We start from the raw sequence: 55,639 nt of genomic DNA, 5'->3' as shown, positions 1-55,639 counted from the left end.
ATGGCGCTGCTGGTCGCCATCTGGCGCGAGTGGCTGCGCGAGGTGGAATTGATGGACGAGATTCCACCGGTCGCCGACGATGCCGGTGCGCCCCAAATCGAAGCGACCGCCGAGCCGCAAAAAGTTCAGGCCGGGTGAACCACGGCAAGTGCCATCCGGCGCTTGCGGCCCTCATGCAATTGCCACAGCGAATGTGCCACGAGCGTCACGACAAGGACCGTGCCGCCGATCAGGCTGTTTCGCGAAGGCGCTTCAGCGAAGATCAGCCAGACCCAGACCGGAGCAAACACCGTTTCCAGCAGGTAGAACATGGCCACTTCCGGCCCGGAAATATATTTCGGCCCGTTGGCCAGGCAGAAGAACGCAATCGGCATGATCACGGCGCCGTTGAGGAGGATCCACCACGGCGCGTCGACGTGAAAGCCGGCCTTCGACACCATGAAGAGCGCCACGGCGAACGGCAGAACCACCCCGACGAGCGAGGTGAAGCCCATCTCCCTGCCGCTCGCCCGCGAGACGGTGATGGCGCAGGCGACGCAGAGCGCGGAGCACAGCGCCATGATGTCGCCGAACAGATTCCCGGTGCCGATCGAATCGCCGACGATTATGGCGACACCGACGATCATCAGCGCCAGCGCCGCGAGTGTCGCCGGCCGCGGTCTCTCCCTCAGGAACAGCCAGGACAGCAAAGCCGAGAACATCGTGGTGAAGGCCAGGATGAAGACGAGGTCGGCGGTCGAGGTATGATAGACGGCGGTGATGAAGGCAATCGAGCCGAGCCCGTAGAGCGTGGCGACCATTAGACCCAGCCGTCCCGGGACGAGCTGCGGTGCCTTGTCGCTCAACGAGCGCCAGACCGCCCAGATGACGAGCGCGGCAATGAGCGTGCTTCCGGTGCGCAGCAGAAGGATCGTCCAGGCCTCGCCATGGGCAAGTCGGATCAGCGGAATATCGACGGTCAGCGTCACCCCGCCAAGCGCGGTGAGCAGGAGACCTTTCTGGTGGTCGGTATGAGTGGACACTCGGCTATCTCGCAACAATCTTGAGGAGGCGCATAGCGGCCATGCGTCGGTCCTTCCAGCCTGACGGCCGAAAGACCAGCGTCCTCCTCCTTGAAACTGTTTAAGGATGAAACGCGAAGCGGGTCAGCGACTGACCGCTTCGTGGTCGTAGCGTTCCCAGCCTTTCGGGCCGAGATGCTCCTGCGGCATGAAGCGCATCTTATAGTTCATCTTGCGCGAGCCGTTGACCCAGTAGCCGAGATAGACGTGGGGCAGGCCCATCGCCTTGGCGCGGGCGATGTGATCGAGGATCATGAAAGTGCCGAGCGAACGGTCCTCGAAGTCGGGATTGAAGTAGGAATAGACCATCGACAGGCCGTCGGCCATCTTGTCGGTGAGCGCCACCGCGATCAGCTCGCCCTGGCCCTTGCCGGTGATGAACGTGTCCGGTCCGCGACGCCTGTATTCGATGATTTTGGTGTCGACATGCGTGTCTTCCACCATCATCGCGTAGTCGAGCACGGTCATGTCCGACATGCCGCCCCGGCGGTGGCGCGCATCGAGATAGCTGCGGAACAGCGAGTATTGTTCGGTCGAGGGCTGCGCGTCATGCATGGCGCCGACGAGATCGGCATTGCGCTGGATGACCCGGCGCATGTTGCGGCTTGGGTCGAATTCCTGGGCGAGGATGCGCACGGACACGCAGGCGCGGCACGATTCGCAGGCAGGGCGGTAAGCGATGTTCTGCGAGCGCCGGAAGCCGCCTTGCGTCAGCAGGTCATTCATCTCCGGCGCCTTGTCGCCGACAAGGTGCGTGAACACCTTGCGCTCGAACTGTCCCTCCAGATAGGGGCACGGCGACGGCGCGGTCAGAAAAAACTGCGGCGACTGGGTCGGATGCTGCGTCATCTAATCTTGGAAACGCTCCTGCGAATCGCCCTACCTTTGGCCCGGCCGGCGAAAAATTCAACAGGATTATGCTGTCGTGACGGCTCCGGCCTGTTCATATCCGGCCTGTTCATCGTTGAGCACGGGCGGCGCGGTGGTTCGATGAATGCCGCCGCGGCCATTGTCAGATGTCGGTTCGGGTGACCACGGTGCCGAGCAACAGATCGTGCAGCGTGCGCTTGCGGTCGGAGAACAGCGTCACCAGCAGCACCAACGGCGTCAGGATGACGTTGCCTGCCCAGAACAGCACCGAGTGCACCACCGCCGTCATGCCGTCGATGCGGCTGCCGTCGAGCTTCTCCAGGCGGATGCCCATGATCTTCATGCCGGTGGTCGCCTGGTCGCGGCTGCCCAGCGTGTTCCAGATGTAGAGGATGGCAACCATCGGCACGAGCACGGAAAACAGCGCCCAGCCGAGGCCGAAGGTCAACAGCCCGAGAATGGCGACCAGGATGGCGAAAGGAATGGTCAGCAGCGCCACGAAGAAATAGTCGAGGAGGAACGCAAAGATGCGCCTTGTCCGCACCCCGCGATAAGCGCGTGTGTCCTCGAACCTGGTCGTGATGATCTCGCCGTCCAATACGCGTGCGTTCATGTCCATTCCTCGATCGCGGCATCCGCATGGGGATGCCTGCTGCCCTTTTCAGATGGTGAGGGCGGCCTGGAATTCAAGGAACTTGCCCGCCGCCGGCAGGCGGCGCCGTGTCAGAAGATGCCGGGGAAGAGCCTGTAGCGAACCCGCGTAAGGTAATCGCGATATTCCTCGGTCAGCGCCAGGATGCGTTCCTCGCGCAGAATGCGATGGACCTGGAACAGGGTGATGATGGCGTAGACGGTGAAATTGTAGAGCGAGAAGCTCGACAGCAGGAACAGGATGTGCCCCGCCAGATAGCCGGCATAGATCGGGTGCCGCACGAACCTGTAGGCGCCGCCGGTGATGACGCCGCGATTGGCCGGCAGGATGGCGAAGGAACGGCCGAGCGACATTTTCCCCCAGATCACCATCCAAAGAGCCAGGAACTGCAGCGGCGCCGCGATGTAGAGCGGGATGATGGCGAGGCCGTCCTGGAGCGAGACGAAGCCCGAGCCGAAACCGGCCGTCAGCGAGATGAATACCGTGAAAGGGCTCCAGTCGCGGACAATCGGCCGGCGCGCCAGGAGCAGCCAGATAAAAGTCAGCGCATCGGAGATCATGAGCAGCAGGATGTTCAGCCGGCCCGGATCGATGACCAAATGGCGCGCGCCGCGATAGACAAAGATCGCGGCGACGGCCAGCGCAATGAAACGAAACAAGCCCTCGCGCAGGTCGGTTAGGGTCTCGCTGCTTTGCAGCCCGGACCAAAAACCCGTTTCTGCGCCAGACATCGCGTCACTCTTGGAAATCGCCAACTCAGCTACCCCGGTGGTCCCCTCGTCAGGCACCATTGCACGTCAAGCCTTGCCGTCCGGTTAAGGTTTCGCATGCTTTTGGTGTATCTGGAGTGTTCGGGCCGCGCGGAGCTGGTGTTGGCAGTTGAACATGACGTTCTTCCCGGTCTAGCTTGTTGCGGCGCACAAGAGGGCGGGGACATGGACTACGATATGCTGGTCATCGGCAGCGGCCCTTCCGGGCGCCGCGCCGCGGTGCAATCGGCCAAGCTTGGCAAGTCGGTGCTGGTGGTCGACAGGGGCCGGCGCCTGGGCGGCGTTTCGGTGCATACCGGCACCATTCCGTCGAAGACGCTGCGCGAGACGGTGCTGAACCTCTCGGGCTGGCGCGAGCGCGGTTTCTACGGACGCGGCTATCGGGTCAAGCAGGATATTTCCATCAGCGATCTGGTCGAGCGTCTGCACAAGACGCTCGACCACGAAGTCGAGGTGCTGCAGCACCAGTTCATGCGCAACACGGTGAAAAGCGCGCGCGCCGCGGTAAAATTCCTTACGCCCAACAAGGTCAGCCTGACCGCTGACAATGGCGATTACAGCGAGGTTGGCTTTGCCAACGCGCTAATCGCAGTCGGCACCAGGCCGCACCGCCCGGCCGACGTGCCTTTCGACAAGAAGCGCATTTTTGATAGCGACGAGATGCTGGAACTCCACCATCTGCCGCGCACCCTGACGGTGATCGGCGCCGGCGTCATCGGCGTCGAATACGCCACCATCTTTTCGGCCCTCGACGTGCCGGTGACGCTGGTCGAGCCGCGCAACACGATCCTCGATTTCATCGACCGCGAAATCGTCGACGATTTCATCCATCAGATGCGCGACCGCGGCATGACCATCCGCCTCGGCAGCACGGTGAAGGAGATCGCCTCGAAACCCGACCATGCCGAGGTGACGCTGGCCGACGGCCGCACCATCCGCTCTGAGATGGTGCTCTATGCCGCCGGCCGCACCGGCAACGTCGCCAGCCTCGGTCTCGACCAGGTCGGCATCGAGGCGGATTCCAGGGGCCGCATCAAGGTCGATCCGCAGACTTTCCAGACCAGCGTGCCCAACATCTATGCCTCCGGCGACGTGATCGGCTTTCCGAGCCTCGCCTCAACCTCGATGGAGCAGGGCCGGGTGGCGGCATGCCACGCCTTCGGCGTCAACCTGCCGCCGCCGCCGGAGAGCTTTCCCTATGGCATCTATGCCGTGCCGGAAATCTCGACGGTCGGCCTGTCGGAAGAGCAGGTGCGCGAGAGCGGCGCCGCCTATGAGGTCGGCCTGGCGCGTTTCCGCGAGACTTCGCGCGGCCACATCATGGGCGTCTCGAGCGGCTTCCTGAAACTGTTGTTCTCGGTCGAGACGCGCCGCCTGCTCGGCGCCCATATCGTCGGCGAAGGCGCCACCGAGCTGATCCATATCGGCCAGGCGGTGATCAATCTCGGCGGCACGGTCGACTTCTTCGTCAACAACACCTTCAACTACCCGACGCTGGCCGAAGCCTACAAGATCGCGGGCCTGGATGCCTGGAACCGTATGGGGCGGGGGTAGTACCCGACTGGTTCAACCTTCCATCTGGGCGAGCAGCGACAGCATGACGTCGGCCGGGGGCATCGGCAACACCGCCGCAATCTCGGCGTCTGCAGCCGTCCACATCCACATCTTTCAGCCGGCTTACTGTTTCCCCCGGTGGAATGCGGCGGTATGTGGTGGGTCAGTACATCGGGAGGTCGAGCATGCTGGGGTGGTTCCGCAAACTTCTGCCGCGCGAAGATCGCTTCTTCGACCTTTTCGAACGGCATTCGCGCACCGTGGTCGGCGGGGCCGAGGCGCTGCAGCAACTTCTGAACGGCAAAGACATCGATCGCTGGTGCCAGAAGATCGTCGATCTTGAGGACGAAGCCGATCACATAACCGCCGAAGTTCTGCTCGCGGTGCGACGCTCTTTCATCACCCCCTTCGATCGCGGCGACATCAAGGATCTCATCCAGTCGATGGATGACGCCATCGATATGATGCACAAGACCGTAAAGACGGTGAAGCTGTTCGAGAAGAAGGAATTCGACCCGCTGATGCAGGAGATGGGGAGCGTTATTGTCGACGCCGCCAAGCTGGTTGCGGAAGCGATACCGCTGCTCAGCAAGGTCGGTGCCCACACCACGCGCCTCAACGCTATTGCCGAAGAGGTCATGCGCGCGGAAGGCCGAGCGGACGATTTGCACGAACAGGGCCTGAAGGATCTTTTCAAGCGCCACGGGCGCAGCGATCCAATGGCCTATCTGATAGGCAGCGAAATTTATGGTCAGCTGGAGAAAGTGGTCGACCGTTTCGAGGACGTGGCAAACGAGATCAGCGGCATCGTCATTGAGAACCTATAGTGGAACCCACAATCGCCTTTCCGCTGCTGGTCGGTCTCGTTGCCGTGGCACTGTTCTTCGATTTCCTCAATGGCCTGCATGACGCCGCCAATTCCATCGCCACCATCGTCTCGACGCGAGTGCTGCGGCCGCATTATGCGGTATTCTGGGCGGCTTTCTTCAATTTCATCGCCTTCATGTTCTTTGGTCTCCACGTCGCCGAGACTGTGGGAAAGGGCATCATCGACGTCAGCATCGTCACCCCGGCGGTGATCTTCTCGGCCCTCGTCGGCGCCATAGTCTGGAATATCGTCACCTGGATAGCCGGCATCCCTTCCAGCAGTTCGCATGCGCTGATCGGCGGGCTGGTCGGCGCCGGCATTGCCAAGGCAGGCGTCGGCGCCATCGTCTGGACGGGTCTTGGCAAGACCGTCGCCGCAATCGTCCTGTCGCCGGCAACCGGTTTTGTCCTCGCGCTTCTTCTGGTCCTTGTGGTTTCGTGGCTGTTCGTTCGGCAGACACCTTTCGCCGTCGACAGCACCTTTCGGGTCCTGCAGTTCTTCTCCGCCTCGCTCTACTCGCTCGGACACGGCGGCAATGATGCGCAGAAGACCATGGGCATCATCGCGGTGCTGCTCTACTCGCAGGGCATGCTCGGCGGGACCTTCTACGTGCCGCTATGGGTGGTCCTCACCTGCCAGTCAGCTTTGGCGCTGGGCACATTGTTCGGCGGCTGGCGCATCGTCCACACCATGGGCTCCAAGATCACTCGGCTGAACCCGATGCAGGGTTTCTGTGCGGAAACCGGTGGTGCGATCACCTTGTTCGCCGCCACCTGGCTCGGCGTCCCCGTCTCGACCACGCACACCATCACCGGAGCAATCATCGGCGTCGGCGCTGCCCGCCGCGTCTCCGCGGTGCGTTGGGGCATAGCCGGCGACATCGTCATTGCCTGGATCGTCACTTTACCGGCGACGGCCGCCATTTCGGCCCTCACCTATTTGGTCACGCGCCTGAGCGGCTGACGCGGAGCGGGCATTCAGCCAATCCCGACAATGTGCTATGATTCGCATCATGGGGAAGAAGGCGAAACGGAAAGCAAACCAGGCTATTGAAGCGCCACTAGAAGGCGCGCTTGAAGCGGAAGCTGCCTACTATGCCCGCAAGGTCGGCATCACTAAAGACGAAGCCGCCAAGATCATCCGGGAAGCCCGGGCACCGAAGCTCACAATCGTCGGCAAGGAAGGCGTGAAGGGCAGATAGCCTCTACACAATCTTCTTCTATGGACGGCGCCTACCCCGGTTTCGGCGCAACCGAGTCCATCTTCTCGCAAAGGTCTTCCATCAACCAGAGCGTCTTGGAGACGCCGGCCGCCATTTGGCGGCGTCATTGTCAGCGTTTTGTGCATTCTTCAGCCGTTTCGCCGGCCAGCCATTGCCGCACGATGGCGGCGTCCGCGTCGCCGAATTCATGACCCGAGGCAACGATGCGCGCGTCGATCTCGGCGCCGCGCTGGCTGAACAGCGTCACCAGGGCCGGGGCGAATGGGCCGTAGGTCTGGTCGGCGGCGCCGGCGATGATCAGCACTTGCGTCGCGCTGAGATCCACCATTGGCGAATTGTCGAGCACCGGCATCGCCCGCAGCAATGCCGCACGCCTTACAACTCCGGGATGAAGCAGCATCAGGCTGGAGACCACGTTGGCGCCGTTCGAGTAGCCAAGAAAGGTCGCACGCTTCAGGTCGAGCCCATGTCGGCGCGCGACTTCCGTCGCGAACTGGGCATAAGCGGCGGTCTCGGCACGGATGGAAGCCTGCTCGAAGCTGGTCGGCGTGATTCGCTCGAACCAGCGAAATCCGTCCTCTTGGCGGATGCGACCGCGCGCCGCGACAAGCGTCGAACGCGGCGCGATTTGCCTTGCCAGTGGCAGCAAGGTCGTTTCGTCCAAACCCGATCCGTGCAGCACGAACAGGCAGTCGCCGCTGGCGTTTTCCGGCTTCAAGAAACGGTAGCCAAATGTCAGATCCTCGCACAGGACATTGTTTTCGTCGCTATATTCGGACACGCTCACATCCATTTGATTCCATGAGAGATTCATTGATTTGCCGGCTTCAAAACATAATATTTTTCCGCTCCGCGAAAGTTGATTGAACCCGGCGCACTTCGGTCCGTTTCTTCGCCGATACACTCCCCCGTGGGAGGAATCGAAGCGGTGCGCCCCGGGGGTCGCATTGCTGGGTATGAACAACCAGCTTTGAGGCCTTTTGTCGATGACCACCCCTGTTTCTAACGATCGCGGTATGCGTATCGGAGAGCGCGATACGCGCATCGACGTGCTGCGCGCGCTCGCGCTGCTCACCATTTTCGTCGACCACGTGCCGGGCACCGTCTTCGAGAACTGGACCTACAAGAATTTCGGCTTCTCCGACGCGGCCGAAGCCTTCGTGCTGATTTCCGGCATCTCGGTGGCGCTGGCCTACGGCACGAAGTTCAAGCCGGGCGGCCGACTGCTCGCGACCTTGAAGATGTGGCGGCGCGCCGGCGTGCTCTATATTTCTCACATCGTCATCACGATGGTGGTGATCGCGCTGTTTTGCGCCGTCGCGGTGTTCGCGCACCGTCCGGAAATGCTGACGATGATCAACATCGAGCCCCTGATGAAGAACACGCCGCAGGTGCTGCTCGGCATCGTCACGCTCGGCCATCAGCTCGGCTACAACAACATCCTGCCGGTCTATGCGGCGCTGCTTCTGGCAGCGCCCGCTTTCGTGGTGTTCGTCAGCTATCGGCCGGTGCCAGCGCTGATCGTGTCCGGCCTGCTGTGGCTCGTCGCCGGCATCTGGCAGATCGCGCCGCCGAACTATCCCGAGCCCGGGCTCTGGTTCCTCAATCCGCTGTCCTGGCAGTTCCTGTTCAACATCGGCCTTGCCGCCATGCTGCATGTGAAGCGGGGCGGGCGGATTCCGGTCAATCGCTGGCTGCTGGGCGCCGCCGGCATCTATGTCGTCGGCGCGGCGATCTGGGTGCACAGCCCGCTCTGGGGCCAGATCACCTGGTTCAACCTGCCAGTGGTGATCGGCGGCTTCGACAAGACCTTCCTGTCGCTGCCACGGCTCTTGCACATCCTTTCGGTCAGCTATCTGATCGTCGCGCTGCCGGCTGTCTCGAATATCTTCCGCGTCCGGCCCGACAATCCGCTGGCGATCCTGGGCAAGCGCTCGCTGCCGGTGTTCATCGCCGGCACGCTGCTGGCCATGGCGGCGCAGGTGCTCAAGCTGAACAACCCGGGCGGCCCGGCCTATGACACGCTGCTGATCTCAGCCGGCATTGCCATGCAGCTCGCGCTCGCGCTCTATCTCGAATGGCTCGCCGGCCTCGGCCCGTCGTCTCGCGCCAAGCCGATGCGCGAGGAGCTGGCGCGCCCGTCGTTCGGCGCGCGGCCGGCGCCGGCGAGGGCGGGTGGATACTGAGTTCGCTTAGAGGAATCCCAGGAAAAGTGTCGCCGGATTTCCGTCCGGAATTGCGTAAAAACAAAGAGTTAGAGCATTCCGCTGTTTCCGCGAAACGATGACACGCTCTAGCCTTTGCGGGCCGGGCCGGTCGAGGCTCTGACGATCAGCTCGACGCCCATCGTCTCGCGCCGCACCGCGCCGTCATGGTCGAGGATCATGCGCGCCGCGCGGCGGCCGATCTCGGTGATCGGCTGGGCGATCGTGGTCAGCGGCGGCGTGCACAGCGCGCCGTCCGGCACGCCGTCGAAGCCGACGATCGAGACATCGCCGGGAACGCTGAGCCCCCGCGCTTTCAGCCAGTCGATGGCGATGAGCGCCATGCGGTCCGACATCGCCAGGATGGCGGTCGGCGCCTCGCCCCTGGCGAAGATCGCCTCGAGGCCGGCTCGGGTGCTTCTTTCCTCGTTCTCGGTCTCATAGACCGGGATTTTCGTCGTATCGACGCCGAAGCGTGAGAGCTCCTCGAAATAGCCGGCGAGGCGGTCGCGCGTTCCGGTGTAGAGCGCGCCGCGCACGATGTCCGGCGTGGCAAAGCCGGTGCGGTTGTCGGCAAAGGCCAGCGATAGCACCGCGAAGCGGCGATGGCCGAGTTCGGCCAGATGGCGCGCCGCGAGCCGCGCGCCGGCGACATTGTCGACGCCGATGGCCGAGACGGTCTCGTCCTGGAAGCCGAGCTCGAGCGCAACGAAGGGCAGCCTGCGCTCGCGCGTCAGGTCGACAAGGCGCGAGCCGCCTTCGATGCAGAACAGGATGAAGCCGTCGACAAGCGCGCTCTGGATGTTCCAGGCAAGCTTTTCCTGGTTGGCGGCCGATACCAGCGCGATGCCCGCGCCGGTGGCGTCGCAGGCTTCGGAAATGCCGGCCATCATGACGCGCGCAAACGGGTCGTCGAAAAAGTAGGAGAGGGGCTCGGTGGTGGCAACGCCGATGGCGTTGACCCTGCCGGCGCGCAGCAGGCGGCCTTTCGGATCCGGGCCGGCATAGCCCATCTGCTCAGCCACCGCCTTGACCCGCTCGCGAACTTCGGCGCGCACGATCTCGGGCCGGCTGAAGACATTCGAGGCCGTGCCATGCGAGACGCCCGCGGCCTTGGCGATGTCGGCCAGCCGGATGGGTCTTGCCTTGCCTTCGAGGAGTGATGCCATGTCGTTCCTCCGAATCCGATCACGCGACCATGACCGCTGAATTGCTGCTGGTCATCTAACATTTTTGTTGGATCGATTCAAATTTCCGCTTGACTTAAAGTGCATAAAGCCTATGTTTTGAATCGATCCAAGCCTGCGCTTCATGGTGAAGCGGCTTTCAGCAGGAGGGTGCCATGCATCCGGTGAGCTATCTGTTCGAGGACATCTACCGAAACGATTGGGGCATCGCCTCGGTCACCGTCAGCGAGAATCGCCGCGGAAGATTTGGTCCCTGGAAGCGCGAGCCGCGCTTCTTCGTGGAGCGCAAGCGCGGCTGAGCGACGGCCATTTTTGACACACTTTATTGGATCGATTCAATTCTCAGGAGGCGATTATGCATCCGATTGGTCATCTGTTTCAAGACATCTATCGCAACTATTGGGGCATCACGCCCGGGAGAGAGCAGCCTGAACGACGCCGTGAGCCGCCTATGCGCACGCGTAAGCGGCGAGCTAGCCGAAAATAATTAGGACCGAGCTTGCCAGAACGCCGAGACGGCGATCGCCACCCAGCCGGCGATCAAAAGGGTGCCGCCGATCGGCGCGGACATTGGGAACAGCCGCGAGCCGAGAAAGTCGCGGGCGAGCAGGTCGCCGCAGAACAGCAGCAGGCCGGCGAGCAGCACCAGGCTGGAGATCCTGATGCAACGGTTGCCGCCGGCAAGGCCAATGACCAGGAACACCGGCGCATGCATCAGCAGGAAATTGGCCGCCGTGCCGGTGAAGGCGCCGCCGCGATGCGCCGCCGCTGCCGACAGCGCCACGCCCGCCGCGCCCGCAAGTCCGCCGGCCAGCACAAGCAGACGGCCGCCATTCGTGGGCATCCCTGAAAGGCTCATGGTCACTCCGTCGGCCAGGAAAGCGAACCCGTCAGGATTCGCTGGCTTCGAGCAGCATATGCCGCGTCCTGCGCGACTGGACAATCCAGTTGTAGGTAGCACCGAGTGCCATCAGCGCCGACGTGCCCAGGAACACGGAGCGCATGCCGAAATGCCCGCCGACGAAGCCGCCCGACAGCGGCCCCGCGACCTGGCCGACATATTGCGCCGAGATAGCCAGTCCAAGCACATTGCCGCCAATGCCGTCCGGGATGTTGTGGCGGATGACGCTGGTGATGCAGGGCAACAGGCCTCCCAGCGAAAGCCCCATCAGGAAGCGCAGGCCGATCAATTGCCAGCCATTGGTGACGAAGGCCTGCGGGATGAGCAGCAGCGCCGAGGCGGCCAGCGCGCCGACCACGACGTTCCAGTGCCCGACGCGGTCGGCGAGTTTTCCCAACCAGGACGAGGACAGGATGGTGCCGAGCGCCGCCGCCGACATGACGACGCCGGCGACCATGGTCACCTTACCCTGGTCCTCGATGAGCTGCTGCACATAGACCGTGATGATCGGTTCGATCGACATGTTGGCGAAGGCGAGCAGCATGCCGGTGGCCAGCATGGCGATGATCGGCCGTTTGTCAGGGATCTGCGACCAGCCGCTTTGGGTCTTCGCCATCGAACCGGGCTTGGGCGCCGGCGGGTTCTCCTTGATCAGGAAAGTCGTCGCCAGGAACGCCAGGAAGATGACGGCGCCCGAAAGCAGGAAGGTCGCGCGGATGCCGATCAGCGGCGGCAGCAGACCGCCGAGCAGCGGTCCGACGAGCGAGCCCGCCGTGATGCCCGCCGCCAGCACGCCCAGCGCCCAGCCCGAACGCCCCTTCGGCGTCTGCATCGCCACCAGGATCGTGGAACCCGACGAATAGCCGCCAGCAAAGCCGATCAGCATCCGAAGCAGCACCAGTTGCCAGACGCTCTGCACCATGCCGGTCAGTGACATGCAGATCGCCATGCCGAACGAAGCGCGCACCAGCATCAGCTTGCGGCCGTAGCGGTCGCCCAGCCGTCCCCATAGTGGCGCCACTAGCGCCGCGGCAAAGAAGGTCGCGCCATAGGCGATGCCCGACCATTGCACGATCGCCGCATGGCCCTCCGCGCCGAGCTGCTCAACGTAAAGCGGCAGGAACGGAAGAAGCAGCGTCATGGCGATCAGCGTGCTGAACGAGCCGGCGAAGCAGACGGCGAGGTTGCGCCGCCAATGGATGTTGTAGCCACCTTGTTCGGAAGATTTCTCGTCCATGCCTTGCCTGCCGGTAATCCGGATTGTCGTGGATACCGTTTTGGTATACCAAGCTGGTATCCGTCATGAACCTCATGCTTGCCGCTGTCAATGCGGCTTTAAAAAGCGGGACGCCGATGTCGCAGATGCAGAATGTCGAAAGGCAGCTTCGCGAAATGATTCTCGGGCTGGAGATCGGCCCGGGCGAGCGGCTGACCGAGCGCTGGATCGAAAGCCGGTTCGGCGCGTCGCGCACACCGGTGCGGGCCGCATTGCTGCGCCTGGAGACGGAGGGACTGATCGGCCGCGACGGGCGCGGCTGGACGGTGGCGCCGATCAATCTTGCCGAACTCGGGCAGATCGCCGTCTACCGCGAGGCGGTCGAGGTCGCGGCGGTTCGCCTGACGGCGGCGCTCGAGGATCGTGGCGGGGTCGACGTGATCGCGGCGATGCTCGACTCCTGCGATGCCGAGACCCCGCGCGAGGAGTGGCATCGCGTCGGCATGGATTTCCACATCGAACTGGCGAGGCTTTCCGGCAACGAGTTCCTGCTCAGGGCCGTTCGCGACGCTATGACCAGGCTGTCGCGGGCGCGCTGGCTGGAGGTGCGCGATGAAAAGGCGCTCGGCCGCGCCTGGGCCGAGCATCATGCCATCCTCGCCGCCGCCAGGGCTGGTGATGCCGACGAAGCGGCGCGCCTGCTTTCCGCTCACATAGCCGGCAGTCGCGATCGGCTGGTCACTTCGCTCCATGACGACCGGCGCGGCTTGCGTGCCAGAGGCTTCGCTGTCGTCGAGTAAGTTGTCGTGTGATCAATCGCATTAGCAGGCTTGCAACATGGCCGGGAGAATGCTGTAGGAGACAAGGGGGATGAAGGCCGACTACCATTGATCATCTTGCTGAACTCGCGGACGCATGGCCACACTCTCTCGAACCGCCGCAAAGCTGTTCTACTACGCACGCAATTTCGCGCGTGACCGCGCACCGCAGTCCCTGTTCCGCGACCGCTTGGCCAGCCGGCTCGAGCAGGCCAGGTTCTCGGGCAAGGCGGTTCGCGAGCGATTGAACTACTACAACAAGCTGGAACACCCGTTCGTGCCCAGTCCGGACGCCAAAGCCGTCGGCAAGCTGCCGACCTCGTCCAGCATGTACTATTACGATCTCAAGGAATTCGCCCGCTACTTCGATCCCGGCCTGCTGATCGATTTCGAATTCGGTGACGTCGTCGGCGTTCCGGAGGTCCCGAGGATCGTCAAGGACCGGCCCATCGGCGACGACAACGCCAATGGCGTGCTGATGAAGCTGAACAAGTTCCGCCACTTCTACATGCCGCCCGACAGCCTGCCTTTCGCCGCCAAGCGCCCGATGGTGGTCTGGCGCGGCCACCTCAACAATCCTATCCGCACCCGCTTCGTGGAAAAGGCAGCCAACCTGCCGATCTGCGACGCGGGTTCCCACAGGGCAGATGCGCCTGACGGATATCGCAAGCCCTTCCTGAATATCGAGGAGCAGCGGCGCTATCGTTATATCGTCTCACTCGAAGGCAACGACGTCGCGACGAACCTCAAATGGATCATGAGCTCCAATTCGCTCTGCCTGATGCCGGAGCCGACCTATGAAACCTGGTTTGCCGAGGCCCAGGTCGAGCCCAATGTCCATTATGTGCCGCTTGAGCAGGATTTCTCGGACCTGGTCGAGAAGGTGGCTTATTTCGAAATGCATCCCGCCGAAGCGGCGCGGATAACCGCGGCCGCCAATGCCTATTGCCGCAGATTCGGAAATGAACAGGACGAGCAGGCGATCTCGCTGCTCGTCCTCTATAAATATTTCGTGCTGAGCGGGCAGATTAAGCCTGACGCGGAAGTCTGGCGGTTTATCGCCGAATAGTGTGAGCGGTTACCGTCCGGAATTGCGTGAAAACAAAGAGTTAGAGCGGTTCGCCGTTTACGTGAAACGGCGGAACGCTCTAAGCGTGGGAGCGGTCGAGCACCTTATCGGCCGGCCCGAAACGGTCCCTGGCGGTGAACTGCTGGTGCCAGTAGGGATAAAGCACCGGCGGCCGGCTGACCGCGTCGAGGCGCTGCCGTTCTTCCTCGCCGAGCGAAAGGCTGGCCGCGGCGAGGTTGTCCTTGAGTTGCGCCTCGTTGCGGGCGCCGATCACCAGCGAGCTTACGGCCGGACGGCCGAGCAGCCAAGCAAGCGCCACCTGTGCGCCAGAGACACCGCGCGCCTTGCCGATTTCGTTGAGCACGTCGACGATGCGCCACAGGCGGTCCTCGTCGCGGATCGGCGGCTCCTTCCAGCCGCCAAGCTGGCGCGCGGTCGGGCTGTCGCGACGATATTTGCCGGAGAGCAGGCCGCCGGCTAGCGGGCTCCAGACCAGCACGCCGAGGCCCTGGTCGACCGAGATCGGCAGCAATTCGTATTCTGCCTCGCGCGCTTCCAGCGTGTAGTGGATCTGCTGGGTGACTAAGCGGGCCTGATGGCGGCTGTCGCTGACGGCAAGAGCCTTCATCACCTGCCAGCCGGACCAGTTGGAGCAGCCGATGTAACGGATCTTGCCCTGGTTGACCAAGGTGTCGAGCGCCGCGACCGTCTCCTCGACGGGGGTTTGCCCATCCCACTCGTGGACGAAATAAACGTCGATGACGTCGGTCTTGAGCCGCTTCAGGCTTTTTTCGCATTCGCGGATCAGATGGTGGCGCGACAGGCCTTCGTCATTCGGGCCGCTGCCGATGCGCATGCGCGCCTTGGACGCGATCAGCACGTCGTTCTTGCGCTTGCCGCCGAGCGCCTCGCCGATGATCTCCTCCGACAGGCCGTTGGAATAGACGTTTGCCGTGTCGATGAGGTTGATGCCGGCATCGATGCAGGTGTCGATGATGCGTTTGGCTTCCGCAAGATCGGAATTGCCGACGGCGGCGAACGGACCGGCGCCGCCGAAGGTCATGGTGCCGAGCGTGAGCGTCGAAACCTTGAGGCCGGAACGGCCGAGGGTGCGGTATTCCATGTCTGATCCTCGCAATTTTGTTTGAAGGGGTGCCGCTGGGGGCGCCGGCAAAAAGGCGAGGGGATTTGTAGGACAAATCGGTCGGCCTGTCGCCCCGCTATCGATACGCGTCGATCACATATCGGCTGGTCCAGCATCGTTGAGCAGCGCTTGCAATAAAACCGTCACTGCGCCTCTGTATCTCAGTCGGCTTACGGAGTTGCGTTTGCGGTGCCGCCGGAACGCATCCGAGGCAAGGTGGCTGGCAGGCAGGAGCTGCGCGATGAACGAACTCAAACCGAATTCCGGAGCGAAGGACTGGCTCGAAGCCGAACTCGAGGACACGCTCGACGAAGATTATGAGCTGGAGCTTTCCGAGCCGGCGCTCTCGCTCGAGATCGCCAAGATCTACAAGAAGTCGCATCCGCCTTCGATAGAGCGGATGACCTATTTCCGCGAACTGCTCAGGCTGCAGTCCGAGCTGATCAAGCTGCAGTCCTGGGTTGCCTATCACAAGAAGAAGCTGGTGGTGATCTTCGAGGGCCGCGATTCCGCCGGCAAGGGCGGCGTCATCAAGCGCATCACCCAGCGCCTCAACCCGCGCATTGCCCGTGTCGTGGCGTTGCCGGCGCCGACCGAGCGCGAAAAGTCGCAATGGTATTTCCAGCGCTACGTGCCGCATCTCCCCGCGGGCGGCGAGATCGTGCTGTTCGACCGCTCCTGGTACAACCGCTCCGGCGTCGAGCGGGTGATGGGTTTTGCCGACCAGAATCAGGTCGAGGAGTTCTTCCACGACGTGCCGGAATTCGAACGCATGCTGGTCCGTTCCGGCATCACGCTGGTCAAATACTGGTTCTCGATCACCGACGAGGAACAGCAGATGCGCTTCCTGATGCGCATCCACGATCCGATGAAGCAGTGGAAGCTGTCGCCGATGGACCTGCAGTCGCGCGTGCGCTGGGAGCAATACACCAAGGCCAAGGAAGAGACTTTTGCCCGCACCAACATCAAGGAAGCGCCCTGGTTCATCGTCGAGGGCAACGACAAGAAGCGCGCGCGGCTGAACTGCATCGATCATCTCTTGCAGCAGATGCCGTATGAAGAGGTGCCGCACGAGGAGATCACGCTGCCGGAGCGCGTCTTCAACCCCTCCTACGAGCGCCAGGTGCTGCCGCGCGAGCTCTACGTGCCGCAGAAGTATTGAGGCGCTTTCCCTCTCCCCGTTCCACGGGGAGAAGGTGCCCGAAGGGCGGATGAGGGGCAGCGCCGGCGCGGGCGGTTGAGCGCCAATCCGCCGCGCAGGCCCAAACGCCCATCGGGTAGCTTGTCGCTAATCTCAACCGGCAGCGCTGCCCCTCATTGCCCTGCCGGGCATTTCTCCCCGTGAACGGGGAGAAAGAGCCGTAATTACACCCGTCCAACCATCACATGACACGCGTCGGCCGTCGCCACCTGGCCCGTGCAGCGGTATCCCAGCTTCAGCATGTCGAGGCCTGCAAAGAGGTGCTCGCCCGAGCCGAGCAGCAGCGGCGACACCACCAGATGCATCTCGTCGATCAAGCTTTCCTGCAGATACTGCCGTACCGTCGAAATGCCGCCTCCGACGCGCACATCCTTGCCGTCTGCCGCTGCTTTCGCCTGTTCGAGCGCTGAGCGGATGCCGTCGGTGACGAAGTAGAAAGTCGTCCCGCCTTCCATCTCGATCGGCGCGCGCTTGTGATGCGTCAAGATAAAGGTCGGCACGTGATAGGGTGGGTTAGGCCCCCACCAGCCTTTCCAGTTGTCGTCCGGCCACGGTCCGCGGCTCGGCGCGAACATATTGCGGCCGAGGATCCAGGCGCCGACATTCTCAAAACTACTCACGGCAAACTCATTATCGGTATCCGTCGTTCCGCCATCCTTGCCGATCATCTGGTGGAACGAGCGGGTTTTGATCATCCATTTGTGCAGGTTTTCGCCGCCCACGCCGAGCGGGTTGGCGAGGCTCTGGTCGGGGCCGGCGCCGTAACCGTCGAGCGACAAGGTGAAAGCATTGACACGCAGCCTGGACATCATTGGCCTCCTGACCCAGTTGTGATTTGCAAGCGGTCAACTGATAGCTTGACCGATTGCGAATTGCAAGCGGATGGGCGGCGGCGTCGCGCTCGGCGGCACGATCCCGGTCTATGGATTTGACTTGAGGAAGCGGCGGCAACGGCGCCGGTTCGCTCGTCCGCGCGCGTCTCGCTATTCCATCGCTAGGATGAGGTTGCGCACCACGGGATAGATTTCGCGTTCCCAGCGCTTGCCGTTGAAGACGCCGTAATGGCCGACATTGGCCTGCAGGTGATGACGCTTCAGATGTGGGCGCAGCGAGCGGCACAGATCATGCGCCGCCGAGGTCTGGCCCAGCGCGCATATGTCGTCGCGTCCGCCCTCGACGGTGAGCAGCGCCGTGTTGCGGATCGCGCCGGGATCGACCTTGCCGCCGCGGAAGGTGAACGCGCCTGTGGCAAGCTCCGCCTTCTGGAACACCCGGTCGATGGTCTCGAGATAGAATTCCTCGGTGAGGTCGAGCACCGCGAAATACTCGTCGTAGAAAGTCTTGATCTTCTCGGCTTCGGCGGTCTCGCCGGCCGCCAGATGCTCATGGAGCTTGCGATGCGCGGTGACGTGGCGGTCGCTGTTCATGGCCATGAAGGCGGCGAGTTGCAGGAAGCCCGGATACACCCGCCGCCCGCCGCCCAGGTGGCGGAAGGGCACATGAGAGATGACGTAGCTCTGGAACCAGGCCAGCGACTTGCTGACGGCGAATTCGTTGACCTCCGTCGGGCTTTCGCGCGGGTCGATCGGCCCCGCCATCAGCGTCATCGAGCGCGGCGTCGCCGGATGCCTGTCCTCGGACATGATGGCGACGGCGGCGAGCGCCTGGACGCAGGGCTGGCAGACCGCCAGGATATGCGCTCCCGGGCCGATCGCCTCCAGGAAACGGATGAGGTAGTCGACATAGTCGTCCACGCCGAAGCTGCCGGCCGAAAGCGGCACGTCGCGGGCATTGGCCCAGTCGGTGACATAGACCTCGTGGTCGGCCAGGAGCGTCTCCACCGTGCCGCGCAGCAGCGTCGAGAAATGTCCCGACAAGGGCGCGACCACCAAGACCTTCGGCTGGTGGGCGTCGATGTCCTTGGCAAAACGCAGCAGCTTGCCGAAGGGCAGGGCGAGCACCGTTTCGACGGCGACCGGCACCTCGCGGTTACCGACCCTGACGGTCCCGATGCCGAAATCCGGCCGCGTATGGGTGAGCCTGAAACGGGCGATCATCTCCAGCCCGGCCGCGATGCGCCGTTTGGCGGCGTCGCCCAGCGCCATCCCACCAGTCGCCGAGCCCATCAGTTCGGCAAGCATGCGCGCCGGGGCCATGAGGTCGTCCTGGAGCTGGTAGGCCTGGTAAAGCATTGCGCCTCGTTCCGCTGACAGCCCATCGTGCAGTGCAAAAAAGCTAGTGCAATTTATTTTGCATTGCGAGAGGATTGTTGCCGGCGAAAGGCTCGGGGGTTCCACGACATGGCCAAGACGGGGAAGGTGGTTGCGGCGAAGCCGGAAAGCGCGACTAAGGCGACGTTGACGATCTCGTCGAAGAACTACTCGTCCTGGTCTCTGCGCGGCTGGCTGCTGTGCCGCATGGCCGGTTTGGAGTTCGAGGAGAAGCGCGTCGACATCGATGATCCGGAGCAGCGGCAGGAATTGCTGCTCCTGTCGCCATCGGTGTTGGTGCCGCGGCTGACGCATGTCGGCGTCACCGTATGGGATACGCTGGCCATCGCCGAATATCTGGCTGAGACGATGCCGGCAGCCGGCCTGCTGCCGGCCGAGCGCGTGGCGCGCGCCCATTGCCGTGCGGTGTCGGGCGAAATGCATTCGGGCTTCCACAATCTGCGCTCGGCACTGCCGATGAACCTCAAGGCGAGGCACAAGAGCTTCAAGATCTTTTCCGGCGCGCGGCCGGATGTGGAGCGGATCAAGGCGATCTGGTCGGAATGCCTGGCGACCTATGGTGGACCGTGGCTGTTCGGGGCATGGCCCACCATGGCCGATGCCATGTATGCTCCGGTCAGCACCCGCTTCCGCACCTACGCAGTTGACCTCGAAGCGCCGCTCGCCGCCTTCTGCGAGACGGTCTTCGCCTGGCCGCTGATGCGGGAATGGACGCAAGGAGCGCTCGCCGAGCCAGAGGAGATCGTCGAGCTAGAGGTGGAATTCTGACGCCTGGTCAGCGGCGCCGCTTGCCGGTTCGGCAGCCTGGAGCGTTTCAGCGTTTCACGGAAATGGCGAACCGCTCTATCTCCTTGTTTTGATGCATTCCGGACGCAAGGCTGTGGCGAAGTCGCCGAGCCTAACCGCTCACCACTTTTCCTGGAATTGTCTTAGCCCCTCAGCATCTCCGCCACTGTCGGCGCGAAATAGGTCAGCACGCCGTCGCAGCCGGCGCGCTTCAGCGAAAGCAGCGATTCCAGCATCGCCTTTTCGCCGTCGATCCAGCCATTGGCGGCGGCTGCCTTGATCATCGAGTATTCGCCCGACACCTGATAGGCGAAGGTCGGCATCCGCAGCTCGTCCTTCAGCCGGCGGATGATGTCGAGATAGGGCAGGCCGGGCTTGACCATCAGCATGTCGGCGCCTTCGGCGAGGTCCTGCTCCGCCTCGCGCACCGCCTCGTCCGAATTGGCGTGGTCGATGTAGTAGGTCTTCTTGTCGCCCTTGAGCAGGCCGGCGGTGCCGACCGCCTCGCGGTACGGGCCATAGAAAGCCGAGGCGAACTTCGTCGCGTAGGACATGATCGCCACGTTCTGGAAGCCGTTGGCGTCGAGCGCGTCGCGGATGGCGCCGATGCGGCCGTCCATCATGTCGGACGGAGCGATGATGTCGGCGCCGGCCGCCGCCTGGATGACGGCCGCGGCGGCCACCTGTTCCACCGTCTCGTCATTGACGATGATGCCGTCGCGCAAAATGCCGTCATGGCCGTGGCTGGTGAACGGGTCGAGCGCGGCATCGGTGATGATGCCGATCTCCGGCACCGCGTCCTTGATGGCGCGCGTGGCGCGGTTGATGATGTTTTCCGGGTCGAGGATGTGCGAGCCGGTCTGGTCGCGCAGCGCAAGCTCGACATTGGGGAAGGTGGCGATCGCCGGAATGCCGAGCTTGGCCGCGCGCTCGGCTTCCTTGACCGCGAGATCGATGGTCAGGCGATAGACATCCGGCATGGCGGCGATCGGCTCGCGCGTGTTCTTGCCGTCGATGACGAAGATCGGCCAGATCAGGTCGTTCACCGAGAGCTGGTTCTCCTGCACAAGGCGACGCGACCAGTCGGCCTTGCGCATGCGCCTCAGCCGCCGGCTGCCGGTGATCTCGTCGACGCTGCGCGCGCCGGCAGGCTTTGCGGGGGTAAATTTGTTCATCGCCGAAACTCTCTTTTGCGCCCGGCTTTTACCACGCGTCTCAGCCGCTGACCAATGCGACACGATTGTGCCAGGGCTGATGCGCGGCAGGGTAGGTTGAGATTCAGGTCGGGCCGAGACGAAAATGGTGGCTTGCGAGAACCGGAGCGGAGCGTACTTAGGTACGTGAGCACCGGAAGCGCAGGAAGCCGCCATTTGCAGGCCGGCATCACCTGAATATCGACCTACCCTAAGGCTGCCCGTTTCCCGACAGAATCTGCGCCGCGCCTCTCATCGCAACCCGGAATGCCTCGTCGAAGCTCACCCCGCGCACCTGCCAGCGGTAGGTCTTGCCGCGATTGGCCAGCCGCCAGTCGGCGATCCAGCCAAGCTCCTTGTCGCTCCACACGATCGAGCCGGCGAGCGCGCGGGCGGCCCCGGCTTTCTTCGCCAACTGGTCGAGCCTTGCCATGTCGGCGTTGGCGAACGTCTTCTCGTCCAGCCCGCCGAGTTGCTTGGCCTTTGGAAAGGCGATGCGCATCAACAGCGGAGCCGTGGCGTTGGCGAAGGATTCGCGCATCGTCTTGCCCTGATCCTCATCGTCCGTCAGGACGAAATGCCGCGAACCCTGCTCAGCGGTCATGAAGACGGCGATCAGCGGCCGCTCGCCGAGCCACGGTCTGCTTCCGAGTTGCGCCAAGAGCTTGTCGACGACGGCCGGCTTGTAGAGGCAGGTCAGGTCGTGCGGGCGGTCATGCGTGCCTTGCTCGTCATGGATCGGGATGCCCTCGAGCCGGTCGTGGTAGCGAAAGGACTGGACGAAGTCGGCCGCCTTGTCGCGCAGCGCCAAGATCTCCGGCTTCTGCGTGAGGCGCTGGTCGCCCGAAACCTTGACAAGCACCTTATCCAGGCATTCGCGAAAGCCGATCTGCCGGTTCACGTCGCCCGTCCCGGTGACGATCGCCTGCGCCTGGTAGAGCTCGGCCGGCGTCGCGGCAAATGCGGTTGCCGCTCCCAGGCAAAGGAGGCCAACCAATCCAGCCGCCAGGCGAGAAATTCCACGCATGTTGGTTCTGCTCGAAATCCTTCGGGCGCAGGCACGATGCTTTGCCGGTTACCTAACATCTGACGCGGCTGCCCGCCAGCGCAAGGACCGCGACCATTGACGCGTTCCCATGCCGCCTTTAGCACTTCTCCTCCCGCAGGCGCGGGGGAGGATTCTCTGACTATGGATTTTGGCGGAGGCGACGAGATCCGCTTCGAGCGGCTGGGCAGGGCGGGCGTCGTCACACTGACACGGCCGAAGGCGCTCAATGCCGTCACGCACGCCATGGTCAAGGCGCTCGGCAAGGCGCTCGACGCCTGGGAAGAAGACGCCGGCGTCGGTCTCGTCGTCGTCAAGGCCGAGGGCAGGGCGTTTTCCGCCGGCGGCGATATCCTGCACATCTATGAGGCCGGCCGCGCCGGCAAGCCGCCTGTCGACTTCTTCGCCGACGAGTATCGATTGAACGCCCGCATCGCGCGCTTCAAGAAACCCTATGTCGCGCTGATCGACGGCATCGTCATGGGCGGCGGCGTCGGCATCTCCTTTCACGGCTCGCATCGCGTGCTGACCGAGAACGCGCAGTTCGCCATGCCCGAGGTCGGCATCGGCTTCTTCCCCGATGTCGGCGGCAGCCATCTGCTGCCGGATCTCGGCGGCTCGTTCGGCATGTATCTCGGGCTGACGGGCAATCGCATCCGCTATGGCGACGCGCTGTGGTCGGGGCTTGCCACCCACACCATCAAGGCCGAGGATCAGGCAGGCCTGCTCGACGAGCTGGCGACGAGCGGCGACGCCAATGCGGAATTGCGCGATTTCTTCGTGCCCGCCAAACGCGAGACCGAGCGACAGGACCTCGAGGCGATCGCGCGCCATTTTTCGCAGCCTTCGCTCGCTTACATTGTCGCCAGCCTGGAACGGGCCGGGGCGCAAGACGCTTTTGCCGCGAAGACGCTGGCGACGTTGAAAACCCGCTCGCCGACCAGCCTCAACGTCGCCTGGCGCCAGATCAGCGCGGGATCGACGCTGTCGATGGACGAATGCATGAAGATGGAGTTCCGCATCCTGAACCGCATGCTGGCCGGCCATGATTTCTACGAAGGCATCCGCGCCGCCATCATCGAGAAGGGCTCGACGCCTGCCTGGCGCCCGGCGCGCCTGGACGAGGTCAGCGCCGCCGACATCGACGCCTATTTCGCGCCGCTCGGAGACAAGGAGCTCACCCTGTGAGCGAGGTCACATCCAGGCGCGTGGTGCTGCAGCCCTCGACCACCGAGATCATCTTCGCCTGGTTCCAGCGCGTGATCGCCGGCTATTGCCTTTTGTTCGGCATTCTCTACTGGATCCGCCTGATCGGCATCTATCCGGGCGAGCTGTGGCGCTTCGACCTGATGCCGGTGCACTGGCAGGTGGCGGCGGCCATGCTCGCCGTGTTCTTTCCGTTCGCCGCGGCCGGCCTGTGGATGCTGGCGTCCTGGGGACCTGTGATCTGGTTCATCTGCGCGGCGACCGAGACGGTGATGTATGCCGGCTTCCCCGATCTCTTCGGCCGCCGCATCCTGATCGTCGTCTCGCATGCCTGCGTGGCCTCGCTCTACATCGTCTTTCGCGTCACCATCTGGCTGCAGAAGCGCCAGCTGCGCCAATGAGCATGATGCCGAAAAGTGTGAAGCGGTTTTCGGACGACATCATGCTCCACTCATAAAGCCGGCCGAAGACCGGCCTCCCGAGCCGATTTCCGATCCCGTTTGCCCCCAAAATCCATTGCCTAAATCTTTAGGTTAATTGTTCTTGCTCGGGTGACCGATCGTTAAGCGTCTTCCGAAACCTCTTACCGGTAAGCTCTTGTTAGCCCTGGCGTTTAAGTCGAATTTTATGAGTATTCGATAGTGTCGCGATCAAGGTGAAAAACAAAAAATCACCAAGGCGACAAACGAGAGGCAAAGACAATGATCAATTCGCGTCCGGCGGCGAAGACCGCAAACGTATCCGACGATCGCCGTGAGGCTATCCGCTCGCTGTACATGGAATCGCTGCAGCTGGTGGAGCGCCTGCACCGCCGTCTGCTTGACGTGATCAAGGACGAGTTCGACCGCAACGGCCGTTCCGACATCAACGCCATCCAGGCGCTGCTGCTCTTCAACATCGGCAATTCGGAGCTGACCGCCGGCGAGCTGCGTTCGCGTGGCTATTATCTCGGCTCGAACGTCTCCTACAATCTGAAGAAGCTGGTCGACCTCGGCTTCATCAACCACCAGCGCTCGCGCATCGACCGCCGTTCGGTCCGCGTCTCGCTGACGCCGAAGGGCAACGAGGTGGCCGACGTCGTGGCCGGCCTCTATGAGCGCCATGTTGGTTCGATCGAAGCGGTCGGCGGCATCAACACCGACGAGTTCAAGCAGATGAACCGCGCGCTGCAGCGGCTGGACCGCTTCTGGAACGATACCATCGCTTACCGGATGTAAGTGTCCGAAGCCTGGGATGGTGAAGCCGCGCCGAAGAAGCGCGGCTGGGGGAGAGAACATGGGACTGGTGCGGAAGCGCCGGTCCCTCATTCTTTTTGCGAAGGGGGGAGGCTTTGGGAAACTTGACCGCCGCTCCGCGGCCGTGGGAGCTCCGCCTCTGAAGTCCAGGGCATTAGACTTCACAAGCAGACTTCGCTGCGATGCAAAAAAGCATCGCCGCCATTTCTTTCACCTTCCCACCGCAAGCAAATCGCGGGCCGAGGCCACGTTGCCGCCATAATCGCGGTGGATGCGGATCATGGGTGAAGCTGCGGGCCCATGCCCCGCGCTCCTTGGAACCTGCAGGGCGGCAGCGCGTTTCTGGCAGCCGCCGATGCAGGATATGGTTGGCGAAATGTTAAGTTTGCCGCCCCTAGAGTGCGGACAAGCCGCCCGGCAAGCGAATTGAGCGAGAGCGATTAAGCAAGAATGTCTGCCATGAGAACCAGCCGCCGTTTCTTCCTCACCGGAGCCTCTGCGCTCGCCGCCGCCATGGTCGCCGGCCATGCCAGCGCGCAAGACGTGGTCGGGGATGTCCTGAAATCCTCGACGCGCGGCAATTGGGACGACCAGTTCGACGCCCGCGCCAGCGACACCAACAAGGTCGCCTCGACGCTGCCGATTTTCAGCCAGCAGACCGTCGCGTTCACCGAGCAGGCGGTGGCGCAGTACCAGAACATCGTCTCGCAGGGTGGCTGGGAGCAGGTTCCGGCGACCAAGAAATTGCAGCTCGGCGACGACGATCCGGATGTCGTTCCGCTGCGCAAACGCTTGATGGTCTCGGGCGACCTGCCGCAGAGCGCCGGCATTTCGACGGCCTTCGATTCCTATGTCGACTCGGCGGTCAAGCGCTTCCAGCTCCGTCACGGCCTGCCTGCCGACGGCGCCATGGGTAAATACACCTATACGGCGATGAACGTCTCGGCGCAGATCCGTCTCGGCCAGCTGCAGACCAATCTGCAGCGCCTGAAGGACAAGGCCGGCACGCTCGGCAGCCGCTATGTGCTCGTCGACATTCCCGGCGCCCAGATCGAAGCGGTCGAGAACGACCGCGTCGTGCTCCGCCATACCGCCATCGTCGGCAAGATCGACCGCCAGACGCCGATCGTGAACTCGAAGATCAACGAGATCATCGTCAATCCGTACTGGAACGCGCCGGTCTCGATCGTGCGCAAGGACATCATTCCGCTGATGCGGAAGGATCCGAACTACCTCAAGGACAGCCATATCCGCCTGTTCGCGCCGGACGGCAGCGAGGTCGATCCGATGACCATCGACTGGTCGACGGACGATGCCGCGAAATACCGTTTCCGCCAGGACCCGGGCGGCAACAACGCCATGGCCTCGGTCAAGATCAACTTCCCGAGCCCGGATGGCGTCTACATGCACGACACGCCGCAGCAGAGCCTGTTCGGCAAGCTGATGCGCTTCGATTCTTCCGGCTGCGTGCGCGTCCAGAACGTGCGCGACCTCGTCACCTGGATCCTGCGCGACACGCCCGGCTGGGACCGCCAGCATTTCGAGGCGGCCATCAAGACCGGCGAGAATACGCCCATCCAGGTCGTCAATCCGGTGCCGGTCCACTTCCTCTATCTGTCGGCCTGGTCGACAGGTCCCGGCGTCGTGCAGTTCCGCGACGACATCTACGGCCTCGACGGCGCCCAGGAGCTGCAGATCAGCTCCGCGCAGTAAAGGTCTGATCTTGAACGCAAAAGGCCGCTCCTGCAGCGGCCTTTTTGTTAAAGGCGTGTCGAGCTTCAGGTCAGGCCGAGTCGAGAGTGACGGTTTCCGAGAACCGGCCTACGCCGGCCGTAGCCTTCATAGGGCGAAGACGCTTGTGAGGGCTTCGGCCGGCGTAGGCCGGAACGGAGCGGACGTTCGGGTCCGTGAGTACATCGAGGCCGAGCGCGCCGAACTGCAGGCTATGCTGCGCCGTGGCGACATCAATGACCACACGGCGCGCAAGCTGTTCACCGAAATCACCTTCACCGAGGCGATCCTCAAGGGCCGTGAACCGCGGGATTAGTACCCGGCCGGCCTGCCTTGGCGCAAACCGGCCAGCAAATTTCGCGCCGCAAACGTGGCGGGCGGAAAACAACTGTGTTAATGCGCGGCGACCTCGCAGACCTCCGGCCCAAGGGAAAGCAAGCCATGTCAAATGCCGCGGCATCCTCCAGCAAATTCGAGTCCTTCTTCGAGACCACGCTTGCCGATGCCGATCCGGAAATCTTCGGCGCCATCCGCAACGAGCTCGGCCGCCAGCGCCATGAGATCGAGCTGATCGCATCGGAAAACATCGTGTCGCGCGCCGTGCTCGAGGCGCAGGGCTCGATCATGACCAACAAATATGCCGAGGGCTATCCGGGCAAGCGCTACTATGGCGGCTGCCAATTCGTCGACGTGGCCGAGGAACTGGCCATCGAACGCGCCAAAAAGCTGTTTGGCTGCAACTTCGCCAACGTCCAGCCGAACTCCGGCAGCCAGATGAACCAGGCGGTGTTCCTGGCGCTGCTGCAGCCCGGCGACACCTTCATGGGCCTCGACCTGAATTCGGGCGGCCATCTCACGCACGGCTCGCCGGTCAACATGAGCGGCAAGTGGTTCAAGGTCGTCTCCTATGGCGTGCGCAAGGACGATCATCTCCTCGACATGGACGCGATCGAGAAGACCGCGCAAGAGACGAAGCCGAAGCTGATCCTGGCCGGCGGCACCGCTTATTCGCGCATCTGGGACTGGAAGCGTTTCCGCGAGATCGCCGATTCGATCGGCGCCTATCTGATGGTCGATATGGCGCATATCGCAGGTCTCGTCGCCGGCGGCATGCATCCCTCGCCGCTGCCCCACGCCCATGTCGTGACCACGACGACGCACAAGTCGCTGCGCGGCCCGCGTGGCGGCATGATCCTGTGCAATGACGAGGACGTCGCCAAGAAGATGAACTCGGCGGTCTTCCCTGGCCTGCAGGGCGGCCCTTTGATGCATGTCATCGCCGCCAAGGCGGTGGCGCTCGGCGAGGCGCTGAAGCCAAGCTTCAAGGCCTATGCCGAAAGCATCGTCGCCAATGCCAAGGCGCTGGCCTCCAGCCTGCAGGAGACCGGGCTCGACATCGTCTCGGGCGGCACCGACAACCACCTGATGCTGGTTGACCTGCGGCCGAAGAACGCCACCGGCAAGCGCGCGGAAGCAGCCCTTGGCCGCGCCAACATCACCTGCAACAAGAACGGCATCCCGTTCGACCCGGAAAAGCCCTTCGTGACCTCGGGCGTGCGTCTCGGCACGCCGGCCGGCACCACGCGCGGCTTCGGCCAGGCCGAATTCCGCGAGATCGGCAAGCTGATCGCCGAGGTGCTGGACGGCCTGAAGGTGGCGAATTCGGACGAAGGCAACGCCGCGGTCGAGGCCGCGGTCAAGGCCAAGGTCACGGCGCTGACCGACCGCTTCCCGCTCTATCCTTATCTCGGTTGACCCTTCTGCCGGTTACCCGTCTGTTGGTTGACGGGGCGTCGCGCGTCATCTTTTATCCCTGCGCTTCGCGCCGCTCCCCGATCGGGCGGCGCGGCTCACCGGAGACTTTGATGATGCGTACTTTCCGTCTTGCCACCCTCGCACTGTCCGGCTCGCTGGCCGCCTTCGCGCTGTCCAGCGCCGCTGCGCAGGAACAGACGCAGCCCAGTACCGACATGCCGGTGACCAATACCTTCGGCAGGTGGACCACCATCATCGATACGCTCGATACCGGGCAGGATGCGCACAAGACCTGCGCCGCCTCGACCGCTTTCGTCGACGGTCTTGGCAATGCGGGCTCTCTGACGATGTCGATATCGACCGGCGACGCGCTGCCGCCGGATGCCTATCCGGCCATCATGTTCATCATCGACAACAAGACGCTGCCGACCGGCAACAAGATCGCCGCGACCTTCGGTGACCCTGGCGTGAAGGTCGCCGCGACCGTAAGCTCCAACGCAGCCGCCGGCGGCCGCCCCAGCTGGATGGTCGACAACCAGGCCAAGACCAGCCTGGCCTTGCTGCGCGCCATGCGCAAGGTCACCTCGCTCGACGTGGTTTTCGGCAAGCAGGCGGTGGCCAGCATCCCGATGGACGGTTTCACCAAGGCCTATCGCAATCTCGGCACGTCCTGCGGTTTCTCGACCAAGGACGTCGCGCCCTGAGCCTGCCGGCCTGCGGGGCGGGACGCTGGCAATTATGGTTGCGCCTCGCTATCTCTGATACGAAGGCTCAGCGCTTTGCCGTGTCGGCAAAACACACTAAGCCTGCGGCATCCCGAGAATCGCCAACCGAAAGCTTCCTATGCGCTGTCCCTATTGCCAGTCCGAAGATACGCAGGTGAAGGATTCGCGTCCCGCCGAGGACGGCGCCGCGATCCGCAGGCGGCGGGTGTGCCCCGATTGCGGCGGCCGTTTCACGACCTTCGAGCGCGTTCAGCTGCGCGACCTCGTCGTGGTTAAGAAGTCCGGCCGAAAGGTGCCTTTTGATCGCGACAAGCTGCTGCGCTCCGTCGAGATCGCGGTGCGCAAGCGCAATGTCGACCCCGAGCGCATTGACCGCGCCGTCACCGGCATTGTGCGCCAACTCGAGAGCTCGGGCGAAACCGAGATTGCTTCGGGCGAGGTCGGCCGGCTGGTCATGGAGGCGCTGAAATCTCTGGATGACGTCGCTTATGTCCGCTTCGCCTCGGTCTATCGCAATTTCCGCGAAGCCAAGGATTTCCACGAATTGCTGGGCGAATTGAAGGGCGACGAGGAAAAGGCCGAAGAGGACGCCGACTGATCATGGCCGGATCCGCATTGAACGAGGCCGCGCAGGCGGCCCTTGATCGCCGTTTCATGGCCGCGGCGATCAGGCTGTCGCGTCGCAATGCCGGCCGCACTTCGACCAACCCATCCGTCGGCACGATCATCGTGCGTGACGACGGCGCCGGCCCGATGATCGTCGGCACCGGCGTCACAGCCGTCGGCGGGCGCCCGCATGCCGAGACCGAGGCGCTGGCCGAGGCCGGCGAGCTCGCGCGTGGCGCCACGGCTTACGTTACTCTGGAGCCTTGCGCCCACCATGGCCGCACGCCGCCTTGCGCCGATGCGCTGGTCAATGCCGGCATCGCGCGCGTCGTCGGCGCGGCGAGCGATCCCGATCCGCGCGTCTCCGGCCAGGGCTACGCCATCCTGCGGGCCGCCGGTGTCGAGGTGGTGGAGAAGGTGCTGGCCACCGAGGCCGCCGAGCAAATGGCCGGCTATCTGACTCGTTCTCTGAAGAAACGCCCGGAAGTCACTCTGAAGCTTGCGCTTTCGAGCGACGGCAAGATCGGCCGCAAAGGCGCCGGCCAGGTCGCCATCACCGGCGAGATCGCGCGGCGCGATGTCTATCTCATGCGCGCCGAGGCCGATGCCATCCTGGTCGGCATTGGGACCGCTCTCGAGGACGACCCGGCGCTGACCGTGCGCCTGCCGGGACTGGAGAACCGCTCGCCGGCGCGCATCATCCTCGATCGGCAGATCCGGCTGCCGGAGACGTCGAAGCTGGTGTCCAGCGTCGACCGCGTGCCGCTCTACATTGCCTCCTGCCTCGAAGCCGACCCGCATCGGCGGGCAGCGCTCGAGCGCGCCGGCGTGCGCTTCATCGGCACCGAAACTCACGAGGGCGTCGTCGCCTTGCCGGAATTGCTGGAAGACCTTGCAGCGCTCGGCATGGCAAGCGTTTTGGTGGAAGGCGGCGCCAAGGTGGCCAAGGCCTTCCTCGACGAAGACCTGGTCGACCGCATCGTCCTGTTCCATGGCCCGGATGCGATCGGCGAGGATGGCATTGCATCGCCGATCGACGCCGACCATATCCCGGCTGGATTTCGCAAATTGCGCGATATGCGGTTTGGCGAGGACAGCTACGCTGAGTGGGTAAGGGATCTCTGATGTTTACTGGAATTGTGACCGATGTCGGGACCGTCGCAACGGTTAGGCCATTGGCCGAAGGTGTCGGGCTGCGCATCGGCACCGCCTACGATCCCGAGACCATCGCGATTGGCGCTTCGATTTCCTGCGGCGGCGTCTGCCTCACCGTGACGGCGCTTCCCGAACATGGCTCCAACGCGCGCTGGTTCGAGGTCGAGGCCTGGGAGGAAGCGCTCAGGCTGACCACCGCCTCGAGTTGGAAATCCGGCACACGGATCAATCTCGAACGGGCGCTGAAGATCGGCGACGAGCTCGGCGGCCACATCGTCTCCGGCCATGTCGATGGCATGGCCGAGATCGTCGAGCGCAAGGAGGAGGGCGATGCCGTGCGCTTCACGCTGGAAGCGCCGCGCCATCTGGCCAAGTTCATCGCGCCCAAGGGCTCGGTCGCGCTCGACGGTACGTCGCTCACCGTCAACAAGGTGGAAGGCACCCGCTTCGACGTGCTGCTGATCCATCACTCGCTGAGTGTCACCACCTGGGGCGAGCGCCAGGCCGGCGACCGCATCAACATTGAGATCGACACCATGGCCCGTTACGCCGCGCGCCTGGCGGAGGCGGCGAAAGAGGGGCTTTGATGGACCCGAAAGCGACCGAAGAGAGGGTGGATCAACGGCAGATGACTCTCGATGCGTTAGCGGATGTCGATGCCGACAGAGTGATCAAGCACCAGGAAGTCGAGGCTTAGGTCAAGAGTCTTGTGGATCGCGCGGAGCTCGCAACGCGTCGGTCTGAATAGGTCACAGAAAGTCGCGCCGCAGCATCTTCCGCTTGCGATCAATCCGGCTTCGGCCTAAGTCACCGGCAACCCCCCGGAGATTTTTATGGCTGGCACATCCCAACACGGCAAAGCGTTCATTCGCCCAAAGGCGAAGGCGCATCTGCTCATTGTCGAAGCGCGTTTTCACGACGATCTCGCCGACGCTCTGCTCGAAGGCGCGACCGGCGCGCTCGATGAGGCCGGCGCCACCTATGACGTGGTCACGGTTCCCGGTTCGCTGGAAATCCCGGCCGTGATATGCTTCGCGCTCGATGGCGCGGCCGAAGGCGGCACGCATTATGACGGCTTCGTCGCGCTCGGCACCATCATTCGCGGCGACACCTATCACTTCGACATCGTCGCCAATGAATCGAGCCGCGCGCTGATGGACCTTTCGGTGCAGGAGGCGATCGCGATCGGCAACGGCATTCTCACTACCGAGAACGACGCGCAGGCGTGGACGCGCGCGAAGAAGACCGAGGGTGACAAGGGCGGCTTTGCTGCGCGCGCGGCGCTGACCATGATCGCGCTCAAAGAGAAACTCGGAGCCCAATCGTGACCGAACCCGCCTCGACCGGTGCGGTGCGCCACGCCAACAAGCGTGGTGCCGCCCGTCTTGCCGCCGTCCAGGCGCTTTACCAAATGGATGTGGCCGGCAGCGGCGTCTTCGAGATCACGGCCGAATACGAGGCCTTCCGCCTCGGCAAGGAAGTCGACGGCGCGCTCTACCGCGAGGCCGACGCGCAGTGGTTCCGCGCCATCCTGACCGGCGTCGTCGAAAACCAGAAGACCATCGATCCCGTCATCCGCCAGGCGCTGACCGAGGACTGGCCGCTGTCGCGGCTGGATTCGACGCTGCGCGCCATCCTGCGCGCCGGCGTTTATGAATTGATGAAGCGCGAGGATGTGCCGGTGGCCGTGATCGTCTCCGAATATGTCGACATCGCCAAGGCCTTTTACGAGGAAGACGAACCTAAACTGGTGAACGCCGTTCTCGATCGCGTCTCGCGCCGGGTTCGCGGCGAGGGACGCGGCAAGGACGCTTCGTGACGACCGCTACGGCCGCGATTGCCGAGACTGGCACGGAAGGGCGCCGTACCGCGGTGCTGCTTGCGGCCGCGCAGGCGATCGTCGGTTCGGCCGCTCCGATCGCTATTTCGCTCGGCGCGCTCGCCGGGCAATATCTGCTCGGTCCAGACAAGTCGCTGGCAACGGCGCCGGTCACCGGTTTCAACATCGGCGTGGCGCTCGGCGCCTTGCCGGCCGCGGCCATAATCCGCAGCCTCGGTCATCGCGGCGGCTTCATGACCGGCACCATCGTCACCGCGCTGGGCGGCCTGATCGCGACGCTCGCGCTTTATCAGGCGAGCTTCTGGCTTTTCGCCCTCGGCCTTTGTGTCATCGGCGTCGGCGGAGCCTTCGTCCAGCAGTTCCGCTTCGCCGCCGCCGACAACGCGCCGCCCGAGTTCAAGGCCCGCGCCATCTCCTTCGTTCTGGCGGGCGGCATCATCACCGCCGTCCTCGGGCCGCAGATCGTCATCTACACGCGCGAATTACTGGCCCCGGTGATGTTTGCCGGGTCCTTCGCGTCGATCCTGCAGCTTGCGGCAGCCGGCGCGCTCATTCTGTCGTTCCTGCGTGTGTCCTCGCGGACCAATGCCGTCACGCAAACCGCCACGAGCGATGCCCGGCCGCTGGTTGAAATCGTCACTCAGCCGCGTTTCGTCGCGGCACTTTTCTGCACCGTCGGCAGCTACGCGCTGATGAGCTTCGTCATGACGGGAGCGCCGCTCGCCATGGTCGGCTGCGGCTTGTCGGAAGACAATGCGACGCTCGGCATTTCCTGGCATGTCATGGCCATGTTCGGCCCGAGTTTCTTCACCGGTTCGCTGATCCATCGCTTCGGCGCCGAACGCATCGTCGCCATCGGCCTCGTGCTCCTGATCGGCTGCGCCACGGTAGCGCTTTCCGGGCTGCATCTGTGGCAATTCTGGACGGCGCTGATCCTGCTCGGGCTCGGCTGGAATTTCGGCTTCATTGGCGCCACCGCCATGGTCGCCGCCAGTTACCGGCCCTCCGAGAAGAGCAAGGTGCAGGGTTTCCACGACTTTGTGCTCTTCGGCTCGGTTGCTTTCGCCTCGCTGATGTCAGGCGCGATTTACAATGCCTGGGGCTGGACGATGCTGAGCTGGGTCGTCTTCCCGGTCGTCGCGCTTTGCTTCGTCGCGCTCGGCACGTTGAGGATGGTAGGCCCCCGCGAACTCTGAAGAAGGTGCCGAGGCCGTTCCGGGGACAAGTCCGAAACGGCCGGCGTCATGCATCCGGCGGGAGCACCTGCAGCACCCGCGCGATGAACATGTGGAACTCGTCCATATAGTTGCGGAGGAATGTTTCGGTTGACTCCACAGTCACCTCGCCGTCCTCGGTGATCAATCCCGGGGTAAACTGAATGTAGGCTTCGGGAGAGTTCATCTGGGGTGCGTTGCAGAAGCTGAGCACGCTGCGCAGGCTCTGCTGGGCGACGGCTGTGGCGATCGCGCCGGGCGACGTTCCGATGACGGCTGTCGGTTTACGGGCAAAAGAGTTCTTGCCGTAGGGCCGGCTCGCCCAGTCGATTGCGTTCTTCAGGCCGCCGGGGATCGAGCGATTGTATTCGGGCGTGACGAAAAGCACTGCCTGGACGGACGCGATGGCCTTCTTGAACTCCACGGCGACCGGCGGAAAGTCGGCGTCGTAGTCGTAACTGTAGAGCGGCAGGTCCTTGAAGGGGATTTCCGTCATCTCAAGTTCGGGCGGCGCCAGTTTCACGAGGGCCTTTGCAAGCTTGCGGTTGATGGAGCCCTTGGCAAGGCTGCCGATGAGGTAGCCGACTTTATGCTTGGCCATGACACACTCCTGTTTTGGCCGCCGACCCGCCCTTCCTAATATTCCTCGAAACAGGGCAGGCCGCCAGCCGACCTTAGGTCGGCATTGCCATGTCGGGTTGCGGCCAGGGCCTTCGTCCGGGCCGAACAAAATTATTGCGTGTGTCCCGCTAGTTATGAAACCGTATGCCCCGACTGGCCGTTATAGCCGTGCTCATATGCGCCCCACCGGATTCTCGGTTCATAGCAAGGGATTTCACAATGTTTTCAATCGGAAAGCTCGCCGTAGCGGCGATCGCGCTCGGCATTACCGCCGCCTCGGCCAGTGCCCAGGTCGTCGTCTCGTCGAAGATCGATACCGAAGGCGGAGTACTGGGCAACATCATCCAGCTCGTGCTCAACGCCAACAATATCAAGACGACGGACCGCATTCAGCTCGGCGCGACGCCCGTCGTGCGCAAGGCGATCACCGCCGGCGAGATCGACATCTATCCTGAATACACCGGCAATGCCGCCTTCTTCTTCCAGAAGGCCGACGATCCAAGCTGGAAGGATGCCGCCAAGGCCTACGAGACCGCCAAGAAGCTCGACTATGACGCCAACAAGATCGTCTGGCTGTCGCCGTCGCCTGCCAACAACACCTGGGCGATCGCGCTGCGCAAGGAAGTGACCGATCAGAACAAGCTCGTCACGCTTTCGGACTTCGGCAAATACGTCGCAGGCGGCGGCAAGGTGGTGCTCGCGGCTTCCGCCGAATTCGTCAATTCGGCCGCGGCGCTTCCGGCCTTCCAGACGACCTACGGCTTCACGCTGAAGCCCGACCAACTGATCACGCTCTCTGGTGGCGATACCGCCGCCACCATCGCGGCGGCCGCCAACCAGACCAACGGCGCCAACGCAGCCATGGTCTACGGCACCGATGGCGGCATCCAGCCCTCCGGCCTCGTCGTGCTCGAGGACGACAAGGGCGTGCAGCCGGTCTATCAGCCGGCGCCGATCATCCGCGAAGAGGTCCTGAAGCAGCACCCCGAAATCGAGACGCTGCTGAAGCCGGTATTCGCCAAGCTCGATCTCGTCACCCTGCAGGAGCTCAACGGCCGGGTCCAACTGGGCGGCGAGCCTGCGAAGGCGGTCGCCGAGGATTTCCTCAAGAAGAACGGGTTCTTGAAGTAGTCAGCTCTCTGTCGAAAAAAGTGACGCCGGTGCGAGGCGCCCCCCTCTGTCCTGCCGGACATCTCCCCCACAAGGGGGGAGATTGGCAGCTTCGTCGCCGGCCCCCTTTTTGCCACGCTGGGGATTGGCGAAAGTCGGCGCGACATCTGATCTCCCCCCAAGCGGGGGAGATGTCCGGCAGGACAGAGGGGGGCGCGAAGGAACGAGGCATTCCCAATTCTCCCCCTCCAAATCGCCACGTGGGCAGTCGATGACCGCCCGCTTCGACAAGCTCGGCGTCGTGATCGCCGCGATCGTGGCCTACGCCGCGCTCCTCGCACCCTTTGCCATGTTCCGCGCCAACCGCATCGTGCCCGGACAGGCGCGATCGATGATCGAGGCGTTGCCGCCGGCGCTTGGGCCGCTGCTGCTGGCGATCGTGATTGTGGGCGGCATCGTCGCACTGCTGAAAACACCGCTCTTGGTCAGGCTAGCCGCCAGCATCGTCGCGCTGGTCGCGCTTGCGATCCTGATCGGCACCGCCGGCAGTTTCCTGACGCCGGCCGGCAACACCTTCGCTAGGATAGCTCCGGCCTCCGGTTTCTGGCTGCTGGTCTTTGCCTTCACGCTGCTCCTGGCCGATGTGCTGACGCGGCTGAACCTGTCGCCCTGGTCACGCGTCGGCGTGCTGGTGCTGGCCGCGCTCGCCATCGCCGCGCTGCTTGTGTCGGGAAGCTGGGACAGTCTTTCCATCCTCAAGGAGTATGCCAGCCGCGCCGATAGTTTCTGGGCCGAAGCTTCCAAGCACGTCACGCTGGCGCTGGGCTCGCTGGCCGGCGCGGTGATCGTCGGCATTCCGCTCGGTATCCTTTGCCATCGTGTCGAGAGGCTGCGGGCAGGCGTCCTCAACGTGCTCAACGTTATCCAGACCATTCCGTCGATCGCGCTGTTCGGCCTGCTGATCGCGCCGCTCGGCTGGGTCGCGTTGCATGTGCCGGGAGCTGCCGCGATCGGCATCAGAGGTATCGGCACCGCGCCCGCCTTTGTCGCGCTCTTCCTCTATTCACTGCTGCCTGTGGTGGCCAACACCGTGGTCGGGCTGGCTGGCGTACCCCGCGCGGCCAACGATGCCGCGCGCGGCATGGGCATGACCGACCGCCAGCGCCTGTTCGATGTCGAGTTCCCGCTTGCCTTCCCGGTGATCCTGACCGGCATCCGCATCGTGTTGGTACAGAATATCGGGCTCGCCACCATTGCCGCGCTGATCGGAGGCGGCGGCTTCGGCGTGTTTGTTTTCCAGGGTGTCGGCCAGACGGCGATGGACCTCGTGCTGCTCGGCGCGTTGCCCACCGTGGCGCTGGCCTTTGCCGCGGCCATCATCCTCGACGCCATTATCGAAATGACCGCCACCAGGCGCAGGGTAGTTGAAACCGCATGATCGAGATCGAAGGCATCAGCAAACGCTATGACGACACGACGGTGGTCGACAATGTTTCGATGGTCATCGAGCCGCGCACCATCGCCACCATTGTCGGCACATCCGGGTCCGGCAAGACGACGCTGCTCAGGATGATCAACCGGCTGGTCGAGCCGACCTCGGGCGTCATCAAGCTCGATGGCGCCGACAACCGCTCGGTGCCCGGCTATCAGCTGCGCCGCAGCATCGGCTACGCCATCCAGGGTCATGGCCTGTTTCCGCATCGCACCGTGGCGCAAAACATTGCCACAGTGCCGGTGCTGCTCGGCTGGGAAAAGGATCGCATCAAGGCGCGTGTCGACGAGTTGATGACGCTCTACCAGCTCGATCCCCAGGCCTATGGCCCGCGCTACCCGCACGAGCTTTCCGGCGGTCAGCAGCAGCGCGTCGGCGTTGCCCGCGCCTTGGCCGCCGAGCCCAACGTGCTTTTGATGGACGAGCCCTTCGGCGCCCTCGATCCGATCATCCGCACCAAGGCGCAGGAAGATCTCCTGGCGATCCAGAAGCGCTTCGGCACCACCATCATCCTGGTCACTCACGACATGGAAGAGGCCGTCCATCTGGGCGACAAAATAGCCGTCATGGACGCCGGCAAGCTGGTGCAATACGCCAAGCCGGCCGAGATTCTCGCGAGACCCGCGAGCGGCTTTGTCGAGACATTGGTCGGCGCCAGCGAAAGGCCGTTCCGGCTGCTGTCGCTTGGGCCTGTGCGCGACGCCGTGGAGCCGGGCGATGCCGAAGGCGAGGCGATCCCCGGCGGCGCCACGCAGCGCGACGCGCTGGCCGAGCTCCTATGGTCGGGTCGCCCCGCGCTGCCGGTGAAGGATACCGACGGCAGGCTGCTCGGCCGCGTCACCATCGAAGGGCTGGTGAAACGCGCGGCGAGACCGCAATGAAAGCCTGGCTGCCCGCGCTGCTGAGGCTGGCCGTCCTGGTGCTGCTGGTGGGTTTCATCACCAATCCAAGCTGGTTCGAGCCGCTGCTGAAACCACTGACCGAGAATGGCGCGCCGGCGATCTACAATCAGGGCAGCTTGCTGACGCTGACCTTGCAGCATCTGTGGATCGTCCTGGTCGCCACGGTCGCGGCGACGATCGTCGCGGTGGCGCTCGCCATCCTGGTCACCAGGCCAGCCGGCACCGAGTTCCTGCCTTTGTCGCGCAGCCTCGTCAATATCGGCCAGACCTTTCCGCCAGTTGCCGTTCTAGCGCTTGCGGTGCCGGCTGTCGGTTTCGGCGAGAAGCCGACGCTGATCGCGCTTTTCCTCTATGGCCTGCTGCCGATCTTCGAGAATGCGCTGACCGCGCTCACCACGCTGCCCGGCAACGTCATGGAAGCGGCCCGCGGCGCCGGCATGACCGGCTGGCAGAGGCTGATGAAGGTCGAGCTGCCTCTGAGCGCCCCGGTGATCCTCGGCGGTATTCGGCTCTCTGTGGTCATCGGCCTCGCCACCGCGACCATCGGATCGACGGTCGCCGCCAAGACTCTGGGCGAGGTCATCATCGCCGGCCTGATCTCGAACAATCTTGCCTTCGTTCTGCAGGGCGGCCTGATCGTCGCCGCGCTCGCGGTGCTGATCTATGACGCCCTCTCGGCGATCGAGCGCTACGCCGCGCGGCGGATGGGGCAGGGGGCGGAATAACGAGGTTCAGACGTCGTCTTCGTTGATTTCCGCCATCTTCACTGGGCATTGGGAAAGCGCTCGATCCTCGGTTGTAAAGCGCCCGATCGTCGGCGCTGCTGGCCGTGCCACGACCCGGTTCCGCAGCAGCTTGACGCAACGTCATTTCAATCGATCTAATTCCAAGCCCGCGCTGGCCCAACAATTCCTGCCTTCGTCTTTCGGCTGAAAGCAGGGCAAAAACCGAACAATATCTTGACGTTCCAAGCCCTGTTTCGCATACACCCCAGCCAAGGGGTGGAATCCGTGCTTCGGCATCCGTCCCCGTTCCAACGGCCCAGGGAGGGGTTCTTTTGGGCCAACAATCGAGGAAAATTCGGCAATGACCATCATTACCGCCGTCATCGCCTGCGGCTTGCTGTCAGTTCTGTACGCCATCTGGGCGACACGTTCGGTCCTTGCGTCCGATCAGGGCAATCAGCGCATGCAGGAAATCTCCGCGGCCATCCGCGAAGGCGCCCAGGCCTATCTGGCGCGCCAGTACACCACCATCGCCGTCGTCGGCATCGTCGTGCTCCTGCTTGCCTGGTGGCTGCTCTCCATTACCTCGGCAATCGGCTTCCTGATAGGCGCCGTGCTTTCGGGCGCCGCCGGCTTCATCGGCATGCATGTCTCGGTGCGCGCCAACGTTCGCACCGCGCAGGCCGCTTCCAACAGCCTTGCCGCCGGCCTCGACATCGCCTTCAAGTCCGGCGCCATCACCGGCCTGCTGGTCGCGGGCCTGGCCCTGCTCGGCGTCTCGATCTACTACGCCGTCCTGACTGGCCCGATGGGCCTCCAGCCGAATGATCGCGTCGTCATCGACTCGCTGGTCTCGCTCGGCTTCGGCGCTTCGCTGATCTCGATCTTCGCCCGTCTCGGCGGCGGCATCTTCACCAAGGGTGCCGATGTCGGCGGCGACCTCGTCGGCAAGGTCGAGGCCGGCATTCCCGAAGACGATCCGCGCAACCCGGCCACCATCGCCGACAATGTCGGCGACAATGTCGGCGACTGCGCCGGCATGGCCGCCGACCTGTTCGAGACCTATGCGGTGACGGTTGTCGCCACCATGGTTCTGGCCGCCATCTTCTTCGGCGGAACGGCCGCGCTGGGCGCGGCCATGCTCTATCCGCTCGCCATTTGCGGCGCCTGCATCCTGACCTCGATCGTCGGCACCTTCTTCGTCAAGCTAGGTTCCAACGGCTCGATCATGGGCGCCCTCTACAAGGGCCTGATCGTCACCGGCCTGCTGTCGATCGTCGGTCTTGCCGCCGCGACCTCGGCTACGGTTGGCTGGGGCGAGGTCGGCACCGTCGCCGGCACCGCCATTACCGGCAAGAACCTGTTCATCTGCGGCCTCATCGGTCTGCTGGTGACCGGCCTCATCGTGGTGATCACCGAATACTATACCGGCACCAACAAGCGCCCGGTGAATTCGATCGCCCAGGCGTCTGTGACCGGCCACGGCACCAACGTCATCCAGGGCCTCGCGGTCTCGCTGGAATCGACCGCGCTGCCTGCCATCGTCATCGTCGGCGGCATCATCGCCACCTACCAGCTCGGCGGCCTGTTCGGCACCGCGATCGCCGTCACCACCATGCTCGGCCTCGCCGGCATGATCGTGGCGCTCGACGCCTTCGGCCCGGTCACCGACAATGCCGGCGGCATTGCCGAAATGGCCGGCCTGCCAAAGGAAGTGCGCCACTCCACCGACGCGCTCGACGCGGTCGGCAACACCACAAAGGCGGTGACCAAGGGCTATGCCATCGGCTCCGCAGGCCTCGGCGCGCTGGTGCTGTTCGCGGCCTATTCGAACGACCTGAAGTTCTTTGCCGCCAACGGCGACAAATATCATTACTTCCAGGGCATGGGCGACGTCTCCTTCGACCTCTCCAACCCCTATGTCGTCGCCGGCCTGATCTTCGGCGGCCTGATCCCCTACCTGTTCGGCGGCATCGCGATGACCGCCGTCGGTCGCGCCGCCGGCTCGATCGTCGAGGAAGTGCGCAAGCAGTTCCGCGAGGACAAGGGCATCATGGCCGGGACCTCCAAGCCGAACTACGCGCGCGCCGTCGACATCCTGACCAGGGCGGCGATCCGGGAAATGATCATCCCGTCGCTGCTGCCGGTGCTGGCGCCGCTCGTCGTCTATTTCGGCGTGCTCCTGATCTCGGGCTCGAAGGCCTCGGCCTTCGCGGCGCTCGGCGCCTCGCTGCTCGGCGTCATCGTCAACGGCCTCTTCGTTGCCATTTCGATGACCTCCGGCGGCGGCGCCTGGGACAATGCCAAGAAGTCGTTCGAGGACGGTTTTACCGACAAGGACGGCGTCAAGCACCTGAAGGGCTCCGAGGCGCACAAGGCCTCGGTCACCGGCGACACGGTCGGCGATCCCTACAAGGATACCGCCGGCCCGGCCGTCAACCCGGCGATCAAGATCACCAACATCGTCGCGCTTCTTTTGCTCGCCGTGCTCGCGCACGGCTGAGCGCGGCCTGTTTTCCAGCTAGAAACCCGGGGGAGCGATCCCGCGGGTTTTGTTTTTGGTCAAGCAACCCGCTCCTCGGCTGCGTCTTCGCGGAGCGCTCAGCTGTTCTCCGGCTTTTCGTTGCCGTTACGATAGCGGGCCAGCAGTTCATCAAGGCCCGGCTCGCGGTCCGGCATCGGCGGCAGACCGCGTTTCCGGCGCAGCATGGCGATGAACGCGCCGCGCCGGTATTGGCGGCGGAAGGTCCGGGCTCTCGGATGGATGCCGAGATGGGCCAGCAGCTTGCGTTTGAGATAGCGGAAGCGTTTCAGGGGAGCGGGTTCTTCGGCGTTGCCAAGAACCCTCAAACGCAGCGTGTCCGGCGAGTGCATTGCGCCCATCAAGTCTTCCTGCTCGCGCGCCGTGTCACGCGCATAGCTGCCTTCGCGCTTGCCCGAATGCAGCATGAGCACGGTCAGATGCGGCATCGTCACGATCGCCGCGCCCTTGCGCCAAGCCCGGAACAGCCAATCCTGGGAGCTTTCGCAGACGCACTGGCTGGCCGGGCGCCATGGCCCAAGCCTTGGCAGCGATGCACGGCGGATCATCAGGGTCGAGCCGAACCCGACCGTGGTGACGGGATCGTAGAAGCCGTCCCGTCCCATTCCGAGGACCGTATGCCTGGAACCTTTGCTTGCGGCCGACTCGATGACCGCGCCTCGCGCGATCGCCACATCGGCGCCGGTGGCGTCCATCCAGCCGCTCATCGACGCCAGATGGTCAGGAAACCAGAGGTCGTCATGATTCAAGATCGCGACGAAGCGGCCCCGAGCCCTGGCAAAGCCGATATTGTTGGGCCCCGATTGCTCGCCGAAATTCACGGGAAGATCAATGTAGGAGATGCGGCCGTCATCGAAGGCGGCGACAGTCGCCGCTGTGTCCGGCCGGCACGCATCGCCGACGACGATGGCTTCCCAGTCCTGCAGGGTCTGACCGATGAGGCTCTTCAGCGTCTGGCGCAGGACCGCCGGGCGGTTGTGCGTCGCTATGACGACCGAGACCAACGGTTCCATCCGTCCGATTGAGGCTTCCTGGCCGGCCTGTCCCACGCTACGCCAGCTTGTAGGGGATCTGTTCTGTATCGGGGGGCAGCCGCCAGTGGTCCGGCGCATCATAAGCGTAGGCCTTGTCGACGAGGTTGAGCAGCAAGGCCGGCTCCGGTCCGAGCGCGACGACGCCGTGCCAGACGCCAGGCGGAATCGTGACGATTGCCGGTCGCAAGGCGCTGACGATCTTATGCCAGACCGTGCCGAAACTGGGCGAAGCCTTGCGCCCGTCGAAAAGCGATATCCGGACGCTGCCGGCGCAGCAGAAAAGGCGGTCGAGGGTCGCTGCATGCGCGTGCCAACCCGTCACCGCACCCGGATACATCGTGCGTTGAAACACCTGCCCAACCGGCGATTGATCGAGATGCCATTCCTCGCGGAAGATCTCGGTCAGATGGCCGTTGGATGTCGCTACGGGTCTGATTTCCTTGATCCGGACGCCCTCGATCGCCGGAGGGTCGATGGCAAGCCAGTCGGGCGTTACGGTTTGCCGATCGGGCGTGCCCGTGGCCATCCAGCCTTCCGGTCTTGCCCGGCCATCGTCTGTCATTTCAAGCTTCCCCAACCCGGCCGGCCTGATAGCGGGTTGCCATCTCGCTGGCAAGTTGTGCTCTTCCCATAGCCCAAATAAAAACCCGTGAGAATATTCTCACGGGCTCTGTTTTCAGGGATGCAAAAAGCAGCAGGAAATCGACCCAACGGGCAGCCTCAAGGGGTGCCGCCGCCTGGGATGCCGGGGGCGATCTTCGACGCGCCCTTGATGACCTGGCTGAGGAAGTTCTGGTCCTTGCCGCCGGTCGGCGTGGTCCTCGAGATGAAGTCGAAGACCTTGCCGTCCTTGAGACCGTAATTGGCAATCTGGGTGACGCGGCCGTCGGCGCCGAAATAGACCGCCAGCACGTGCTGGTCGATGATGTGCGGATTGTCGAAGGCGACGTAGCGTTTGCGCGTCTGCGAGATGTAGTAGAAGGCCTCGTTGTCGAAGGTGGCGGTCGTGGACGGCGTGCCCAGCGCCAGAAGCACCTGCTCGCGGCTCGATCCGACCGGTACCGAGTCGATGGCGGCCTGGTCGATGACGTAGCCCTTCGTCAGCGTCTCGGTTGGATGGAGATCGCCGAACATCTTGGACGAATTACAGGCGGAAAGCGCCGATACCACCACCAGCAGTGACGCCACCCCCAATGGGGCGGGCGCAAAGAACGACTTGAATTTCAGCGCACCCAACAACAATTCTCCATCACATCCCCGCAACTTGCGCTGGGCCGCAAAACCGGTAAACCAGCTTGCATGCCGATGCAACAAGGCCAAATCAAACAACAGGTCCCCGGGAGACCACCCTCAATGTTCCAGCGCCTTTTTGGCCGCGAACGCAATGCCAACCGCGCTATCACCGACGCGCTCTACGCACAAATCGTGGCGGCGGCGCGGCAAACGGTGTTTTATTCCGACTGGAACGTGCCGGATACGCCGCTCGGCCGCTTCGAGATGCTGTCGCTGCATATGTATCTCGTCCAGCACCGGCTGCGTGGCGAGCAAGGCGTGGCGGCCGAGGTCGCGCAGGTGCTGATCGACGAGTTCTTTCTCGATGTCGAGCATTCCTTGCGCGAGCTTGGCATCAGCGATGTCGGCGTGCCCAAACGCATGAAGAAGCTGGCGAAGATGTTTTACGGCCGCACGGCCGCTTATGACGACGCCCTCAAGGAGGACGACCGGGTGGCGCTTGCGGCGGCGCTCGCCCGCAATGTCAGGCCGGACGCCGGCCCCTGGCCGCAGGCGCCGTCGCTGGCGGACTATGTTGGCGATGCCTCGCAAAAGCTTGCCGCGCAGCCGACCCAATCGATCGCCGCCGGCACGGTCGCGTTCCCGGTCGCCGGGACGGTGTGAAGGAGGCCGGGATGAAAGACGCCGAATTGCTGAGCCCCGTATCGTTTGTCGCCAATGTCGCGCGCCTGCCGCAGAAGGGCCTGCCGGTCGTGGTCGAGGCCGACGAGCGCCAGCGCGCCGCGCTTGCCGCCGAATATGATCTGCTCTCGGTCGAAAGCTATCGCGCCGAGCTGCTTGTAGCGTCGTGGAAGCGCAATGGCGTCAAGGTCACCGGCCGCGTCGAGGCCGACATCACCCAGGCCTGCATCGTCACCCTGGAGCCGGTCGTCGCGCATATCGACGAGCCGGTCGAGGCGCTGTTCTTGCCCGAGCAGTCGAAGCTTGGGCGCGAGGGTTTCGAGGGTGGCGGCGAGATCATCCTCGACGCCGACGGACCGGACAGCCCGGAGACATTTTCCGGCGACACCATCGATGTCGGCGCGCTGGCCGAACAGTTTTTCGGCCTGGCGATCGACCCTTATCCGCGCAAGCCGGGGGCTTCGCTCGACGTTGCCGGCGACGATCAGCCCGAGGAAAGCGAATTCCAGAAAAAGCTGCGTTCGCTGCTTGGAAAATCCTGACAGTGGTCCGGATTTTGGAAAAGTTGGTTGTGCGCAGGCGCAAAACCGCTATTTTCGCCGAACCTTCGCGAGCCCCCTTACCTCGGCAGGCGTCCGCCGCAAGCCAGGCAAACCGTGAGAAAAGCATTACGTGATCAGGATTTCCATCGATGCCATGGGCGGCGATCACGGACCGAGCGTGGTCATCCCGGCGCTGATGACGGTCGCCATCCGTCGCCCTGATATCCGCTTCGTCATCTATGGCCGCGAGGACGTGGTGCGCCCCGAACTCGCCAAATTCCCGAAACTCGCCGAGGTCAGCGAGTTCGTTCATTGCGAGATCGCCGTACGCATGGATGACAAGCCGAGCCAGGCGCTGCGCCAAGGTCGCTGGAAGTCGTCGATGTGGAAAGCCGTCGAGGCGGTAAAGAACGGCGGCGCGCAGGCCTGTATCTCGGCCGGCAACACCGGCGCGCTGATGGCGATGTCGAAATTCTGCCTGCGCACCATGGCCACCATCGATCGCCCCGCGATCGCGGCACTGTGGCCGACCACGCGTGGCGAGAGCGTGGTGCTCGATGTCGGCGCCACCATCGGCGCGGACGCGCATCAGCTCATCGATTTTGCCATTCTGGGCACCGGCATGGCGCGCTCGGTGTTCGGCGTGGAGCGGCCGAGCGTCGGCCTGCTCAATGTCGGCGTCGAGGAGATCAAGGGCCAGGAAGAGGTCAAGGAGGCCGGCCGCATGCTGCGCGAGGCCAACATGGCTTCGATGAATTATCGAGGCTTCGTCGAGGGCGACGACATCGGCAAGGGCACGGTCGACGTGGTGGTCACCGAGGGCTTTGCCGGCAACATCGCGCTCAAGACCGCCGAAGGCACGGCGCGGCAGATCGCCGGCTATCTGCGCGCCGCCATGAGCCGCACGCTGATGGCCAAGATCGGCTACGTCTTCGCCAAGGGCGCTTTCGACAGGCTGCGCGAGAAGATGGATGTCGGTCGCTCCAATGGCGGCGTCTTCCTGGGATTGAACGGCATCGTGGTCAAGAGCCATGGCGGCGCCGATTCGGATGGCTTTGCGGCGGCCATCGAGCTCGGCTACGACATGGTGCGCAACAATCTGCTTGACCGGATCGAGGCCGACCTCGATCTGTTTCATGCGCGCAACCCGGCTGCCCAGGCAAACAGGAAATCCGGTGTCTCCGCCGACGCCGAGGAATAGGAAAGAGCTTTGATCAGATCAGTCGTGCGCGGCAACGGTGCCGCGCTGCCCCGCCGCATCATGAAGAATGCCGATTTCGAAGGCATGGTCGAGACTTCGGACGAGTGGATCGTCCAGCGTACCGGCATCCGCCAGCGCCACGTTGCGGCCGACGACGAGACGACGGCCTCGCTCGGCGAGGCGGCGGCGCGCGCAGCACTCGGCAGCGCCGGCATGACGCCTGCCGATATCGACCTCATCATCCTGGCGACGTCGACGCCCAACAACACCTTCCCGGCGACCGCGGTCGAGATCCAGAATCGGCTCGGCATGCACCACGGCTTTGCCTTCGACATGCAGGCCGTGTGCTCGGGCTTCGTCTATGCCGTCGCCACAGCCGATCTCTACATTCGCGGAGGATTGGCCAGACGCGTCCTGGTGATCGGTTCGGAAACCTTCTCGCGCATCCTCGACTGGAACGACCGCTCGACCTGCGTCCTGTTTGGCGACGGCGCTGGCGCGCTAGTCCTCGAGGCGGAAGAAGGCGCTGGCGCGATCACCGATCGCGGCGTGCTGGCGGCCAGTCTGCGCTCCGACGGCGTGCACAAGGACAAGCTCTTCGTCGACGGCGGCCCTTCGACCACCGGAACCGTCGGCCATCTCAGGATGGAAGGCCGTGAGGTGTTCAAGCATGCCGTCGGCATGATCACCGACGTTATCGAGGCAACCTTCGGCGAGGCCGGCATAACGGCTGAGGACCTCGACTGGTTCGTGCCGCATCAGGCCAATAAACGGATTATTGACGCTTCCGCCAAGAAGCTCGGGATTGCCGAGCAGAAAGTGGTGGTCACCGTCGATTTACACGGTAACACCTCGGCTGCCTCGGTGCCGCTGGCTCTCTCGGTGGCCGTCGCCGACGGCCGCATCAAGAAGGGCGACCTGGTGCTTCTCGAGGCGATGGGTGGCGGCTTCACCTGGGGCGCGGTGTTGCTCCGCTGGTAAGTGCCGAACGCGCCGGTTCGGTTCTTGACCTTGACGGATCAATTACTTAGGCTCTGCCTTTACCTGTATCGATTTACGTTTTTGCTCGCAGATGGGACGGTCGCATGGGGGGAAAGACACTTACGCGTGCCGACCTTGCTGAAGCCGTTTATCGGAAGGTTGGCTTGTCGCGAACGGAATCGGCGGAGCTCGTCGAGGCTGTCCTGGACGAAATCTGCGAAGCCATCGTTCGCGGCGAGACGGTCAAGCTGTCGTCCTTCGCCACCTTCCATGTCCGCTCCAAGAACGAGCGCATCGGTCGCAATCCCAAGACCGGTGAGGAAGTGCCGATCCTGCCGCGCCGGGTCATGACGTTCAAATCGTCGAACGTTCTCAAGAGCCGGATCCTGCGTTCGCACCAGAACAGCAAGGGCAAGGGCGGCAAGTAGTTTGCTGGCGAATGCGGTTGAAAACCGCCAGCCGTTTGACGCCGGGCTTGAATATCGTTTCATAAATCGCTGAAATAAGGCACGATTCGGCATCATGCACCGGATCGCGGTCCAGTGTGGAGGATTGGCCCATGGACAAGAGTCCCGATGCTTTCCGCACCATCAGCGAAGTCGCGGAAGATCTCGATCTGCCGCAGCACGTGCTGCGTTTCTGGGAGACGCGCTTCACCCAGATCAAGCCGATGAAGCGTGGCGGCGGCCGCCGTTACTACCGGCCGCAGGATGTCGAACTGATCAAGGGCATCAGGCATATGCTCTACGATCAGGGCTATACGATCAAAGGCGTGCAGAAGCTGCTGCGCGAGAACGGCAACCATTTTCTGGTCGCCATCGGCAATGGCGACATGGCCGCCGTGGAAGCGATCGCCCAGCGCCGCCAGGCCGAACAGGTGCCGCTGACGGCGGCCGCGCAGCCGCGCGGCGACGAGGATGCATTGGTCGGCCAGCCGAAGGTGAAGCCCAGCCGCCGTTTCTTCGGGCTCGGCAAGAGCGACGACGAAGGCCCGGTTCAACCTGACGCTTCGAAATTGTCGCGTGACAACCGTGCCTTGCTGCAGGAGGCGCTGTTCGACCTCCTTGAATGCAAGCGCCTGCTCGACCAGGTTCGTTGACCGGCCATCATTCGGCTTGCTGCTGCTCCGTCAACCTGCCGGAACTGGCGCTTCGTCCATGCGTTAGGCCTTCTCCAAGAGAAGGACATAAAGCATGGCATCGTTTTCGACCCTTTCCGATCTTGATCTCGACAGGCAGGTCGCGACGCTCTCCCGGCAACTGAACGATCTCAAGAAGGTTTTGGCCAGGCGCGGCGACGCTTATTACGAGGACGGCCGCGAGGCGGCGTCCGACTATTATTCGCAACTCGCCGATCGCCTGCACGAGGCGCTGCCGGCGATCAGGCGCAGGGGCAGGGCGCTCGAGCGGACGGCGCGCGATCATCCGGCGACGGCCGCCGCTGTCGGGCTGGTCGTGGTCGGGCTGCTGGCTGGCCTGCTCATCAGTCGGCGCTGATCGGTTCAACGAGCTATGACCTGAAATGGCGGCGTCCTGGACGGCCGCCATTTCCGTGTCATTCGGCTGCGCGCGATCAGTCAGGCGCGCAATTGTTTTCGTGTTGCGCGCAGCGCGCATCTGGCACGCAGCGCCTCGGCATAGAGGCGGCTTAACCCGCGATGCTGTCGCCTGAGATAGGCCGAGTCTTCGAGCCGCCAAAACCGTTCGAGCCGCTCGGCGATCGCAGGGTTGGTCCAGGTGCCGTAGCCGGCGCCGGAATAGATGCATATTTCGCCGGCATGGAGGCCCTTGTCCGTCACCAGGAAATCGACCCTGGCATGATCGAGGTCGCCGGCGATACGCGGCGCCAGCGCTATCGCCTGCCGGACAAAGTCGAGCAGGGCGGGACTGACGGGCAGGGATTGGTCCTTCCGCGGATAGTCGGGATCGCGTCCGGGTAACGGACGGCCGTCGCCGTCGAACAGGTGCGAGCGCGCCGCAAGCTTGTCCTCGGCCCAGACATGACTGATGTCGCCGCTGCAGACATGAACCTTGTCGGTGGCGATCATACCGCCGCTGAGTTTCAGCTGCTCCTCGACAAGAACGGTGGGGGTGATAGGCCAATACGCCCATTCACCGCTGCGTCGTCCGAAGCGTTTCCTGAGCCACCGCTTTGCCTTGCGCATGATCTCCGCGCGCGCGGGCCGGCCACCGGAAACGAAGATGTTCATCTCGCAGCCATGGTTGGTCTTGACCACGACCTGGCCGGCAAGCAGTTCCGCCGGTATGTCTTCCGGATTCCGGCCGGACCATAGCGTTTCGGCAAGCGGCAATCCAGGACAGGCGGCGCGGATATGAGCCTTTGCCGCCAGCTTGTCGGTCAGCGTCACGAACAGCGGATTATGGTCGATGATCTTGCGCCACAGCATCAGCTCGTTGTAGCGCGTCGGAGCGGCCGGGTTCGGCAGATAGCCGAGTCTCATGGCGAAGCGGGCAACGAGAACCGGATGGCGAAGGGTCAGCACGATTCGAGCGGCCATCAGCACCAGCCGGTGTCTGACCGGAAGCTCGATGCTGATCTCCATCAGACACATTCCGGAGCGCGGTGCGGCATCACCGGATGCTAAAGCAGAAAAATTCCGATGGGGAGGCCGGACCGCGGCAATCCTTGGCGTGCGGGCGCCCGGCTTCACATGGGCGGCGCGATGCCGTGATTCCCGACCACCACCCGGTTCGCGACGAGCTTGCCGTTGCTGCCGCGTTGGGCGTTGACGAATACCGCCACACTGGCGCGAGATCCGCCGGCGTGGCGGTGGCGAATGTCACGATCGGCGTCGCCTGCGGGATCGCGATCTGCTTCTTCTGGCCGTTGTCATAGGTGAGCGTGACCGTGCGGCCCTGGATTTCCGTGACGTCGGCCACGGTGCCATTCGTCATGCGGCTGTTGGGCCGCAGATCCCAGTCGCGGTCGCCTTCTCCGGTGCCCTTCAGAGCCGCCGGGAAGATCACGACTTCCAGCGCGCCGCTGCCGCCATCGGCCTTGGAAACCGAGGCGATGCCGAGAAAGTCGCCGTGCTTGATATCGGTAGCCGATGCCTTGGCGACACCCGAAATCTTCCAGCCGCCGGCAAGCGTGATCGCATCGGTTTTGCCGTCGCGATCCTCGACCGTGAGCGTCGATCCGGCAACGCTGACGACCGTGCCTCGAATACGTGCGGCATCCGCCGCCCGCGCCTCCGTTGCGCCGACGACGCTTGAGATTGTGCCGAGCACAATTGCGAACGATTTCAAATTCATCGTATTCGATCCTTCCGTGAAATGTCCGGTGCGGGGGGATGCTGCCGATGACGGCTAGCTAACGAATCGAGGCGTCGAAAATGCCGGCGAAACCCGGTCGCGGACCTTCAAAAGAACTTGATTGGGCGCCGCGTGACCCTACATGTAGGTAGCCTGCGATACCGGCCGCAATGCCGCTTCACGATGGCGTGACGGCCTAAGCTCTTGGCAAATCATTTGTTAACGAGCATTCTCCCGCCAGTCTCAGGCAACGCCACATTTCATCAGACCCTGTTTCATCTCAAGGAGTTGCCATGCCCAACACCGCACGGAACGCCGTTTCCAACGACATCATTGCCGCGTCCGGCCTCAATCCGCTGAAAGCCGCTCGCGAAACAAGGGGATATACGATCGAGGAACTCTCTTTGACCTGCGGCCTCGCCGTGGGCGAGATCATCGACATCGAGGACGGCAAGGACGCCGATCCCGCCAAGCTCCGGCGCATTGCCTCGGCGTTGCAGATGCCGGAAGAGGAATTGATCACAGTGCCGGCCGCCGAGAATCGGCCCACGCAGCAATAGAGGCACGAAAAGCGTCCATTCGAGAGCCCGCCGCGGTGTTACCCGGCGGGCTTTTTGGTGCATGTCCCCCAAAAGTGCGCAGCGGTTTTGGGACAACGACATGCATAAGAAGAACAACCTAAAGCGCGTCGTGTGAGGCCGTTCAGACGCGACGCGCTTTAGTGCCCGCGATGCGCCGGTCCTGGCTCTTGCCAATGGCGGTTGCGCCATGCGATTCGCCGGGTCGCCGCTGTTCTACAGACGAGGGATCGCCATGAGCTTGGAATCGGTTCGCGTTTTCTTTGCCGAGCATGCGCCCGACATCGAAGTTATTGTCACCGAGGCTAGCTCGGCAACAGTGGCGCTGGCGGCCGAAGCCCATGGCGTGACGCCGGCCCAGATCGCCAAGACGATCTGCTTGCGCGTCGGCGACGAGACCATGCTGGTCGTGACCAGCGGCATCGCCAGGCTGGACAACCGCAAATTCAAGGACAGGATGGGCGGCAAGCCGCGCATGCTCGGCGGCGAAGAGGTGCTGGCAGCGACCAGCCATCCGCCGGGCGGCGTCTGTCCGTTCGGCCTGCCCGGGCCGCTGCCCATCTATTGCGACCTGTCGCTCAAGCCCTTCGACGAGGTCGTTCCCGCCGCCGGCGCCACCAATGCCGCGGTCCGCATCACGCCGCAGCGCATGGCCGACCTGGTCGGTGCCGTATGGGTCGACGTTTGCCAGTAACAATCGCCGCCTAGATATCTCTTCGTGGCCGGCGAAAAGGCCGACGGTCGCCATTCGACCGCCGGCACTCGCTTCCATTGGGCTTGGCACAGGCGGCCGCCGTCCGTGCGTTTCGCCGTTGCGCGCCGATCAATTCGAAAAGCATTGACCTTTGGACATTAGTCTTGACAGAAATACAGATGTTCAATACCCGTCAGGCAATCGAACAGCATGCGATATGGGAGGAATAAGCGGCATGGCTTCCAATATTTCGTTGACGGGCCTCGCCCGTGACCTCGAGGAACGCGCCAAGTCCGGCAAGCCCATCCGCATCGGCCTGATCGGCTCCGGCGAAATGGGAACCGACATCGTTACACGCGTCGCCCATATGTCCGGCATCGAGATCGGCGCGATTTCCGAACTCAATCTGCCGGCGGCCAGCAGGGCCGTCGACATTGCCTTCCAGGAAACCGGTCACGCGCGGGAAGTGTCGAACGCCTCTGCGATGAATGCGGCCATGGAGGCCGGCAAGATCGCCGTTACCAACGATTCCAGCCTGGTGATCGGCAACGACCTCATCGATGTCGTCATCGATGCGACCGGCGTCCCGGCCGTCGGCGCCGAGATCGGACTGCGCGCTATGGAGCACGGCAAGCATCTGGTGATGATGAATGTCGAGGCCGACGTTACCATCGGCGCCTATCTCAAGGCCGAAGCCGATCGTCTGGGCGTCACCTATTCTCTGGGGGCCGGCGATGAGCCGTCTTCCTGCATGGAGCTGATCGAGTTCGTCTCCGCCATGGGTCACCCGATCGTTGCCGCCGGCAAGGGCAAGAACAACCCGCTCAACATCGACGCCACGCCTCCCGACTACGAGGAAGAGGCGAAACGCCGGCATATGAATGTGCGCATGCTGGTCGAATTCGTCGATGGCTCGAAGACCATGGTCGAGATGGCGGCAATCGCCAACGCCACCGGGCTGGTTCCCGACAAGCCCGGCATGCACGGCCCGGCCGCGACGCTCGGCGAATTGTCCAAGGTGCTGGTGCCTCAGAAGGATGGCGGTGTGCTGTCGAAGGTCGGAGTCGTCGACTATTCGATCGGCAAGGGTGTGGCGCCCGGCGTCTTCGTCGTCGCCGACATGTCGCATCCGCGCATTTCGGAGCGCATGGAAGACCTGAAGATGGGCAAGGGCCCCTACTTCACCTTCCATCGCCCCTATCACCTGACCTCGCTCGAAGTGCCGCTCACCTGCGCCCGTGTCGTGCTCTACGGCAAGGCCGACATGGTGCCGCTGGCCAAGCCGGTGGCCGAGGTCTGCGCCGTCGCCAAGAAGGATATGAAGCCCGGCGACAAGCTCGATGCCATTGGCGAGTATTGCTACCGCGCCTGGATCATGACCGCGCCTGAGGCCCATGCCGCGCGCGCCATTCCCTGCGGCCTGCTGCAGGGCGGTTCGGTCACCCAGCCGATCAAGAAGGGCGAGCTCATCACCTATGCCAATGCGGCGCCCGCGCCGGGCTCGAAGATCGCCGAGCTGCGCGCCCGCCAGGACAAGCTCGTCTACGGCACCGTGGAGGCGTGATCATGGCCACAGCCCGCAAAGCCGTCGTCGACAGCCGCGCCAACCTGCCTTTCGTCTACCGCCAGTACAGCCCGGAACAACTCCGGGGAGTGCTCCACAAGATGTATCTCATCCGCCGCTTCGAAGAGGGCGCGGAAGAGTGCTACATGCGCGGCCTCATCCACGGCACCATGCATCTGTCGATCGGCCAGGAAGCGAGCGCCATGGGCATCTGCATGCCGCTCGCCGAGGATGACCAGATCACCTCGACGCATCGCGGCCACGGCCACTGCATCGCCAAGGGCGCCGAAGTCAGCCGCATGTTCGCCGAGTTCTTCGGCAAGACCACCGGCTACTGCAAGGGCCGCGGCGGCTCCATGCACATCGCCGATGTCGCCAAGGGCAATCTCGGCGCCAACGGCATCGTCGCCGGCGGCATTCCGATCGCGGTGGGCGCCGCGCTGTCGTCCAAGATGATGAAGACCGGCAAGGTCGTGGTCTCCTTCTTCGGCGACGGCGCCAACAATGAAGGCGCCTTCCACGAGGCGCTGAACATGGCGGCGATCTGGAAGCTGCCGGTGATCTTCGTGTGCGAGAACAACGGCTACGGCATGTCGACCTCGACGGCGCGCTCGACGGCGGTGAAGAACATCGCCGAGCGCGCGGCCGCCTATTCGATGCCGGGCGTCGTCGTGAACGGCAACATCTTCTCCGAGGTCGCCGAGGCGTCCTTCAAGGCCGTCGAGCGGGCGCGCGCCGGCGAGGGGCCGACGCTAATCGAATCCAAGACATACCGCCATCGCGGCCATTCCAAGAGCGACCGCAACCGCTACCGCACCAAGGAAGAGATCGAGGACTGGATGGCGAACCGCGATCCGATCACGCTGTTCGAGAACGAGCTGCGCGATTTCGGTTTCATCGACGACCACGGCATCGAGGCGATCCGCGACGCGGTCGCCAAGGAGATCGCCGACGGTATCGAGTTCGCCAAGGCGAGCCCGGCCCCCGAGATCGCCACCCTTGAGAACTATGTTTACACGGAGCATGCGTGATGGATGCCGCGGTGCGTGAACTGACCTACGCCCAGGCGATCCAGGAAGCCATGGCGATCGCCATGGACATGGACGAGCGCGTCTTCCTGATGGGCGAGGATATCGGCGTCTATGGCGGCGCCTTCCAGGTCACCGGCGATCTGGTCGAGCGCTACGGCGCCGATAGGGTGATCGACACGCCGATCTCGGAACTGGGTGGCGCGGGTGTCGCGGTGGGCGCCGCCGTCACCGGCATGCGGCCGATCTTCGAATTCCAGTTCTCGGATTTCGCCACGCTCGCCATGGAGCAGATCGTCAACCAGGCGGCCAAGATGCGCTTCATGCTGGGCGGCGAGGTCTCGGTGCCGGTGGTGATGCGTTTCCCCGCCGGCTCCGGCACGGGTGCGGCAGCGCAGCACAGCCAGAGCCTGGAGGCCTGGCTCGGCCACGTGCCTGGCCTGAAGGTCATCCAGCCGGCGACGCCGCATGATGCAAAAGGCATGCTGCTGGCCGCGGTCGCCGATCCGGACCCGGTCATGATCTTCGAGCACAAGCTGCTCTACAAGATGAAGGGCCATGTGCCTGAAGGCCACTACACCGTACCGATCGGCAAGGCGGAGATCCGCCGCGAGGGCTGCGACCTCACCATCGTCGCCACCTCGATCATGGTGCAGAAGGCGCTCGATGCCGCGGCCACCCTCGAAGGCGAGGGCATCGACATCGAAGTGGTCGACCTGCGCACGATCCGGCCGATCGATCGGCAGACCGTCATCGACAGCGTGAAGAAGACCTCGCGCCTGCTCTGCGTCTACGAAGCGGTGAAGACGCTCGGCATCGGCGCCGAGGTGAGCGCGCTGGTCGCCGAAAGCGAGGCATTCGACTATCTCGATGCGCCGATCGTGCGCCTCGGCGGCGCCGAGACGCCGATCCCCTACAATCCGGACCTGGAAAAGGCGACTGTGCCGCAGGTTCCCGACATCATCGCCGCAGCGCGCGACCTTGTGAAAGGGGTCCGCTGAGCGATGCCGACCGAAGTCATTCTTCCCAAGGTCGACATGGACATGGCGACCGGCCAGATCTCGCGCTGGTTCGCCGAGGAGGGCGCCAAGGTCAAGAAGGGCGACGTGCTCTTCGAGATCGAGACCGACAAGGCTGCGATGGAGATCGACGCCCCGGCCAGCGGCACGCTGCGCAACGTCACCGGCAAGGAGCGCGTCGACATTCCTGTTGGTGAGCCTGTCGCCTGGATCTATGCCGATGACGAGGTTTATGAGGCCAAGCAAGGTGAGGCACCAATCTCCCCCCTCGTGGGGGAGATGTCGGCGAAGCCGGCAGAGGGGGGCGCTGTCCCGTCAGCGTCCCGTTCTTTCGCGCCCCCCTCTGCCCTGCCGGCCATCTCCCCCACGAGGGGGGAGATCAGCCAATCGTCGACCGCCGGACGCGCGACGCCGCTGGCGCGCCGCTTGGCCCGTGAGGCGGGCCTGGCGATTGGCGAGATAAAAGGCAGCGGCCCGCGCGGTCGCGTTCTGCGAGCCGATGTGGAGGCCGCGCTTTCCTCCCCCCTTGAGGGGGAGGTGTCCGCGAAGCGGACGGTGGGGGTCGCCTCAGAAGGCACCGCCCTGAAGTCGAGCCCAGTCGAACCGACCCCTCCCGACCGGCCTTCTGCCGGGCACCCTCCCCTCAAGGGGGAGGGGGACGTGCTGCGTCTTTTCGCCGAAGGCTCCTACGAGCTTGTCCCGCACGACAATATGCGCAAGACCATTGCGCGCCGCCTGGTCGAGGCGAAATCCACCATCCCGCATTTCTATCTGACGCTGGATTGCGAGCTCGACGCGCTTTTGGCGCTGCGCACGCAGTTGAATGCAGCCGCACCGATGAAGAAGACCGACAAAGGCGAGGTTCCCGCCTACAAGCTTTCGGTCAACGACATGGTGATCAAGGCCATGGCGATGGCGCTGATGGCCGTACCGGATGCCAATGCGTCGTGGACCGACA

At 63.7% G+C, this 55,639-nt stretch carries 60 protein-coding genes and 1 pseudogene (1 of these 61 cut by a window edge); 42 read left to right on the top strand and 19 right to left on the bottom strand.

What is annotated here, in order from left to right:
- A protein-coding gene (locus tag EN869_RS19275; protein ID WP_127227493.1) for an AI-2E family transporter crosses the window boundary here: on the top strand, positions 1-138 show its final stretch. The gene continues 1,059 nt to the left of window position 1, outside the view; the window shows 138 of its 1,197 coding nt (coding positions 1,060-1,197); its start codon lies off the left edge, out of view; its stop codon occupies positions 136-138.
- Here the strand turns inward: EN869_RS19275 and EN869_RS19270 are convergent.
- The 4 genes from EN869_RS19270 to EN869_RS19255 all read right to left on the bottom strand — a co-directional run bounded on the left by EN869_RS19270 (position 126) and on the right by EN869_RS19255 (position 3,314).
- On the bottom strand, positions 126-1,022 hold the full coding sequence (locus EN869_RS19270; RefSeq protein ID WP_127227494.1) for a DMT family transporter: 897 nt from the start codon (positions 1,020-1,022) through the stop codon (positions 126-128). The genes EN869_RS19275 and EN869_RS19270 overlap by 13 nt on opposite strands.
- Before the next feature lie 123 nt (positions 1,023-1,145).
- Complete coding sequence (locus tag EN869_RS19265; protein WP_127227495.1) at positions 1,146-1,910, bottom strand: arginyltransferase; 765 nt, start codon at positions 1,908-1,910, stop codon at positions 1,146-1,148.
- A gap of 163 nt (positions 1,911-2,073) precedes the next feature.
- A complete protein-coding gene (locus tag EN869_RS19260) occupies positions 2,074-2,544 on the bottom strand; it encodes an RDD family protein (protein ID WP_073989170.1) in 471 nt (156 codons plus the stop codon).
- A gap of 110 nt (positions 2,545-2,654) precedes the next feature.
- The gene (locus EN869_RS19255) at positions 2,655-3,314 is read right to left on the bottom strand and encodes an isoprenylcysteine carboxylmethyltransferase family protein (RefSeq protein WP_135873462.1); all 660 of its coding nucleotides are present in this window, start codon (positions 3,312-3,314) and stop codon (positions 2,655-2,657) included.
- 204 nt (positions 3,315-3,518) lie between these two features.
- Here EN869_RS19255 and sthA point away from each other — a divergent pair, with 204 nt between their 5' ends.
- From sthA to EN869_RS19235, 4 genes are all read left to right on the top strand, one after another.
- Positions 3,519-4,907 carry a Si-specific NAD(P)(+) transhydrogenase gene (gene sthA / locus EN869_RS19250; protein ID WP_127227497.1) on the top strand — a complete coding sequence of 463 codons (1,389 nt, stop codon included), beginning with the start codon at positions 3,519-3,521 and terminating at the stop codon, positions 4,905-4,907.
- Between the two features lie 185 nt (positions 4,908-5,092).
- Positions 5,093-5,734, top strand: a complete 642-nt coding sequence (locus EN869_RS19245; RefSeq protein ID WP_127227498.1) for a DUF47 domain-containing protein — start codon at positions 5,093-5,095, stop codon at positions 5,732-5,734.
- Positions 5,734-6,738 (top strand): inorganic phosphate transporter, encoded by a 1,005-nt coding sequence (locus EN869_RS19240; protein ID WP_127227499.1) that lies wholly within the window; start codon positions 5,734-5,736, stop codon positions 6,736-6,738. The genes EN869_RS19245 and EN869_RS19240 overlap by 1 nt, the downstream gene beginning before the upstream one ends.
- Before the next feature lie 37 nt (positions 6,739-6,775).
- On the top strand, positions 6,776-6,976 hold the full coding sequence (locus EN869_RS19235; protein ID WP_127227500.1) for a hypothetical protein: 201 nt from the start codon (positions 6,776-6,778) through the stop codon (positions 6,974-6,976).
- A gap of 130 nt (positions 6,977-7,106) precedes the next feature.
- Here EN869_RS19235 and EN869_RS19230 read toward each other — a convergent pair whose 3' ends face one another.
- A complete protein-coding gene (locus EN869_RS19230) occupies positions 7,107-7,790 on the bottom strand; it encodes an alpha/beta hydrolase (protein WP_127227564.1) in 684 nt (227 codons plus the stop codon).
- 193 nt (positions 7,791-7,983) lie between these two features.
- On the opposite strand from EN869_RS19230, the gene opgC reads away from it, so the two are divergent.
- On the top strand, positions 7,984-9,183 hold the full coding sequence (gene opgC / locus EN869_RS19225) for an OpgC domain-containing protein (RefSeq protein WP_127227501.1): 1,200 nt from the start codon (positions 7,984-7,986) through the stop codon (positions 9,181-9,183).
- 107 nt (positions 9,184-9,290) lie between these two features.
- On the opposite strand, the gene EN869_RS19220 is transcribed toward opgC, so the two are convergent.
- Positions 9,291-10,370 carry a LacI family DNA-binding transcriptional regulator gene (locus EN869_RS19220; protein ID WP_127227502.1) on the bottom strand — a complete coding sequence of 360 codons (1,080 nt, stop codon included), beginning with the start codon at positions 10,368-10,370 and terminating at the stop codon, positions 9,291-9,293.
- A 173-nt stretch (positions 10,371-10,543) separates the two neighbouring features.
- Here EN869_RS19220 and EN869_RS34455 point away from each other — a divergent pair, with 173 nt between their 5' ends.
- Positions 10,544-10,687 (top strand): hypothetical protein, encoded by a 144-nt coding sequence (locus EN869_RS34455; RefSeq protein WP_167498584.1) that lies wholly within the window; start codon positions 10,544-10,546, stop codon positions 10,685-10,687.
- 188 nt (positions 10,688-10,875) lie between these two features.
- Here the strand turns inward: EN869_RS34455 and EN869_RS19215 are convergent, their stop codons facing one another.
- Positions 10,876-11,247: a DUF423 domain-containing protein gene (locus tag EN869_RS19215; RefSeq protein WP_127227503.1), complete on the bottom strand. Its 372-nt coding sequence runs from the start codon at positions 11,245-11,247 to the stop codon at positions 10,876-10,878.
- 31 nt (positions 11,248-11,278) lie between these two features.
- Positions 11,279-12,526 (bottom strand): MFS transporter, encoded by a 1,248-nt coding sequence (locus tag EN869_RS19210; RefSeq protein WP_127227504.1) that lies wholly within the window; start codon positions 12,524-12,526, stop codon positions 11,279-11,281.
- Between the two features lie 116 nt (positions 12,527-12,642).
- On the opposite strand from EN869_RS19210, the gene EN869_RS19205 reads away from it, so the two are divergent.
- Positions 12,643-13,305 (top strand): GntR family transcriptional regulator, encoded by a 663-nt coding sequence (locus EN869_RS19205; RefSeq protein ID WP_127227505.1) that lies wholly within the window; start codon positions 12,643-12,645, stop codon positions 13,303-13,305.
- Between the two features lie 115 nt (positions 13,306-13,420).
- On the top strand, positions 13,421-14,392 hold the full coding sequence (locus EN869_RS19200) for a glycosyl transferase family 90 (RefSeq protein ID WP_127227506.1): 972 nt from the start codon (positions 13,421-13,423) through the stop codon (positions 14,390-14,392).
- 79 nt (positions 14,393-14,471) lie between these two features.
- Here the strand turns inward: EN869_RS19200 and EN869_RS19195 are convergent, their stop codons facing one another.
- Positions 14,472-15,515: an aldo/keto reductase gene (locus tag EN869_RS19195; protein ID WP_127227507.1), complete on the bottom strand. Its 1,044-nt coding sequence runs from the start codon at positions 15,513-15,515 to the stop codon at positions 14,472-14,474.
- Between the two features lie 262 nt (positions 15,516-15,777).
- Between EN869_RS19195 and ppk2 the strand changes: the two genes are divergently transcribed.
- Entirely contained in the window at positions 15,778-16,698 is a 921-nt protein-coding gene (gene ppk2, locus EN869_RS19190) for a polyphosphate kinase 2 (RefSeq protein ID WP_127227508.1), read from the top strand.
- 203 nt (positions 16,699-16,901) lie between these two features.
- Here the strand turns inward: ppk2 and EN869_RS19185 are convergent, their stop codons facing one another.
- Both EN869_RS19185 and phaZ read right to left on the bottom strand, forming a co-directional pair.
- Positions 16,902-17,546, bottom strand: coding sequence for a dihydrofolate reductase family protein (locus EN869_RS19185; protein ID WP_127227509.1), 645 nt, complete (start codon positions 17,544-17,546; stop codon positions 16,902-16,904).
- A 174-nt stretch (positions 17,547-17,720) separates the two neighbouring features.
- On the bottom strand, positions 17,721-18,929 hold the full coding sequence (gene phaZ, locus EN869_RS19180; protein ID WP_127227510.1) for a polyhydroxyalkanoate depolymerase: 1,209 nt from the start codon (positions 18,927-18,929) through the stop codon (positions 17,721-17,723).
- A gap of 108 nt (positions 18,930-19,037) precedes the next feature.
- On the opposite strand from phaZ, the gene EN869_RS19175 reads away from it, so the two are divergent.
- Positions 19,038-19,736, top strand: coding sequence for a glutathione S-transferase (locus EN869_RS19175; protein ID WP_127227511.1), 699 nt, complete (start codon positions 19,038-19,040; stop codon positions 19,734-19,736).
- Positions 19,737-19,897: 161 nt separating this feature from the next.
- Here the strand turns inward: EN869_RS19175 and hemB are convergent, their stop codons facing one another.
- Positions 19,898-20,929 carry a porphobilinogen synthase gene (gene hemB, locus EN869_RS19170; RefSeq protein WP_127227512.1) on the bottom strand — a complete coding sequence of 344 codons (1,032 nt, stop codon included), beginning with the start codon at positions 20,927-20,929 and terminating at the stop codon, positions 19,898-19,900.
- A 229-nt stretch (positions 20,930-21,158) separates the two neighbouring features.
- Complete coding sequence (locus EN869_RS19165; protein WP_127227513.1) at positions 21,159-21,974, bottom strand: DUF2066 domain-containing protein; 816 nt, start codon at positions 21,972-21,974, stop codon at positions 21,159-21,161.
- A gap of 162 nt (positions 21,975-22,136) precedes the next feature.
- Between EN869_RS19165 and EN869_RS19160 the strand changes: the two genes are divergently transcribed.
- From EN869_RS19160 to EN869_RS19100, 13 genes are all read left to right on the top strand, one after another.
- Positions 22,137-23,180: an enoyl-CoA hydratase/isomerase family protein gene (locus EN869_RS19160; protein WP_127227514.1), complete on the top strand. Its 1,044-nt coding sequence runs from the start codon at positions 22,137-22,139 to the stop codon at positions 23,178-23,180.
- Positions 23,177-23,599, top strand: coding sequence for a DUF6163 family protein (locus tag EN869_RS19155; RefSeq protein WP_127227515.1), 423 nt, complete (start codon positions 23,177-23,179; stop codon positions 23,597-23,599). The genes EN869_RS19160 and EN869_RS19155 overlap by 4 nt, the downstream gene beginning before the upstream one ends.
- A gap of 300 nt (positions 23,600-23,899) precedes the next feature.
- Entirely contained in the window at positions 23,900-24,415 is a 516-nt protein-coding gene (locus EN869_RS19150) for a MarR family winged helix-turn-helix transcriptional regulator (protein ID WP_040983294.1), read from the top strand.
- A gap of 477 nt (positions 24,416-24,892) precedes the next feature.
- Positions 24,893-26,146, top strand: a complete 1,254-nt coding sequence (locus EN869_RS19145; protein WP_127227516.1) for a L,D-transpeptidase family protein — start codon at positions 24,893-24,895, stop codon at positions 26,144-26,146.
- 145 nt (positions 26,147-26,291) lie between these two features.
- Positions 26,292-26,480 carry a hypothetical protein gene (locus tag EN869_RS19140; RefSeq protein WP_127227517.1) on the top strand — a complete coding sequence of 63 codons (189 nt, stop codon included), beginning with the start codon at positions 26,292-26,294 and terminating at the stop codon, positions 26,478-26,480.
- 125 nt (positions 26,481-26,605) lie between these two features.
- Positions 26,606-27,919 (top strand): serine hydroxymethyltransferase, encoded by a 1,314-nt coding sequence (gene glyA, locus EN869_RS19135; RefSeq protein WP_127227518.1) that lies wholly within the window; start codon positions 26,606-26,608, stop codon positions 27,917-27,919.
- A gap of 110 nt (positions 27,920-28,029) precedes the next feature.
- Positions 28,030-28,623 carry a hypothetical protein gene (locus tag EN869_RS19130; protein WP_245489447.1) on the top strand — a complete coding sequence of 198 codons (594 nt, stop codon included), beginning with the start codon at positions 28,030-28,032 and terminating at the stop codon, positions 28,621-28,623.
- 139 nt (positions 28,624-28,762) lie between these two features.
- Complete coding sequence (nrdR, locus tag EN869_RS19125) at positions 28,763-29,242, top strand: transcriptional regulator NrdR (protein WP_127227519.1); 480 nt, start codon at positions 28,763-28,765, stop codon at positions 29,240-29,242.
- Positions 29,243-29,244: 2 nt separating this feature from the next.
- Complete coding sequence (ribD, locus tag EN869_RS19120; RefSeq protein WP_167507044.1) at positions 29,245-30,375, top strand: bifunctional diaminohydroxyphosphoribosylaminopyrimidine deaminase/5-amino-6-(5-phosphoribosylamino)uracil reductase RibD; 1,131 nt, start codon at positions 29,245-29,247, stop codon at positions 30,373-30,375.
- Positions 30,375-30,992 (top strand): riboflavin synthase, encoded by a 618-nt coding sequence (locus EN869_RS19115; RefSeq protein WP_127227520.1) that lies wholly within the window; start codon positions 30,375-30,377, stop codon positions 30,990-30,992. The genes ribD and EN869_RS19115 overlap by 1 nt, the downstream gene beginning before the upstream one ends.
- Before the next feature lie 246 nt (positions 30,993-31,238).
- Positions 31,239-31,733, top strand: a complete 495-nt coding sequence (gene ribH / locus EN869_RS19110; RefSeq protein WP_127227521.1) for a 6,7-dimethyl-8-ribityllumazine synthase — start codon at positions 31,239-31,241, stop codon at positions 31,731-31,733.
- Entirely contained in the window at positions 31,730-32,224 is a 495-nt protein-coding gene (nusB, locus tag EN869_RS19105) for a transcription antitermination factor NusB (RefSeq protein ID WP_040999924.1), read from the top strand. The genes ribH and nusB overlap by 4 nt, the downstream gene beginning before the upstream one ends.
- Entirely contained in the window at positions 32,221-33,441 is a 1,221-nt protein-coding gene (locus tag EN869_RS19100) for an MFS transporter (protein WP_245489448.1), read from the top strand. Before nusB ends, EN869_RS19100 begins: the two co-directional genes overlap by 4 nt.
- Positions 33,442-33,487: 46 nt before the next feature.
- On the opposite strand, the gene EN869_RS19095 is transcribed toward EN869_RS19100, so the two are convergent.
- Positions 33,488-34,060 carry an NADPH-dependent FMN reductase gene (locus EN869_RS19095; RefSeq protein ID WP_127227522.1) on the bottom strand — a complete coding sequence of 191 codons (573 nt, stop codon included), beginning with the start codon at positions 34,058-34,060 and terminating at the stop codon, positions 33,488-33,490.
- A gap of 239 nt (positions 34,061-34,299) precedes the next feature.
- On the opposite strand from EN869_RS19095, the gene EN869_RS19090 reads away from it, so the two are divergent.
- From EN869_RS19090 to EN869_RS19065, 5 genes are all read left to right on the top strand, one after another.
- Positions 34,300-35,211: an ABC transporter substrate-binding protein gene (locus EN869_RS19090; protein WP_127227523.1), complete on the top strand. Its 912-nt coding sequence runs from the start codon at positions 34,300-34,302 to the stop codon at positions 35,209-35,211.
- A 250-nt stretch (positions 35,212-35,461) separates the two neighbouring features.
- Positions 35,462-36,628 (top strand): ABC transporter permease, encoded by a 1,167-nt coding sequence (locus EN869_RS19080; RefSeq protein ID WP_127227524.1) that lies wholly within the window; start codon positions 35,462-35,464, stop codon positions 36,626-36,628.
- Positions 36,625-37,563, top strand: coding sequence for an ABC transporter ATP-binding protein (locus EN869_RS19075; protein WP_127227525.1), 939 nt, complete (start codon positions 36,625-36,627; stop codon positions 37,561-37,563). The genes EN869_RS19080 and EN869_RS19075 overlap by 4 nt, the downstream gene beginning before the upstream one ends.
- Entirely contained in the window at positions 37,560-38,309 is a 750-nt protein-coding gene (locus tag EN869_RS19070) for an ABC transporter permease (RefSeq protein WP_127227526.1), read from the top strand. Before EN869_RS19075 ends, EN869_RS19070 begins: the two co-directional genes overlap by 4 nt.
- Positions 38,310-38,670: 361 nt before the next feature.
- Positions 38,671-40,812, top strand: a complete 2,142-nt coding sequence (locus EN869_RS19065) for a sodium-translocating pyrophosphatase (protein WP_127227527.1) — start codon at positions 38,671-38,673, stop codon at positions 40,810-40,812.
- A gap of 98 nt (positions 40,813-40,910) precedes the next feature.
- On the opposite strand, the gene EN869_RS19060 is transcribed toward EN869_RS19065, so the two are convergent.
- The 3 genes from EN869_RS19060 to EN869_RS19050 form a co-directional block, all read right to left on the bottom strand.
- Entirely contained in the window at positions 40,911-41,864 is a 954-nt protein-coding gene (locus tag EN869_RS19060) for a glycosyltransferase family 2 protein (protein ID WP_127227528.1), read from the bottom strand.
- 37 nt (positions 41,865-41,901) lie between these two features.
- Entirely contained in the window at positions 41,902-42,447 is a 546-nt protein-coding gene (locus EN869_RS19055) for a dTDP-4-dehydrorhamnose 3,5-epimerase family protein (protein WP_210213843.1), read from the bottom strand.
- Positions 42,448-42,605: 158 nt separating this feature from the next.
- Positions 42,606-43,121: an outer membrane protein assembly factor BamE gene (locus EN869_RS19050; protein WP_127227529.1), complete on the bottom strand. Its 516-nt coding sequence runs from the start codon at positions 43,119-43,121 to the stop codon at positions 42,606-42,608.
- A 117-nt stretch (positions 43,122-43,238) separates the two neighbouring features.
- On the opposite strand from EN869_RS19050, the gene EN869_RS19045 reads away from it, so the two are divergent.
- The 7 genes from EN869_RS19045 to EN869_RS19015 all read left to right on the top strand — a co-directional run bounded on the left by EN869_RS19045 (position 43,239) and on the right by EN869_RS19015 (position 48,019).
- A complete protein-coding gene (locus tag EN869_RS19045) occupies positions 43,239-43,781 on the top strand; it encodes a ubiquinol-cytochrome C chaperone family protein (RefSeq protein WP_127227530.1) in 543 nt (180 codons plus the stop codon).
- Positions 43,782-43,792: 11 nt separating this feature from the next.
- Positions 43,793-44,341 (top strand): DUF177 domain-containing protein, encoded by a 549-nt coding sequence (locus tag EN869_RS19040; RefSeq protein ID WP_127227531.1) that lies wholly within the window; start codon positions 43,793-43,795, stop codon positions 44,339-44,341.
- 130 nt (positions 44,342-44,471) lie between these two features.
- The gene (gene plsX, locus EN869_RS19035) at positions 44,472-45,542 is read left to right on the top strand and encodes a phosphate acyltransferase PlsX (RefSeq protein ID WP_127227532.1); all 1,071 of its coding nucleotides are present in this window, start codon (positions 44,472-44,474) and stop codon (positions 45,540-45,542) included.
- 9 nt (positions 45,543-45,551) lie between these two features.
- Positions 45,552-46,523, top strand: a complete 972-nt coding sequence (locus EN869_RS19030) for a beta-ketoacyl-ACP synthase III (RefSeq protein ID WP_127227533.1) — start codon at positions 45,552-45,554, stop codon at positions 46,521-46,523.
- 104 nt (positions 46,524-46,627) lie between these two features.
- Positions 46,628-46,951: an integration host factor subunit alpha gene (locus EN869_RS19025; protein ID WP_023815657.1), complete on the top strand. Its 324-nt coding sequence runs from the start codon at positions 46,628-46,630 to the stop codon at positions 46,949-46,951.
- 131 nt (positions 46,952-47,082) lie between these two features.
- Positions 47,083-47,622, top strand: a complete 540-nt coding sequence (locus tag EN869_RS19020) for a MerR family transcriptional regulator (protein WP_042640150.1) — start codon at positions 47,083-47,085, stop codon at positions 47,620-47,622.
- 94 nt (positions 47,623-47,716) lie between these two features.
- A complete protein-coding gene (locus EN869_RS19015; RefSeq protein ID WP_127227534.1) occupies positions 47,717-48,019 on the top strand; it encodes a DUF883 family protein in 303 nt (100 codons plus the stop codon).
- A gap of 80 nt (positions 48,020-48,099) precedes the next feature.
- Here the strand turns inward: EN869_RS19015 and EN869_RS19010 are convergent, their stop codons facing one another.
- Entirely contained in the window at positions 48,100-49,086 is a 987-nt protein-coding gene (locus EN869_RS19010; RefSeq protein WP_167507043.1) for an ATP-grasp fold amidoligase family protein, read from the bottom strand.
- 104 nt (positions 49,087-49,190) lie between these two features.
- Positions 49,191-49,798: pseudogene (locus EN869_RS19005) on the bottom strand (hypothetical protein).
- Between the two features lie 293 nt (positions 49,799-50,091).
- Here EN869_RS19005 and EN869_RS19000 point away from each other — a divergent pair.
- The 6 genes from EN869_RS19000 to EN869_RS18970 all read left to right on the top strand — a co-directional run.
- Positions 50,092-50,358, top strand: a complete 267-nt coding sequence (locus EN869_RS19000) for a helix-turn-helix transcriptional regulator (protein ID WP_127227536.1) — start codon at positions 50,092-50,094, stop codon at positions 50,356-50,358.
- A 253-nt stretch (positions 50,359-50,611) separates the two neighbouring features.
- Complete coding sequence (locus EN869_RS18995; RefSeq protein WP_127227537.1) at positions 50,612-51,070, top strand: YbaK/EbsC family protein; 459 nt, start codon at positions 50,612-50,614, stop codon at positions 51,068-51,070.
- A 235-nt stretch (positions 51,071-51,305) separates the two neighbouring features.
- Positions 51,306-52,634, top strand: a complete 1,329-nt coding sequence (locus tag EN869_RS18985) for an NAD(P)H-dependent oxidoreductase (protein ID WP_127227539.1) — start codon at positions 51,306-51,308, stop codon at positions 52,632-52,634.
- A gap of 2 nt (positions 52,635-52,636) precedes the next feature.
- Positions 52,637-53,665 (top strand): thiamine pyrophosphate-dependent dehydrogenase E1 component subunit alpha, encoded by a 1,029-nt coding sequence (locus tag EN869_RS18980; protein ID WP_127227540.1) that lies wholly within the window; start codon positions 52,637-52,639, stop codon positions 53,663-53,665.
- Complete coding sequence (locus EN869_RS18975; protein WP_127227541.1) at positions 53,665-54,663, top strand: alpha-ketoacid dehydrogenase subunit beta; 999 nt, start codon at positions 53,665-53,667, stop codon at positions 54,661-54,663. Before EN869_RS18980 ends, EN869_RS18975 begins: the two co-directional genes overlap by 1 nt.
- A gap of 3 nt (positions 54,664-54,666) precedes the next feature.
- On the top strand, positions 54,667-55,639 hold a 973-nt coding region (locus EN869_RS18970; RefSeq protein ID WP_135857433.1), incomplete at its 3' end, for a 2-oxo acid dehydrogenase subunit E2.

It is taken from the genome of Mesorhizobium sp. M2D.F.Ca.ET.226.01.1.1 (assembly GCF_004022705.2).
In the GTDB taxonomy this organism is placed as follows: Bacteria; Pseudomonadota; Alphaproteobacteria; order Rhizobiales; family Rhizobiaceae; genus Mesorhizobium.
This window is presented reverse-complemented; position numbering and strand designations above follow the sequence as displayed.

Bases quoted from the DNA above. Each gene is read 5' to 3' on its own strand.
- EN869_RS19265 (WP_127227495.1), bottom strand. From the start codon at position 1,910: ATGACGCAGCATCCGACCCAGTCGCCGCAGTTTTTTCTGACCGCGCCG.
- EN869_RS19260 (WP_073989170.1), bottom strand. From the start codon at position 2,544: ATGAACGCACGCGTATTGGACGGCGAGATCATCACGACCAGGTTCGAG.
- EN869_RS19255 (WP_135873462.1), bottom strand. From the start codon at position 3,314: ATGTCTGGCGCAGAAACGGGTTTTTGGTCCGGGCTGCAAAGCAGCGAG.
- sthA (WP_127227497.1), top strand. From the start codon at position 3,519: ATGGACTACGATATGCTGGTCATCGGCAGCGGCCCTTCCGGGCGCCGC.
- EN869_RS19245 (WP_127227498.1), top strand. From the start codon at position 5,093: ATGCTGGGGTGGTTCCGCAAACTTCTGCCGCGCGAAGATCGCTTCTTC.
- EN869_RS19235 (WP_127227500.1), top strand. From the start codon at position 6,776: ATGATTCGCATCATGGGGAAGAAGGCGAAACGGAAAGCAAACCAGGCT.
- EN869_RS19230 (WP_127227564.1), bottom strand. From the start codon at position 7,790: ATGGATGTGAGCGTGTCCGAATATAGCGACGAAAACAATGTCCTGTGC.
- opgC (WP_127227501.1), top strand. From the start codon at position 7,984: ATGACCACCCCTGTTTCTAACGATCGCGGTATGCGTATCGGAGAGCGC.
- EN869_RS19220 (WP_127227502.1), bottom strand. From the start codon at position 10,370: ATGGCATCACTCCTCGAAGGCAAGGCAAGACCCATCCGGCTGGCCGAC.
- EN869_RS34455 (WP_167498584.1), top strand. From the start codon at position 10,544: ATGCATCCGGTGAGCTATCTGTTCGAGGACATCTACCGAAACGATTGG.
- EN869_RS19215 (WP_127227503.1), bottom strand. From the start codon at position 11,247: ATGAGCCTTTCAGGGATGCCCACGAATGGCGGCCGTCTGCTTGTGCTG.
- EN869_RS19210 (WP_127227504.1), bottom strand. From the start codon at position 12,526: ATGGACGAGAAATCTTCCGAACAAGGTGGCTACAACATCCATTGGCGG.
- EN869_RS19205 (WP_127227505.1), top strand. From the start codon at position 12,643: ATGTCGCAGATGCAGAATGTCGAAAGGCAGCTTCGCGAAATGATTCTC.
- EN869_RS19200 (WP_127227506.1), top strand. From the start codon at position 13,421: ATGGCCACACTCTCTCGAACCGCCGCAAAGCTGTTCTACTACGCACGC.
- EN869_RS19195 (WP_127227507.1), bottom strand. From the start codon at position 15,515: ATGGAATACCGCACCCTCGGCCGTTCCGGCCTCAAGGTTTCGACGCTC.
- ppk2 (WP_127227508.1), top strand. From the start codon at position 15,778: ATGAACGAACTCAAACCGAATTCCGGAGCGAAGGACTGGCTCGAAGCC.
- EN869_RS19185 (WP_127227509.1), bottom strand. From the start codon at position 17,546: ATGTCCAGGCTGCGTGTCAATGCTTTCACCTTGTCGCTCGACGGTTAC.
- phaZ (WP_127227510.1), bottom strand. From the start codon at position 18,929: ATGCTTTACCAGGCCTACCAGCTCCAGGACGACCTCATGGCCCCGGCG.
- EN869_RS19175 (WP_127227511.1), top strand. From the start codon at position 19,038: ATGGCCAAGACGGGGAAGGTGGTTGCGGCGAAGCCGGAAAGCGCGACT.
- hemB (WP_127227512.1), bottom strand. From the start codon at position 20,929: ATGAACAAATTTACCCCCGCAAAGCCTGCCGGCGCGCGCAGCGTCGAC.
- EN869_RS19165 (WP_127227513.1), bottom strand. From the start codon at position 21,974: ATGCGTGGAATTTCTCGCCTGGCGGCTGGATTGGTTGGCCTCCTTTGC.
- EN869_RS19160 (WP_127227514.1), top strand. From the start codon at position 22,137: ATGGATTTTGGCGGAGGCGACGAGATCCGCTTCGAGCGGCTGGGCAGG.
- EN869_RS19150 (WP_040983294.1), top strand. From the start codon at position 23,900: ATGATCAATTCGCGTCCGGCGGCGAAGACCGCAAACGTATCCGACGAT.
- EN869_RS19145 (WP_127227516.1), top strand. From the start codon at position 24,893: ATGAGAACCAGCCGCCGTTTCTTCCTCACCGGAGCCTCTGCGCTCGCC.
- glyA (WP_127227518.1), top strand. From the start codon at position 26,606: ATGTCAAATGCCGCGGCATCCTCCAGCAAATTCGAGTCCTTCTTCGAG.
- EN869_RS19130 (WP_245489447.1), top strand. From the start codon at position 28,030: ATGATGCGTACTTTCCGTCTTGCCACCCTCGCACTGTCCGGCTCGCTG.
- nrdR (WP_127227519.1), top strand. From the start codon at position 28,763: ATGCGCTGTCCCTATTGCCAGTCCGAAGATACGCAGGTGAAGGATTCG.
- ribD (WP_167507044.1), top strand. From the start codon at position 29,245: ATGGCCGGATCCGCATTGAACGAGGCCGCGCAGGCGGCCCTTGATCGC.
- EN869_RS19115 (WP_127227520.1), top strand. From the start codon at position 30,375: ATGTTTACTGGAATTGTGACCGATGTCGGGACCGTCGCAACGGTTAGG.
- ribH (WP_127227521.1), top strand. From the start codon at position 31,239: ATGGCTGGCACATCCCAACACGGCAAAGCGTTCATTCGCCCAAAGGCG.
- EN869_RS19095 (WP_127227522.1), bottom strand. From the start codon at position 34,060: ATGGCCAAGCATAAAGTCGGCTACCTCATCGGCAGCCTTGCCAAGGGC.
- EN869_RS19090 (WP_127227523.1), top strand. From the start codon at position 34,300: ATGTTTTCAATCGGAAAGCTCGCCGTAGCGGCGATCGCGCTCGGCATT.
- EN869_RS19080 (WP_127227524.1), top strand. From the start codon at position 35,462: ATGACCGCCCGCTTCGACAAGCTCGGCGTCGTGATCGCCGCGATCGTG.
- EN869_RS19075 (WP_127227525.1), top strand. From the start codon at position 36,625: ATGATCGAGATCGAAGGCATCAGCAAACGCTATGACGACACGACGGTG.
- EN869_RS19070 (WP_127227526.1), top strand. From the start codon at position 37,560: ATGAAAGCCTGGCTGCCCGCGCTGCTGAGGCTGGCCGTCCTGGTGCTG.
- EN869_RS19065 (WP_127227527.1), top strand. From the start codon at position 38,671: ATGACCATCATTACCGCCGTCATCGCCTGCGGCTTGCTGTCAGTTCTG.
- EN869_RS19060 (WP_127227528.1), bottom strand. From the start codon at position 41,864: ATGGAACCGTTGGTCTCGGTCGTCATAGCGACGCACAACCGCCCGGCG.
- EN869_RS19055 (WP_210213843.1), bottom strand. From the start codon at position 42,447: ATGACAGACGATGGCCGGGCAAGACCGGAAGGCTGGATGGCCACGGGC.
- EN869_RS19045 (WP_127227530.1), top strand. From the start codon at position 43,239: ATGTTCCAGCGCCTTTTTGGCCGCGAACGCAATGCCAACCGCGCTATC.
- EN869_RS19040 (WP_127227531.1), top strand. From the start codon at position 43,793: ATGAAAGACGCCGAATTGCTGAGCCCCGTATCGTTTGTCGCCAATGTC.
- EN869_RS19025 (WP_023815657.1), top strand. From the start codon at position 46,628: ATGGGGGGAAAGACACTTACGCGTGCCGACCTTGCTGAAGCCGTTTAT.
- EN869_RS19020 (WP_042640150.1), top strand. From the start codon at position 47,083: ATGGACAAGAGTCCCGATGCTTTCCGCACCATCAGCGAAGTCGCGGAA.
- EN869_RS19015 (WP_127227534.1), top strand. From the start codon at position 47,717: ATGGCATCGTTTTCGACCCTTTCCGATCTTGATCTCGACAGGCAGGTC.
- EN869_RS19010 (WP_167507043.1), bottom strand. From the start codon at position 49,086: ATGGAGATCAGCATCGAGCTTCCGGTCAGACACCGGCTGGTGCTGATG.
- EN869_RS19000 (WP_127227536.1), top strand. From the start codon at position 50,092: ATGCCCAACACCGCACGGAACGCCGTTTCCAACGACATCATTGCCGCG.
- EN869_RS18995 (WP_127227537.1), top strand. From the start codon at position 50,612: ATGAGCTTGGAATCGGTTCGCGTTTTCTTTGCCGAGCATGCGCCCGAC.
- EN869_RS18985 (WP_127227539.1), top strand. From the start codon at position 51,306: ATGGCTTCCAATATTTCGTTGACGGGCCTCGCCCGTGACCTCGAGGAA.
- EN869_RS18980 (WP_127227540.1), top strand. From the start codon at position 52,637: ATGGCCACAGCCCGCAAAGCCGTCGTCGACAGCCGCGCCAACCTGCCT.
- EN869_RS18975 (WP_127227541.1), top strand. From the start codon at position 53,665: ATGGATGCCGCGGTGCGTGAACTGACCTACGCCCAGGCGATCCAGGAA.